Source organism: Thalassolituus sp., from assembly GCF_984348125.1.
The window spans coordinates 1-57,616 of sequence record NZ_CFHJLR010000019.1; the positions used below are offsets into that span (position 1 = coordinate 1).

The 57,616-nt window shown below is 51.8% G+C and carries 46 protein-coding genes, 1 tRNA gene and 2 other RNA genes; 21 read left to right on the plus strand and 28 right to left on the minus strand.

The genetic code is table 11. The annotated features are described in order from the left end of the window. Positions 1-112 precede the first annotated feature (112 nt). Positions 113-228: non-coding RNA, RtT sRNA (locus AC5E51_RS12925), on the plus strand. Positions 229-289: 61 nt separating this feature from the next. Next, positions 290-405, plus strand: a non-coding RNA gene (locus tag AC5E51_RS12930) — RtT sRNA. A gap of 53 nt (positions 406-458) precedes the next feature. Here AC5E51_RS12930 and AC5E51_RS12935 read toward each other — a convergent pair. Both AC5E51_RS12935 and AC5E51_RS12940 read right to left on the minus strand, forming a co-directional pair. After that, positions 459-956, minus strand: a complete 498-nt coding sequence (locus AC5E51_RS12935) for a 2-thiouracil desulfurase family protein (protein ID WP_488073436.1) — start codon at positions 954-956, stop codon at positions 459-461. Then, positions 953-1,735 carry a methyltransferase domain-containing protein gene (locus AC5E51_RS12940; protein ID WP_491223081.1) on the minus strand — a complete coding sequence of 261 codons (783 nt, stop codon included), beginning with the start codon at positions 1,733-1,735 and terminating at the stop codon, positions 953-955. The genes AC5E51_RS12935 and AC5E51_RS12940 overlap by 4 nt, the downstream gene beginning before the upstream one ends. A gap of 117 nt (positions 1,736-1,852) precedes the next feature. Between AC5E51_RS12940 and AC5E51_RS12945 the strand changes: the two genes are divergently transcribed. Then, entirely contained in the window at positions 1,853-2,509 is a 657-nt protein-coding gene (locus AC5E51_RS12945; RefSeq protein ID WP_245820081.1) for a GGDEF domain-containing protein, read from the plus strand. A gap of 7 nt (positions 2,510-2,516) precedes the next feature. Here AC5E51_RS12945 and AC5E51_RS12950 read toward each other — a convergent pair whose 3' ends face one another. Next, positions 2,517-3,533: an AraC family transcriptional regulator gene (locus AC5E51_RS12950; RefSeq protein WP_488073441.1), complete on the minus strand. Its 1,017-nt coding sequence runs from the start codon at positions 3,531-3,533 to the stop codon at positions 2,517-2,519. A 101-nt stretch (positions 3,534-3,634) separates the two neighbouring features. Here AC5E51_RS12950 and AC5E51_RS12955 point away from each other — a divergent pair, with 101 nt between their 5' ends. Further along, positions 3,635-5,182: a flavin-containing monooxygenase gene (locus tag AC5E51_RS12955; RefSeq protein ID WP_491778671.1), complete on the plus strand. Its 1,548-nt coding sequence runs from the start codon at positions 3,635-3,637 to the stop codon at positions 5,180-5,182. A gap of 67 nt (positions 5,183-5,249) precedes the next feature. Here the strand turns inward: AC5E51_RS12955 and AC5E51_RS12960 are convergent, their stop codons facing one another. Both AC5E51_RS12960 and AC5E51_RS12965 read right to left on the minus strand, forming a co-directional pair. Continuing rightward, entirely contained in the window at positions 5,250-6,257 is a 1,008-nt protein-coding gene (locus tag AC5E51_RS12960) for a 2-dehydropantoate 2-reductase (protein WP_491778672.1), read from the minus strand. Then, the gene (locus AC5E51_RS12965) at positions 6,254-6,715 is read right to left on the minus strand and encodes a YaiI/YqxD family protein (protein WP_076515550.1); all 462 of its coding nucleotides are present in this window, start codon (positions 6,713-6,715) and stop codon (positions 6,254-6,256) included. Before AC5E51_RS12965 ends, AC5E51_RS12960 begins: the two co-directional genes overlap by 4 nt. 163 nt (positions 6,716-6,878) lie before the next feature. On the opposite strand from AC5E51_RS12965, the gene AC5E51_RS12970 reads away from it, so the two are divergent. Beyond that, a complete protein-coding gene (locus AC5E51_RS12970) occupies positions 6,879-7,748 on the plus strand; it encodes a metal-dependent hydrolase (RefSeq protein ID WP_301378239.1) in 870 nt (289 codons plus the stop codon). Positions 7,749-7,911: 163 nt separating this feature from the next. Continuing rightward, a complete protein-coding gene (locus AC5E51_RS12975) occupies positions 7,912-9,540 on the plus strand; it encodes a long-chain-fatty-acid--CoA ligase (protein ID WP_301378240.1) in 1,629 nt (542 codons plus the stop codon). Between the two features lie 84 nt (positions 9,541-9,624). Here the strand turns inward: AC5E51_RS12975 and AC5E51_RS12980 are convergent, their stop codons facing one another. From AC5E51_RS12980 to AC5E51_RS12995, 4 genes are all read right to left on the minus strand, one after another. Then, a complete protein-coding gene (locus AC5E51_RS12980) occupies positions 9,625-10,191 on the minus strand; it encodes a nucleotidyltransferase family protein (protein WP_301378241.1) in 567 nt (188 codons plus the stop codon). A 116-nt stretch (positions 10,192-10,307) separates the two neighbouring features. Beyond that, on the minus strand, positions 10,308-11,207 hold the full coding sequence (locus tag AC5E51_RS12985) for a crotonase/enoyl-CoA hydratase family protein (RefSeq protein ID WP_076515542.1): 900 nt from the start codon (positions 11,205-11,207) through the stop codon (positions 10,308-10,310). Next, entirely contained in the window at positions 11,207-12,187 is a 981-nt protein-coding gene (locus AC5E51_RS12990; RefSeq protein WP_491778673.1) for an NAD(P)H-dependent flavin oxidoreductase, read from the minus strand. The genes AC5E51_RS12985 and AC5E51_RS12990 overlap by 1 nt, the downstream gene beginning before the upstream one ends. A gap of 79 nt (positions 12,188-12,266) precedes the next feature. Continuing rightward, positions 12,267-16,349 (minus strand): hypothetical protein, encoded by a 4,083-nt coding sequence (locus tag AC5E51_RS12995; protein ID WP_491778674.1) that lies wholly within the window; start codon positions 16,347-16,349, stop codon positions 12,267-12,269. Between the two features lie 474 nt (positions 16,350-16,823). Here AC5E51_RS12995 and AC5E51_RS13000 point away from each other — a divergent pair, with 474 nt between their 5' ends. The 6 genes from AC5E51_RS13000 to AC5E51_RS13025 all read left to right on the plus strand — a co-directional run bounded on the left by AC5E51_RS13000 (position 16,824) and on the right by AC5E51_RS13025 (position 25,094). Further along, a complete protein-coding gene (locus AC5E51_RS13000; protein WP_491778675.1) occupies positions 16,824-16,973 on the plus strand; it encodes a hypothetical protein in 150 nt (49 codons plus the stop codon). A 95-nt stretch (positions 16,974-17,068) separates the two neighbouring features. Next, entirely contained in the window at positions 17,069-17,506 is a 438-nt protein-coding gene (locus AC5E51_RS13005) for a hypothetical protein (protein ID WP_491778676.1), read from the plus strand. Between the two features lie 12 nt (positions 17,507-17,518). After that, positions 17,519-18,403, plus strand: coding sequence for a TolC family protein (locus tag AC5E51_RS13010; RefSeq protein WP_491778677.1), 885 nt, complete (start codon positions 17,519-17,521; stop codon positions 18,401-18,403). Then, entirely contained in the window at positions 18,393-19,958 is a 1,566-nt protein-coding gene (locus AC5E51_RS13015) for an efflux RND transporter periplasmic adaptor subunit (RefSeq protein ID WP_491778678.1), read from the plus strand. Before AC5E51_RS13010 ends, AC5E51_RS13015 begins: the two co-directional genes overlap by 11 nt. Then, positions 19,951-23,070 (plus strand): efflux RND transporter permease subunit, encoded by a 3,120-nt coding sequence (locus AC5E51_RS13020; protein WP_491778679.1) that lies wholly within the window; start codon positions 19,951-19,953, stop codon positions 23,068-23,070. Before AC5E51_RS13015 ends, AC5E51_RS13020 begins: the two co-directional genes overlap by 8 nt. A 248-nt stretch (positions 23,071-23,318) precedes the next feature. Then, on the plus strand, positions 23,319-25,094 hold the full coding sequence (locus tag AC5E51_RS13025; RefSeq protein WP_301388680.1) for a sensor domain-containing diguanylate cyclase: 1,776 nt from the start codon (positions 23,319-23,321) through the stop codon (positions 25,092-25,094). Positions 25,095-25,121: 27 nt separating this feature from the next. Here the strand turns inward: AC5E51_RS13025 and AC5E51_RS13030 are convergent, their stop codons facing one another. After that, positions 25,122-26,546: a DUF1254 domain-containing protein gene (locus AC5E51_RS13030; RefSeq protein ID WP_301378710.1), complete on the minus strand. Its 1,425-nt coding sequence runs from the start codon at positions 26,544-26,546 to the stop codon at positions 25,122-25,124. 207 nt (positions 26,547-26,753) lie between these two features. Here AC5E51_RS13030 and AC5E51_RS13035 point away from each other — a divergent pair, with 207 nt between their 5' ends. The 3 genes from AC5E51_RS13035 to AC5E51_RS13045 all read left to right on the plus strand — a co-directional run bounded on the left by AC5E51_RS13035 (position 26,754) and on the right by AC5E51_RS13045 (position 30,179). Continuing rightward, on the plus strand, positions 26,754-27,860 hold the full coding sequence (locus AC5E51_RS13035) for an AraC family transcriptional regulator (protein WP_068434788.1): 1,107 nt from the start codon (positions 26,754-26,756) through the stop codon (positions 27,858-27,860). Positions 27,861-28,239: 379 nt separating this feature from the next. Then, on the plus strand, positions 28,240-29,505 hold the full coding sequence (zigA, locus tag AC5E51_RS13040; protein ID WP_301378707.1) for a zinc metallochaperone GTPase ZigA: 1,266 nt from the start codon (positions 28,240-28,242) through the stop codon (positions 29,503-29,505). Then, a complete protein-coding gene (locus AC5E51_RS13045; RefSeq protein ID WP_301378706.1) occupies positions 29,502-30,179 on the plus strand; it encodes a ZrgA family zinc uptake protein in 678 nt (225 codons plus the stop codon). Before zigA ends, AC5E51_RS13045 begins: the two co-directional genes overlap by 4 nt. 14 nt (positions 30,180-30,193) lie before the next feature. Here the strand turns inward: AC5E51_RS13045 and AC5E51_RS13050 are convergent, their stop codons facing one another. Further along, positions 30,194-30,898, minus strand: coding sequence for a DUF3299 domain-containing protein (locus tag AC5E51_RS13050; RefSeq protein WP_301378704.1), 705 nt, complete (start codon positions 30,896-30,898; stop codon positions 30,194-30,196). A 134-nt stretch (positions 30,899-31,032) separates the two neighbouring features. Here AC5E51_RS13050 and AC5E51_RS13055 point away from each other — a divergent pair, with 134 nt between their 5' ends. Beyond that, positions 31,033-31,710: an ABC transporter ATP-binding protein gene (locus AC5E51_RS13055; protein WP_301378703.1), complete on the plus strand. Its 678-nt coding sequence runs from the start codon at positions 31,033-31,035 to the stop codon at positions 31,708-31,710. Further along, on the plus strand, positions 31,701-32,888 hold the full coding sequence (locus AC5E51_RS13060) for an ABC transporter permease (protein WP_301378700.1): 1,188 nt from the start codon (positions 31,701-31,703) through the stop codon (positions 32,886-32,888). The genes AC5E51_RS13055 and AC5E51_RS13060 overlap by 10 nt, the downstream gene beginning before the upstream one ends. A gap of 22 nt (positions 32,889-32,910) precedes the next feature. Here the strand turns inward: AC5E51_RS13060 and AC5E51_RS13065 are convergent, their stop codons facing one another. The 10 genes from AC5E51_RS13065 to AC5E51_RS13110 all read right to left on the minus strand — a co-directional run bounded on the left by AC5E51_RS13065 (position 32,911) and on the right by AC5E51_RS13110 (position 45,247). Continuing rightward, positions 32,911-35,022 carry a TonB-dependent receptor gene (locus AC5E51_RS13065; protein ID WP_301378697.1) on the minus strand — a complete coding sequence of 704 codons (2,112 nt, stop codon included), beginning with the start codon at positions 35,020-35,022 and terminating at the stop codon, positions 32,911-32,913. A gap of 99 nt (positions 35,023-35,121) precedes the next feature. Next, positions 35,122-36,462: a hypothetical protein gene (locus tag AC5E51_RS13070; RefSeq protein ID WP_297531048.1), complete on the minus strand. Its 1,341-nt coding sequence runs from the start codon at positions 36,460-36,462 to the stop codon at positions 35,122-35,124. A 200-nt stretch (positions 36,463-36,662) separates the two neighbouring features. Then, positions 36,663-36,998: a DUF6488 family protein gene (locus tag AC5E51_RS13075; protein WP_297531050.1), complete on the minus strand. Its 336-nt coding sequence runs from the start codon at positions 36,996-36,998 to the stop codon at positions 36,663-36,665. Positions 36,999-37,020: 22 nt separating this feature from the next. Then, positions 37,021-37,560, minus strand: coding sequence for a hypothetical protein (locus tag AC5E51_RS13080; protein ID WP_068436985.1), 540 nt, complete (start codon positions 37,558-37,560; stop codon positions 37,021-37,023). 12 nt (positions 37,561-37,572) lie between these two features. Further along, entirely contained in the window at positions 37,573-38,259 is a 687-nt protein-coding gene (locus AC5E51_RS13085; RefSeq protein ID WP_297531053.1) for a HupE/UreJ family protein, read from the minus strand. After that, on the minus strand, positions 38,256-41,363 hold the full coding sequence (locus tag AC5E51_RS13090) for an efflux RND transporter permease subunit (RefSeq protein ID WP_491778680.1): 3,108 nt from the start codon (positions 41,361-41,363) through the stop codon (positions 38,256-38,258). Before AC5E51_RS13090 ends, AC5E51_RS13085 begins: the two co-directional genes overlap by 4 nt. Positions 41,364-41,377: 14 nt before the next feature. Next, entirely contained in the window at positions 41,378-42,616 is a 1,239-nt protein-coding gene (locus tag AC5E51_RS13095) for an efflux RND transporter periplasmic adaptor subunit (RefSeq protein ID WP_301378692.1), read from the minus strand. Positions 42,617-42,625: 9 nt separating this feature from the next. Then, positions 42,626-43,900, minus strand: coding sequence for a TolC family protein (locus AC5E51_RS13100; protein WP_068436977.1), 1,275 nt, complete (start codon positions 43,898-43,900; stop codon positions 42,626-42,628). 10 nt (positions 43,901-43,910) lie between these two features. Further along, positions 43,911-44,867 (minus strand): M56 family metallopeptidase, encoded by a 957-nt coding sequence (locus tag AC5E51_RS13105; protein ID WP_301378689.1) that lies wholly within the window; start codon positions 44,865-44,867, stop codon positions 43,911-43,913. Beyond that, positions 44,864-45,247, minus strand: a complete 384-nt coding sequence (locus AC5E51_RS13110; RefSeq protein ID WP_286716653.1) for a BlaI/MecI/CopY family transcriptional regulator — start codon at positions 45,245-45,247, stop codon at positions 44,864-44,866. Before AC5E51_RS13110 ends, AC5E51_RS13105 begins: the two co-directional genes overlap by 4 nt. Before the next feature lie 95 nt (positions 45,248-45,342). Here AC5E51_RS13110 and AC5E51_RS13115 point away from each other — a divergent pair, with 95 nt between their 5' ends. Next, complete coding sequence (locus tag AC5E51_RS13115) at positions 45,343-46,650, plus strand: MFS transporter (RefSeq protein ID WP_301378687.1); 1,308 nt, start codon at positions 45,343-45,345, stop codon at positions 46,648-46,650. 437 nt (positions 46,651-47,087) lie between these two features. On the opposite strand, the gene AC5E51_RS13120 is transcribed toward AC5E51_RS13115, so the two are convergent. The 5 genes from AC5E51_RS13120 to rpsU all read right to left on the minus strand — a co-directional run bounded on the left by AC5E51_RS13120 (position 47,088) and on the right by rpsU (position 52,224). Beyond that, positions 47,088-47,164 (minus strand) — tRNA-Ile (locus AC5E51_RS13120). 427 nt (positions 47,165-47,591) lie between these two features. Beyond that, a complete protein-coding gene (gene rpoD, locus AC5E51_RS13125; protein WP_297531114.1) occupies positions 47,592-49,406 on the minus strand; it encodes an RNA polymerase sigma factor RpoD in 1,815 nt (604 codons plus the stop codon). A 188-nt stretch (positions 49,407-49,594) separates the two neighbouring features. Next, the gene (dnaG, locus tag AC5E51_RS13130) at positions 49,595-51,430 is read right to left on the minus strand and encodes a DNA primase (RefSeq protein WP_301387191.1); all 1,836 of its coding nucleotides are present in this window, start codon (positions 51,428-51,430) and stop codon (positions 49,595-49,597) included. A 108-nt stretch (positions 51,431-51,538) separates the two neighbouring features. Next, positions 51,539-51,979, minus strand: a complete 441-nt coding sequence (locus tag AC5E51_RS13135) for a GatB/YqeY domain-containing protein (protein ID WP_068441602.1) — start codon at positions 51,977-51,979, stop codon at positions 51,539-51,541. Between the two features lie 29 nt (positions 51,980-52,008). Beyond that, on the minus strand, positions 52,009-52,224 hold the full coding sequence (gene rpsU / locus AC5E51_RS13140; RefSeq protein ID WP_068441605.1) for a 30S ribosomal protein S21: 216 nt from the start codon (positions 52,222-52,224) through the stop codon (positions 52,009-52,011). 242 nt (positions 52,225-52,466) lie between these two features. On the opposite strand from rpsU, the gene tsaD reads away from it, so the two are divergent. From tsaD to folK, 3 genes are read left to right on the plus strand one after another with little or no spacing between them, the layout of a single operon-like run. Next, positions 52,467-53,504 (plus strand): tRNA (adenosine(37)-N6)-threonylcarbamoyltransferase complex transferase subunit TsaD, encoded by a 1,038-nt coding sequence (tsaD, locus tag AC5E51_RS13145; RefSeq protein ID WP_297531118.1) that lies wholly within the window; start codon positions 52,467-52,469, stop codon positions 53,502-53,504. 10 nt (positions 53,505-53,514) lie between these two features. Next, on the plus strand, positions 53,515-53,868 hold the full coding sequence (gene folB / locus AC5E51_RS13150) for a dihydroneopterin aldolase (protein ID WP_068437521.1): 354 nt from the start codon (positions 53,515-53,517) through the stop codon (positions 53,866-53,868). Beyond that, positions 53,868-54,395 carry a 2-amino-4-hydroxy-6-hydroxymethyldihydropteridine diphosphokinase gene (folK, locus tag AC5E51_RS13155; protein ID WP_068441611.1) on the plus strand — a complete coding sequence of 176 codons (528 nt, stop codon included), beginning with the start codon at positions 53,868-53,870 and terminating at the stop codon, positions 54,393-54,395. The genes folB and folK overlap by 1 nt, the downstream gene beginning before the upstream one ends. Here folK and AC5E51_RS13160 read toward each other — a convergent pair. Both AC5E51_RS13160 and traF read right to left on the minus strand, forming a co-directional pair. Further along, positions 54,364-55,593 (minus strand): multifunctional CCA addition/repair protein, encoded by a 1,230-nt coding sequence (locus AC5E51_RS13160; protein WP_068441614.1) that lies wholly within the window; start codon positions 55,591-55,593, stop codon positions 54,364-54,366. The genes folK and AC5E51_RS13160 overlap by 32 nt on opposite strands. A 69-nt stretch (positions 55,594-55,662) precedes the next feature. Further along, the gene (gene traF, locus AC5E51_RS13165; protein ID WP_068441617.1) at positions 55,663-57,276 is read right to left on the minus strand and encodes a conjugal transfer protein TraF; all 1,614 of its coding nucleotides are present in this window, start codon (positions 57,274-57,276) and stop codon (positions 55,663-55,665) included. Positions 57,277-57,616: the final 340 nt, after the last annotated feature.

Consider the following 57,616-nt stretch of genomic DNA (forward strand, 5'->3'; position numbering starts at 1 on the left):
GTACCTGGCTACGAACCAGGCGGTCGGAGGTTCGAATCCTCCCGAGCGCGCCATTTCAGAAACCTTCCCCGAAGCAAGATATTTTCCCCCACCCATCTCGTTTATTAACAAATTTGTTAGCGCGACGGAGATGATGAGAACCTCCTCAGGTTCGAGTAGAGCGAAGCGAAACAACGTCGGAGCCTGCGACGACGGCCCGAAGGGTGTAAATAATCCTCCCGAGCGCGCCATTTCAGAAACCTTCCCCGAAGCAAGATATTTTCCCCCACCCATCTCGTTTATTAACAAATTTGTTAGCGCGACGGAGATGATGAGAACCTCCTCAGGTTCGAGTAGAGCGAAGCGAAACAACGTCGGAGCCTGCGACGACGGCCCGAAGGGTGTAAATAATCCTCCCGAGCGCGCCATTTCAGAAACCTTCCCCAAAATACCTATTTCACTTTGAACAACAGATTTCTTTAATCGTTATTCATCCATTGAATCAGTTCAGCCGCCATATCCGGCGTAAAGCAGACAATATTATGCTGTTTCAATAACGCAGTGGTTACGCCGTCGCCGGCGATCAGGGTTCTGGTATGGCTGCCGTCATAGATTTCGCTGACACCGCATGAAGGTGATCTGGCTGCTAGCAGGGCTCCCTGGCATTGATAGCGTTGTGCCGTAGCGAGCGCTTCCTCTGCACCATGGATAAAGGCCTGTGTGACGTCGTCACCTTCATAGGTATGCACTTTCGCTGTGCCAGCGAGCACGGCGCTTCCTCCGCCTTGTTCTGCTTCAGCAGGCGGTCGTGGAGTGGGCAGGCCCCCCAGTGTCTCAGGGCACACAGGAACAAGACGTCCTTCTGCCATCCATTGGTCGAGCAGAGTTTTCAGGTGCGAGACTTTGCCAGCGTTGTCATCACCGTCATAACGTAGTGGCTCGCCGAGCAGGCAGGCACTGACCAGTAGCTTCTTCATTGAGCTTTCCGAAGTAAGAAGTGCACGTAGCGCCCGAGCCGCCGGTGAGGCTCTTTGAGCCCGGTTTCGAGGTCTGAGCGGTTGACGGCATCCTGACCAATACGCTCGCGGATTTTCTGATGCATATGATCATGCACACAGCGGATACCGCGCCAACGAAGCAGTTCGAATCCAAGATCAGTCATCGCTGCTTCAATGTCATCCGGGTTCAGTGGGTGCTGAGGGGCATTTCCTTCTTTCCGCAGCCTGGGGTTGGCGGATTCAGGCGCGTGAGTCCGGCCGTTCATAATCTGGCGCCACTGGTGGCCATGCAGGTTGTAAAACATCAGCGACAGCCAGCCTCCAGGTTTTACTTTGCTGGCAAGCACTGGCAGGGCCTCAAAAGGGTGCTCCAGCCACTCCAGAACCGCATGATTGAGAACAATGTCGAATTGCCCGGGAAAGAGCGATTCAACGTCCTGAAGGCGCCCTGGGCGAGTGGTTAGCTGTTGTTTCTCTGCTGCGAAGAGGTCATTAGCCAGACGCAGCATTTCTTCAGAGATATCGCAGAGGCTGATATCCGCACCCTGTTTAGCAAGCGAAAGACTGAACTGCCCCTGGCCCCCGCCAATATCAAGAACCCGCTTGCCTGCGATATCGACCTCGCAGTCGCTGAAGTCCTGTTCCAGAGCCATCAGGCGAAGCTGACCCCGCGGAGTAGCATAAATGGTTCGGCTGAAACGTTCGGCGAGATCGTCAAAGTTCCGATCTTTCTGGGTGTCTGAATTCTGTTCTTTCATAGGTATCGTCCGGAGTGTCAGCAGATAATACCAGTAGCAGAGCAGATTTCTGTAGCTGGGCTATACTTCAGACGTATACCGCCTTTTTGATCAGCCGCAGGGAAGTGTTGTACCCGTATGTCTCCAGAGGATATGTTCGTTGAGAAACTCCACTGCCCGGTCGGTGAATCGCATTGCATTCTGTTCGATGAAGTAACAACGCTGCGCAAGCAGGTCGTTACTGATCCGCTTACCGGATTGTTCAACGTCCGCCATTTCCGAAAAAGTCTTGAACACGAGCTGGAACGAACCCGCCGAACGGGTATGACGACGGCCCTGATCATGGTCGATCTCGATCACTTCAAGAATATCAATGACACCTGGGGGCACGAGAGTGGCAATCAGGTGCTCCAGACGGTTGCTCAGCTGCTACAGGATCAGACTCGTAAACTCGACATCTGTTGCCGCTATGGTGGCGAGGAATTCGCAGTGATTCTGCCCTCCACCGAACTCATGTTGGCGCGGCAGGTAGCTGAGCGTTGCCTTAACGCTTTGCGGGAAACCGTTATACCTCTTGATGAAACCGACCTTCAGGTCACTGCCAGTATTGGTGTTGCTGTTGCGGATAACAGCGCACAGACAGCAGAGAGCCTGATCGAGAATGCCGATGAATGTATGTATGAGGCAAAAAGAGGCGGGCGCAATCAGGTGGTGAGCAAACGTCCTCAACCTTCTGAAAGCGCCGTCAGTGCTGATGAGCGGGATGCTCTGCGCGGTCTCTTCGGAGACGATTGAGGTCTACTCAGGACTCTCGTTTTCGGTATTGGGCAGGCGTCATGCTGTGCCACTTTTTAAATGCCCGGATAAAGGCCGCCGCCTCGGTGTAGCCTAACTTTCCTGCGATCACTTCGATGCTGTCTTCGGTGGTATCCAGTAAACGGCACGCTTTCTCTGAACGTACAGATTCGAGCAACTGCTGGAACGTCGTTCCCTCTTCTTTGAGCTGCCGCCTGAAACTGCGCTCACTGGTGCTGAAGGTATCGGCGCATTCATTGATAGAAGGATAGCCCTCCCGGAACATTCCCAGATACTTTTTAACGCGGTCGCTGAGGTTGTTCGTTTCTGGCTGGCGGCGCTGTTTCAGCAGTTCGTCGCATTGCTGCTGGTAAAGGCTGAGGGCCGTTGGGTTAGCATTGGGCAGTGGCTGATCCAGAAGTGCCGCGTCAAAGACGAAACGTGCGACATCGGTCCCGAATTCGACCGGGCAGGCGAACGTATCCCGATAGAAGTCAGCTTCAAATGGCTCTGGATAAGGCACAGAGATCAGTTTCTGCATTTTCTGCTGGCCGAGCATGGTCTGCATCATGCTGAGAAACTGAAAGGTGCCAGCGACATCACGATCGATAATAAAGCGGTGCAGTTCTTCGGGAACATGATAGGGATGCAGTACCAGTGCAGCCTGATCGCCGCTGACTTCAAAGTCGAGTCGGCTGAACAGATAGCTCAATTCCTGATACTTGATACCCAGCTCAATGCCTTCTTTTACTGTGCTGCAGCTCATCAGCATCATTGCAAAAGCACCGTAGGCGGCAATGCCAAACGTGCTCGAAAGCTTCATTGCTGCCAGCGGATCATGACGTAGATCAACATAAAGGTCAGAAAGCACAGCCAGTTCATCCGCCTGCGAAATCACCGCCGAGGCATCAATCTGATCCGGGTTAATACCGTTACGAGCCAGAGCTGGCGCGGGGTCTATGCCGTATTTCTTATGTATCTGCTCGGCGGTAAAGCTGAGCGCAAGTATCGATCTTAGGGTCATGGTGGCCGAAATTGTTAATTAGCAGGAAATTCCTGACATGGTTGAGCGCTGACTGCCCCGGCTAAAGTACACAACATAATAACGCGACGGAGCAGAAAACAATGAAAGAAATGAACAACACTCTGCCGAAGTATACAGATACAGTCATCATCGGCGCAGGTCTTGGCGGCCTGGCGATGGGCATTGGTATGCAGAAAAAAGGCCTTAACGATTACATCATTATCGAGAAGTCCACCGAAGTGGGTGGTACATGGCGCGATAATTCGTATCCGGGCTGCGCCTGTGATGTTCAGTCGCACCTGTATTCATACTCTTTCACTAATAAGTCTGACTGGACTAAGCGCTACGCGCCTTGGAACGAGATTCAGCAATATATTCTCGATACTGTAGCAGAATATAACGTGCGTCCGAATATCCGTTTCGGGCTGGAAGTGAACAGTGCTGAATTTGACGAAAAGTCAGCGATCTGGACGGTAGGCACCGCAGATGGTCAGACGGTTCAGTGTCGCTACTTTGTGCTGGCAACAGGCCCTTTGCATGTTCCTCAGATTCCCAATATCCCAGGGCTGGATAAGTTTAAGGGCAAGGTCATGCATTCGGCTCAGTGGGACCATGACTATGACCTGAAAGGTAAAAAGGTCGCGTCGATCGGTACCGGTGGTAGTGCCATTCAATATGTTCCAGAGATCGCTCCCGACGTAGAACAGATTGACGTCTATCAGCGCACAGCAGCCTGGGTTATTCCTCGTGATGAGCGCCCATATAGTAAGGCCAGTAAATGGGTATTTAATAAGTTCCCATCGCTGCGTCGCTTGTATCGTTCACGTCTGTACTTTACGAATGAAATGCGTGTCTGGCCGATTTTTAACCCAGCCATTGCAAAAGCCGTGGAGTTCTTTGCGAAGCGCTTTATTAACCTTCAGGTTAAAGACCCGGAAGTACGTGCGAAACTCACGCCGGATTACACCATTGGTTGTAAGCGTATCCTGATTTCGAACAAGTGGTATAAAACTTTTAACCGTAAAAATGTTGGCCTGGTTACCGATGGCATCAGCGAAATTCGAGAGAACTCTATCGTTGATAAAAATGGCGTAGAACGTGAGTGCGATACCATTATTCTGGGCACTGGGTTTATCGTAGATCCTCGCGGATATATGGATAAATTCAATCTGAAAGGTCTGCCGGGCCACGACATTCTGGAAGACTGGAAAGACGGCGCTGAAGCGTACCTGGGGAATACGGTCACAGGGTATCCGAACATGTTTGAACTGGTCGGACCAAACTCTGGTCTGGGTCACAACTCCATCATTTTCATGATCGAAGCGCAGGTTCACTACATTCTTGAATGTATGAAAGAAGCGAAGAATCGTGGTGTTGATTACCTGAACGTGAAGAAAACCGCACAGGATCAGTTCAACGAAGAGATTCAGGAGCGCATTAAAGGATCTGTATGGACTTCTGGCTGTTCCAGCTGGTACCAGCAGTCCGATGGTAAGAACTTTGTTCTCTGGCCTTACTCTACGCTGGAGTTCTGGAAGCGTAACAAGAGTGTCGTCACCGCTCACTATGATTGGGTAAAAGTGGATGCGGCAACGAAAGGCAATAAGGTGACTGCAGAGAAAGTGAAAAAAGCAGAAGCGGTTGCCTGATGAAAAGTTAGTCATACGGTAGGCGGGTCTTACAGACCGATCGAAGCCTGCTCTTTGCGGCGCTGATTCAGCGCCGCTTTTTTATTTCTTCGAGAATGTCATCACTCGGAATTCCAGGCGCTCGCCGACCTTCTTCGATATCTTTAATTAACTCAATAAGCGTCAAATTGGCAGGTGCTTGCAGACCCAGCGCGTGAGCGGCTCTGACAACTGCGCCATTAATGTAGTCAATTTCGGTTGCTCGTTGGTTGTTAAGATCTTCCCACATTGACGATCTCGCCTGAGGATCAATCGCGAGCATTGAAGAGGCGAGTTTCTTAAACCATGAATCAGGAGCCTTCAGGAGGATAGGAATCCATCGTGCAGGCAGTTTGGTTAATTTCGGCAGCTTCAGCTGTTCTTGTTTGGTGACTTCTATTAACTCGCTCATCGCCAGGCTGAGAATGGTCCGGTAGCCTCGGGTTTCAAGCTCCTGCTTCAGTGGCAGGTTACTCACTGCGTTAATCGCATTATTGAGGTTCAGCTGTAATTTTGCCCACTGTAATGCCTCGAAGCCTGAGGTCGTGTGTAGCCGGAACCCCATGTCATGAAAGGCGCTATCGAGTTCATTAGCGATAGTGCTATCAATCAGCTCTTCGCAGTAAACATCGCCTTCGGTTCCACGATGAAACCGACAGTTGTCCATGGGGGCGACATTGAAGCCGACGATGCCGCGGATGACCGGGTTCCTCAGCTGCCGCAGCATGTCGTCGCTGCCGATGCCGTTCTGCAGGCTGATGACGGGCGTTGTCTTCGCTGCAAATGCCTGAAGTTGCTGGGCAGCTTCGTGGACGGCCAGACATTTTACTGTGAGCAGAATGAGGTCCGCAGAGGTCAGAGCATCTGTCGAATCCGTGACGGTCAGATTTGAGTATTGGCAGTCCCTTTCCTGATAATCGCTCAGCGCCATGTGTCCGACATGGTTGAATGCGTTGATCAGTCGCTCACGCCCAATCAGGGTAACGTCATGGTGTTTGCTCAATACGGCACCGAGATAGCAACCGATTGCTCCCGCGCCCAGAACGGCTATTTTCATGTGGATGCCCGTTTTGCGCGCGCCAGCCAGCGGTCAAGAGAGTTGGCAAAGGTTTGCTTATCTTTGTCTGAAAACGCCGCAGGCCCGCCACTCTGAACGCCTGAAGAGCGCAGGGTTTCCATAAAGTCGCGCATCTGCAGCTTTTGCCGGATTGTCTGCGGGTTATAGGTCTCGCCCCTGTTGTTGATGACGTCGACTTTGTTTTCCATAACCTCGGCAGCGAGAGGAATATCCTGGGTAATCAGCAGGTCGCCAGCGACTGCTTCCTGCGCGATGTAGTTATCTGCGACATCGAAGCCCGGCTCCACCTGATGTGAAGTAATGCACGGGTGCGGCGTCACCGGAACCCTGTGGTTGGCGACAAAACGTGTGGTCATTTCGGTGCGTATAGCCGCCTTACAGATGATCTCTCGAACGGCTTTTGGCGTGGCGTCGGCATCGACCCAGATCGTTGGCATAGTTGATCAGCCTGTCAGTTATTTGCCACACATTATGACCTAAAGCGGTATTTTTTTTCACCGGAGATTGTTTGCTTTCAACCTGTTGCCGGTATGCGTCTCGGGTGACTATAAATAAAACACAACAACAGATGACTTAAACCTGTTCTGACAGGAGGACACTATGACAGCAACTGCAGATCATCCGGCCATTAAGCCACGGCACATGTCGATGCCGTTCGAGCAACTGGATACGCCTTATTTCTTCGACAATAACGCATTACTTTCTGCATTTTTTGCCGCATTGTCGTCCACCTTTCCTGCGGGTGAGGGCGAGTTTATCGCTTCTGTCCGTCAGTATCGCGACAAGATCAAAAGCCCAAAGCTGAAGGAAGAAATCCGCGGTTTTATTGGTCAGGAAGGACATCATAGCCGTCAGCATGAGCGCGTGAATGAAGCCCTGCGCGAGCTTGGCTTCGACGCGGTTGCGCTCGACAAAGACCTGGGCAACTACATCCAGAAGCACGTAGTTAATCGCTCTGATAAGTTCCGCCTGGCGATGACTGTCTGCATGGAGCACCTGACTGCGATTCTTGCTGAGCATCTGCTGACTTACCCAGAGACCTTAGAGAATCTGGCTCCGTCAGTGCAGGACCTGCTCTACTGGCACGCAGTTGAAGAGATCGAACATAAGTCCGTTGCCTTTGACACCTTTATGAGCACCGAAGGTGACCAGAAATATCTGCGCTGGTGTCAGGTGTATGCCACCTTGTTCTTCTTTCACCGTATTGGCTGGTACACCATTAAGCTGTTGTGGTGGCAGCGTAAAATGCCCTCATGGAAAGAATTCAAAGGCTTCTGGCGTTTCATGACCGGTAAGAAAGGTATGTTTACTGGTGTGACCAAAAACTACCTGGACTGGTTCAAGAAAGGTTTCCACCCATGGGACCACGACAATATGGATCTGATCGAGCGTTGGAAAACCGAGTTCTACCGTGAAGAGCAGGACATGAAACTGCAGAAAGAAAAAGACAAGCTGAAAGCGGCCAGTTAATTGACCAAACTTGAAGCTTAGTCACATAAAGGCCGCCGACGAGCGGCCTTTTTTATGGTCAGCTACACCCTGACCTCTATATTTGGACACAAACCACCTTGTCATTCGTAAATGACCTACCTATCGTAACAGGCACAAGAATAAACACCTCTGGAGAACCCCTATGCAAGGTCTGATGATGGATCGCCCACTGCTGGTATCAACACTGTTGCAGCATGCGGAAGCGACCTACCCGAATACTGAAATTGTAAGCCGTCGCTGTGAAGGTGATATTCACCGTTACACCATGAAGGACGCTGCCAGCCGTGCCCGTAAAGTGGCCAATCTGCTGACTCGCCTTGATATCCAGGACAGCGACCGTGTAGCGACACTGGCGTGGAACAACTATCGCCACTTTGAACTGTATTACGGTATTTCTGGTTTTGGTGCGGTACTGCACACCATTAACCCGCGCTTGTTCGCTGAGCAGCTGGTGTACATCATCAATCATGCCGAAGACCGCTACATTTTTGTTGACCTGACCTTCGTGCCATTGCTTGAGGCGATCCTTCCACATATCGGTAACGTCGAAGGCTTCATCATTCTGTGTGATGAAGACAAAATGCCAGAGACCAAGCTACCTAATGCGCTTTGTTATGAAACGCTGCTGGCGGCAGAATCCGACGAATTTGAATGGCCTGAGTTTCCTGAAACCAAAGGCGCCAGCATGTGCTACACCTCTGGCACCACGGGTAACCCGAAAGGCGTTCTCTATTCACACCGTTCAACCTGCCTGCATGCGTTTGCTTCTGTCGGTGAAGAGGTGATGGGCCTGTCATCCAGCTCATGCTTCCTGCCGGTTGTTCCTATGTTCCATGTGAACGCCTGGGGCACGCCTTACTCTGCATGTATTACTGGAGCCAAGCAGGTATTCCCGGGGCCAGGTATGGATGGCGCTTCTCTGTGGGAACTGATCGAAGCGGAAGAGCCGGATCTGCTGTTAGGTGTTCCGACGGTATGGCTGATGCTGCTGAATCATATGGACAGCATTGGTAAGAAACTGGAATCAGTGAAGAACGTGATTGTTGGTGGTGCTGCAGCGCCTCTGCAGATGATTAAAGACTTTGATCAGAAGCACGATGCCTTCCTGATTCATGCCTGGGGTATGACCGAAACCAGCCCGATCGGGACGATCAATGCGATGAACCCGATCATGGCGAAGCTGCCTAAAGAAGAGCAGTACCAGCTTCAGCGTAAGCAGGGTCGCCCGATCTTTGGTATCGAAATCAAGATTATTGATGACGAAGGCAATCGCCTGCCGCATGACGGTGAGACTTACGGTCGCCTGATGATTCGTGGGCCATGGGTGGTGAACGGCTATTACAACAATGACGATACCTCCAGCTTTGAAGACGGCTGGTTTGATACCGGCGATGTGGCAACGATCGACCCTGACAGCTATATGAACATCGTTGACCGCTCTAAGGACGTTATTAAATCTGGTGGTGAGTGGATCAGCTCGATTGACCTTGAAAATACAGCGGTAGGCCACCCGGATTTGGCAGAGTGCTGTGTGATCGGTGCTCGTCATCCTAAGTGGGATGAGCGTCCGATTCTGCTGGCGATCAAAAATGAAGGTGCCGACGTAGATGAGGCCAGTGTGCTTGAATATCTCGAAGGTAAAATCGCTAAATGGTGGATGCCCGATGCCGTTATTTTCGTAGAGTCGCTGCCTCATACCGCGACCGGTAAGTTGCTGAAAATTGACCTGCGTAAAGACTATGAGAACTACCTGATCGAAAACGCCAACTGAGCATAAGTCAGGCGCTTCTTATTAGAGCGGTTTAACGAAAGCCCGGTTTGCATAAGCAATCCGGGCTTTCTTGTATTTGAGGGATCAGGCCGGGTAAGGAAGATCTTCCGGGCGATTAACGTCAGAGTGAATCATAGAATCACCGATCATGACATTAACGTAGGGGGCATCTGGTATCAGGCGTGCTTCTGTCCTGTGACCGTGCAACTGCATCAGTTCGAAGGCGTGTTCTTTTCTGAAGCCGGTTGGATATCCGGGCTGACCATATTCATCAATAGGGCGGGCGCAATCGTGGTCTTCGAGGTGCGACGCGAGCACCCGGTAGGTTTCGGCTGTGATCCACGGCATATCGGCTCGGGCAATGATCCAGCCATCCCAGTCCTGATTCGCGTGCACGCCAAAAGCAATGCTGTCACCGATACCGCGGGCGGCATCCGGGCATACGCCGGCTTCAGCGCCATCGTCGATACAGTGGTCAAGTATGGATTGATCGCCTTCATGCAGTACGACATAGCATGGCAGACCAGACTGAAGGGCGTTTTCAATACTGGCCTTCAGCATACATGTCTGACCCGGCCAGGGGGCGCATCGTTTGTCACTGCCAAAACGGGAACTACGACCCGCGGCGAGAAGGATAATGCCTGTTTTCATCGTTAGTCCTCCCTGTCAGAGGTGTTCGATACTTATCCGACGCTATCACAGGCTATTGACCGACAGCGCAGTAAAAATGTTACTGCCTGTCGGTTACACAAGGCGGCCTTGTGAGGTCAGTCTGATGATTCGACGTCATCCCACCAGGGATAGACATCTGGCATATCAGTGCTGACACGGCCCTGAAAGTCGGACGGGCGTTTTTCTAAGAAGCTCGCCACACCTTCTTTGCCGTCTTTCAGGCTGGTGTAGAACATTCCGAGCGACTCAATCTTATGTGCTTCTGCCGGATGAGTCATCGCACTGTTGCGGTACATCATCTGGCGAATCATGGCTACAGACACAGCAGAGCGCTGAGCTATGCTGGCTGCGAGGCGCCGGGCTTCCTGCAACAGTTCGTCGGCGGGAACGACTTTGCTGACAAAGCCTGCGTCTTTGGCCTCATCGGCCTTAAAAATATCGGCCGTCATCGTCCATTCGAGTGCTTTCGAAATGCCGACAATCCGCGGTAAGAACCAACTGGAACAGGCCTCTGGCACGATACCGACCTTACTGAACACGAAGCCGATACGAGTATGCTCACAGGCGAGACGAATATCCATGGCACAGGTCATGGTTGCGCCAATTCCTACTGCGGCACCGTTGATCGCCGCAATGACAGGTTTCGTGCAGCGGAAAATGGCCAGCGCAACGCGGCCGCCGGTATCGCGTACACCCTCGACGATGTCTTTATCACTGAAGCGCTTGTTCAGGTCACTGAGTGTTGGTTGCTGGGATTCATCCAGTCCGAAGACGTTCCCTTCTTTTGACAGATCCATACCCGCGCAAAAAGCCTTACCTGCACCGGTGACAATGATGGCACGGACATCATCGTCCGCACTGGCGCGATCAAATGCATGAATCAGCTCGTTGCACATTTCAACCGTGAAGGCGTTCATCTGCTCAGGGCGATTAAGAGTCAGTGTCAGAACGTGATCGCTGACGCTCCAGTCGAGGGTAGAGTAGGAATGGCTCATCAGAAGTCTCCAGTGAAAGAAGAAACGGCGTTCTCGTATTCGGCTTTCAGGCGCTTAACCAGTTCGGCAGTTGTCGGTACGTCAGCGATGCTGCCAACCCCATGACCCGCTGACCATAGGTCTTTCCATGGCTTAGCGCTGGTGGCTTGAGCCATTTTTTCTGTATCCAGTTCTGCACCAAAATCGACATGATCGGGTTTCTGGTGCGTGGCGAGGTCAATATCGTGGGCATCCAGTGATGGCTTCAGGAAAGAAGCATTCACGCCCGAAATCTTCGGGGTATAAACAATGTCGCCAGCACTACTGGTGGTCAGCATTTCTTTGTATTCAGGCTGCACCTGGCATTCCTGAGTGCCTATAAAACGGGTACCCATGTAGGCCATATCAGCGCCCATCATCCTGGCTGTGGCGACGTCACGCCCGGTACTCAGGCTACCCGCCAGTAGTATAGTTTTATCAAAGAACTGCTTCAGCTCATTAATCAGCGCAAACGGATTCCAGTCACCGGCATGGCCTCCGGCGCCACCACAGACAGCAATTAAACCGTCCACGCCAACGGAGGCAGCTTTGCGCGCGAATCGGGTATTCACGACATCATGGAACACTACGCCACCGTAACTGTGTACGGCATCGACAACATCCTGAACAGCTCCGAGGGAGGTGATTACCAGGGGCACCTTGTGCTTAACAATGATTTCCAGATCCTGCTGCAGGCGGGCGTTGCTTTTGTGTACGACCAGATTAACCCCAAACGCTGCGGCAGGTTCACCGGTTTGCTCTGCGTGAGCATCGAGGTCCGCGCGGATTTCAGTTAGCCACTGATCCAGGCCTTCGCTTGAGCGCTGGTTTAACGCCGGAAACGTACCAATCACACCGGCTTTGCAGCACTCAGTGACCAGCGCAGGGCCAGAGGCCAGAAACATAGGGGCAACCACCACGGGTAATTTGAGGCCGGGTCGCAGAGAATCGGGCAATGACATGAACAGTCTCCGGAAAATAAAAAACGGGGAATGATATTCTCATTCCCCGTGATTGGATTAAACAGTCGATTGTGCCAAATCAGGCCCTGACGCGCCCCATCAGCAGAGGTGCAGATAGCAGGGCCAACAACCAAATCATGGCACCGCCGCCAGAACCACCTCCACCAGAAGAGGCTGCGGGCGCAGGGTCCACGTCTGAAATCACCCGGATGGTCATCTCTGCTGTGTCGCTGAGTTGCGGAATGCCACTGTCAGTCACAGTTGCTGAAATTGTGTAATCTCCCGCAACCAAACCATCAGAGCTGAAGGTAATACTGCTCCCGAACTCATAGGAGTCAGCCAGGTTAATATCGTCGGACGACCACTCGACATAATGACGATCTGAGGTGTCTTCATCGGAGATAATAACCTCAATAGTAACATCGCCCATACCCTCAAGGATGGCCGCTTCCTCTCTACCTGCCTGAGTTAGAATTAAAGCTACGCTAGGAGCATTAAGATTCACATCCAGTGTGCCGTCGCCATTACTGTCGCGATAAACAACACCGTTCATGATGAGCCCCGGAAGTTGTCGGTCTGAACCGAAATCCCACACCTCACTATCCCAGTTTTCGTAGAGTGTACCTTTGTCGGTGCAGGTGAAATTGTTGGGAGAGGTTGGACATTGAAGCTCGCTAAGCAAGGCACCGAAGTATTCACTTCTGCTGCCTGCACTATTTGATCGGGTGCTGGCGTCTGTTGCCCAATATAAGAACGCGTTATTATTGTTGGAACCAACACTATAGCCCAGCAGACCGCCACCGCTATCGCTTTCAACGTACCCTGCCGAAAGGCCTTCAGAGAGGTTGCTGTCGCTAAGTCGGCCAATCAGGCCCCCTACATCGTATTTGCTTTCTGCTAGAATGGCAGCGCTGGAGAATACATTATTGACGGTACTATCATATACCGCACCTGCGATGCCGCCAGCGTGCTTGGAGGTTCTAACACTGCCTAAGACGAATATGTTGTTAAGCTTGGCATAGCCTACATTGGCTGCGAGTACGCCTGCTTGATTGCTGCCGGTTACCGATGTCATGAAGCCAGTCATAGCTATACGACTGATTTCGGCAGGCAGGGCTTTAGTACCTTCGACATGACCAAATAGTCCTGCATCACCGGTTCTGTCCACGTAAAGGTTGCGTATTTGGTGGCCATTACCGTCAAACTTGGCACGAAATTCACCAAAGTCGGAAGAGCCAATCGGCTCCCAGCCCTCACCATCATTCCAGTAGGCATCCAGCTCATTAATCTGACCATCGCTATTGGTATCAAAATCCAGATCAGAGGTCAGTTCATATCCGGCGCAACGCTGCTCCATCGAACCCTCCCGGATGAGACCTGGACATCCCGTGCTGTCTATACCTTGGTATTCATCAAATCGTTGACCTATTCCATCAAGAGAAAATCGTATGGCGTTTAACTCTTCTAATGAAGCGACGTCTATCAGGCCATCAGAGTCAGCATCGGCGTCAATGATGCCGTCGTTATTATCGTCGGTGTCGACCGCATCGGTGATGCCGTCGTTATCACGATCATTTGGATAATCATCATAGGATAAACCGCTGTTGGTCTGGCAGATTGTGTCACAGCCGTCGGCCCATTTATCGACCAGACCATCATTATCGGCATCTTGCGATGCAGCAGCTGAAGCTGGGAAGGCGTCGTAAGTTAATCCTGACTGCTCTCTGCATACTGCGTCGCAACCAGTTGTCCACCGGTCTGCTGCTCCATCACTATCTAGGTCCATGGAAGCGGAAAAGTTATATGGAAAGGCATCACTCTCGTCCCGAGAGCCATCGCCGTCGCTGTCACGGTAAACATGATCCCCCATGATCAGTCCGGGTAGCTGCAGGCCCGTTCCAAAATCCCATACATCACTGCTCCAGCTTGCGTATAATGTGCCGTTATTAGTGCAGGTGCTATTGTTGGGAGAAGTCGGGCACTGAAGCTCACTCAGGAGTGCACCAAAGTATGAGGCATTAGAACCTGGACTCGTTTCCTGGCGACTAGTGTCGGTCGCCCAGAAAAGGGATTCGTAGTTGTTCTGAGTGTCGATGCCCAGCAGGCCATACCCGTTTTCAACATACCCCGTCGTCAGGCTATTTGAAAGGTTGCTACTGTAACTCTCTCCGATTAGTCCACCTCCCAAATTCGGGCGGTATACATTGTCGTTGATGGCGACGCTTGAGAATACATTGCTGATCCGAGTTTCTGTAATATTGGCTGCAAGTCCGCCACTATAACGAAAGGACTTATTTACTTCGATACTCCCGGTTAGGAACACTCGGTCAATTTCAGCCTTATTTATTCCAGCAGCCAATAATCCACCTACCCCATACGTAACTTGGACTCTCCCGTTTATGGCGATTTTAGTAATTCGAGGGGGAAAATGGTCATTGCCTGCTATCTCTCTAAACAATCCGGCGTTTCCCGGCTGGTTAATATACAAATTATCTATCAGATGACCATTACCGTTGAAGTGGCCAGAGAACCCGCGACCGCCGCTAATCGGTATCCACCCTTTACCATCGTTCCAGTAGGTATCCAGCTCATTCATCTTGCCATCGCCATTGGTATCAAAATCCAGATCAGCAACCAATTCGTATCCGTGGCAGCGCTGCTGCGCAATACCTTCCCAAAGTATGATCGGGCAACCTGAGTTATCCCAGAGTCCTTCGTCGACCATTACTTGCCCTGAGCCATCGAGCCCGAATCGGACTGCATTAAGTTCTTCTAGCGAAGCAATATCGATCAGGCCGTCAGAGTCGGCATCGGCATTAGTGACGCCGTCATTATTATCATCGGTATCGATAGCGTCGCTGACGCCGTCGTTATCACGATCACTTGGAAAATCATCGAAGGTTAAGCTGCTGCTAATCTGGCAGGCTGTGTCACAGCCGTCGGCCCACTCATCGACCAGACCATCCAGGTCGGCATCCAGATATGCCGCGTCGGAGGATGGGAACGCGTCGAAAATCATGCCACTATTAATACGGCAGTTGATATCGCAGCCAAGAGTAAAGCGATCAGGGGAGCCATCGCTATCGGTATCCATTGACGCCGCAAACGTGTCTGAGTAAGCATCGTCTTCGTCCAGGGCGCCATCTCCGTCGCTGTCACGGTAAACACGATCACCCATTATCAGTCCGGGTAGTTGCTGACTAGTTCCAAAGTTCCATACCTCACTGTTCCAACTTTCGAATAAGGTGCCGGTAACGGCACAGGTGTCGTTGTCTGAGGATGTTGGACATTGAAGTTCACTCAATCGTGCACCAAAGTAGGAGGCGTTAGAGCCTCGGCTTGTTTCCTGGCCACTAGTGTCGGTTGCCCAGTATAAGGACTCGCTGTTATTCGGATAGTTGTAGCCCAATAGACCGTAACCGTTTTCAACATATCCTGTCGCAATGCTATTGGAGAGCTCGCTGTCATCGAGGTAACCGATCAGGCCACCTTGATAATTGCCTCGTAGGAGAGCAGCACTGGAGAATACATTACTCACAGTGCTGTCGGAGATTGTGCCCGCGAGGCCGCCAGTATACGCTTGGGATCTGATACGACCGGTGATAAAAACGCGATCAATCTCAGCATAATTAACGCGGGCAGCGAGTGCGCCGGCATGATAGCGACCGGTAATGGATGTCATTAGACCGGTAATGGCTAATTTGGTTATTGTGGAGGGACGGGTGGACGTGCCTTCGATGTAACCAAATAGCCCAGCAGTACTACTGGTTCTATTGATGTAGAGGTTGCGTATCTGATGGCCGTTACCATGAAAGTCGCCTGTGAAGGCGTTTGAAGAAGACGAGCCTATCGGCCCCCAGCCCTGACCATCATTCCAGTAAGTGTCCTGTTCATTCATCTGGCCATCGCCGTTGGTATCGAAGTCCAGATCCGTCGTTAGCTCAAAGCCATTACAACCCTCTTCCGGGCAGCCTGTGCTGTCACCATACAGGGCTGCGCCATCAAGGTGATTACGGATTTCGTTCAGGTCGGCAAGGTCGTTAATTTCGATCAGGCCGTCGTCGTCGAGGTCATAGTCGGCGCGATCGCCAGCAGCTATGGCGTTAAAGGACAGGATGGTACTGCAGAGTAGGGCGGCTCTGCTGATGGCGCGGATGTACATTATTGGTGGTTCTCCCATGTCAGGGAGGCACGTCAGAGGTCTTACAGCGTGAGTCCGCTGTATTCTTCGAGTGCATACATCCCTGTATGAATTCAATGTGGCAGGAGGTTACCATACTGGCCTCTTCATCTGAATCAGATTCCGTGGAATTTGCGTGGGGTTGCGTGGGGTAACGTGGGGAAAATTGACGCCGCGCGCCTGGAGATTTAACCTATGAGTGTCTTATATGGTTTCTTCAGAGTGCTGATGTCGCGACGTTTCCGTTTTTCCGGTGTATTGCTTATGCTGCTGGCCATTCTGGCTCAGCCGGTGTTGGCTGCCTGATCGTTGTGCAGCCTGGGTCATGGTGATTCATCTGACACGGTTACTTCAGTAATGGCACACGATCATTCGATGCATCAGCATCATGGGAATGACATAAGTAAAGCTTCTGAACCGAGCAGCCATAACTGCTGTGATGGCGGCACGTGTGACATGCCTGAGTGTTCTGTGCATATCATGGGGCTGACAGGCTTCAATGTGTCTGTCCCGGTCATCAGTGCCGGAAACTCAATTTCTTCGATGATCGCTCAAGATCATCCTTCTCTTGCGGACTCGCTCTACCGCCCACCCATTCTGGCCTGACCCAGGATAAGTGCGCCCGGAAAACGGGTTCGCGCGCCTCGTTTTTAATTAATTTTTAAGTTTTTCTCTTTAAAGGCGAAAGCCAGAGACTCTTTATGATGTCGTTGAAATTATCCAGTGCGCGGTGGGTAGGTCTTGCCGTGCTGACTCTGTCAGGTCATGTATTTTCGTCAGAGCTGACTCTGAATCAGGCTGTAGAGCGGGCGCTTGAACGGGACCTGTGGCACAACAGCAGTGCTCAGCGCGAGCAGGCTCTGATCGACCGGGCTGAATCAAGTGGCTCATTGCCAGATCCGTCAGTCACACTGACTGCGGGAAACTTCCCGGTGGATACCTTTGATATCCAACAGGAGCCGATGACGCAGTTAAGTGTCGCGGTGACGCAGATGTTTCCCCGCGGGGACAGCCGTGCTCTGAGTGCGCAGAAGAACCGTGAGCTATCTTCGCAGCAGCCCTTATTACGACAGGATCGTTCCCTCAAAGTCGAGCAGGCAGTCACTCGTCTTTGGTTGCAAGGTTATGAGGCTCAGTAAAGCATCAAGCTGATGGAGCAGGAGCGTGATCTGCTTCGTCAGTTGGTCGATGCCGCCCGGGCAGCTTATGCATCGGGACTAAATAACACCCGCCAGCAGGATGTGGTTGAGGCTAACGTCGAGCTGATTCGCCTTGAAGATCGTCTTGCCGAACTCAGGCAAGCATTAGCGGTTACCCGTCAGCAGCTGGGCGAGTGGCTAAGCAGTGAGTCCGGGGAGGTTTTTGAGTCAGGGCAATTTGTCGGGTTACCCAAGGGGCCGACACCTGATCAACTCCCGTCCGCAGACACCGTTATCCAGCATCCGCAGGTACTGGCGTTTGAGCGCCGTATCCAGTCCAGTGAAACCGGAGAGGCTCTGGCGCGTCAGTCTTATCGCCCAGCCTGGGGGCTGACAGCAAAATACGGGTACCGCGATGATGACCTGATGGGTAATAACCGTGCGGATCTGATGTCGGTCGGAGTGACATTTGATCTGCCGTTGTTTACCGGTAACCGCCAGGACCGGGAAGTAAGTGCTGCCGTAGCCGACACAGAAGCTTTGCGCACGGAGAAGACCTTAATGTTACGTCGGATGCGAAGTGCACTGTCGGCGGCGAACACTGAATATGCTTACCTGTATGAACGCAAAACCTTCTATCAGCAGCAGTTATTGCCTCAGGTGCAGGAGCAGGCATCCGCTGCGTTGTCTGCGTATCACTCTGATCGTGGTGATTTTCCCTCTGTGGTGAAAGCCCGTACGTCTGTACTGAATACACGCCTTGCGCGACTAAAAATAGAAACCAGCCTGCATCGCACACTGGCGGATATTCGCTATTTATCTGCGACGGCTTTGTCATCAACCGAATCGCCAACGTCAGGCTCTTCATCTTCAAGGGAATTAAAAAATGAAAAATAATTCAGTGATATTTGCTGCAGGGGTTGCCGTCGGTCTTTTCGTTTTCTGGAGTGCTGGTCAGTTTTCTGATGGCAGTTCTGAAAACAGTGGTAATGCTCAAAAAAATAACGAGCCGCTCTACTGGGTTGCTCCGATGGATCCGGATTACCGCCGCGATAGCCCGGGCAAGTCGCCCATGGGAATGGATCTGGTACCTGTCTATGAGGAGGATTCTCAGGAAGACGCTGTCGGCACCGTTCGTGTTGCCCCTGCACTCGAGCATAGTTTTGGGGTGCGCACCGCCGAAGTCAGGCGCGGGATTCTCAATCCTGTCGTTCGTTCGGCGGGCTATGTTGAATATAACGATGATTATGTCGTGCATATTCATCCTCGCACCGAAGGCTGGATTGAGAAACTGCATGTCCGCTCAGAAGGTGATCCGGTCGAAAAAGGCGCGCCCCTTTACGACATTTATTCGCCCACGCTGGTTAATGCACAGGAAGAATATCTGCTTGCCCTGCGTCGCGGAAATCAACAACTCGCATCGGCATCTCGCTTACGACTGCAGGCGTTGCAGGTGCCTGATGACATTATCCGGCAGATCGAAAATACCCGTCGCGTCAGTCAGAAATTAACTATGCGGGCGCCGCAATCAGGCGTTGTAGATCAGTTAAATGTCCGTCAGGGTATGTACGTCGTGCCGGGGGCAGAAATCATGACATTGGCGCAGGCATCGCAGGTCTGGATAACCACCGATGTCTTCAGTGACGATCTGAGCTTTATCGGAGGTGGCGAATCCGTTGAGGTAACCAGCCAGGCGTCTCCGGGGAATGTATGGACTGGCGTTGTCGATTACATCTATCCCGCTCTGGATACAGCGACCCGCACAGCTCAGGTTCGTATTCGCCTGACCAGCCCTACAGATATGCTGAGGCCGGGAATGTACGCCAGCGTGGTGATAAAACCTTCGGCAAGCGAAACCTTGCTCATCCCGCGTGATGCCGTTATCCGCGTCGCTGAGGGCACTCGTGTGGTGTTAAAAACAGGAGCCGGAAAATACCGCTCAGTCCCGGTAGAAACCGGTCGTTCAGATGCTGACTCTGTTGAAATACATCGGGGTCTGGAAGCGGGTGATGAGGTTGTTATTTCCGCACAATTTATGATTGATTCTGAGTCTGCGAAAAAAGCCGATTTAAGCCGTTTTGAACACGACATGAATATGGCAGAGCGGGATTCTGAAGCACCCAAGGCAATGGCAGATGGTGTGGTTAACCGTCTAGATAAAACAGCCAGGGTTGCCAATATCAGTCGTGGGCCGATTGAGAAGTGGAACCGTCCGGCCGCCACTATGGATTTCCGTTTATCTGACGAGCTTGATTTGTCCGACCTGAATGAAGGTGACCGTATTCACTTTGTATTTAAAGTCGATCAGGGTGAATTCACTGTGATAAGCGTCCATCCACCGATGACTGGTGATATGGGCAATGCGACGGGCACGAATGAGTCGGCGGGTATGGATATGTCGGCGGATATGGATATGTCAGCGGATATGAGTGAGGGTCACGATCATGATTGAAGCGATCATTCGTTGGTCTGTCCATAATCGCCTGATGGTGCTGTTGGTGACTGTGATGCTGGCCGGAGCCGGGTTGTGGTCGGTAAAAAATACGCCCGTTGATGCGATTCCTGATTTATCCGATGTTCAGGTCATTATTAAAACCAGTTATCCCGGCCAGTCACCTGAGGTTGTTGAAAATCAGGTCACCTACCCATTGAGTACCGCCATGATGTCGGTGCCGGGCGCAACGACTGTCCGCGGCTTTTCCTTCTTTGGTGACTCTTACGTCTACGTTATTTTTGATGATGATACCGATATGTACTGGGCGCGTTCCCGCGTGTTGGAATACCTGTCGCAAATAGCGCCCGAACTGCCTGAGCAGGCAAAGCCACAGCTTGGCCCGGACGCCACCGGTGTCGGTTGGGTCTATATCTATGCTCTGACAGACCCGACAGGCAATCTCGACCTCAGCGAGTTGCGCACGCTTCAGGACTGGTTTCTGAAATATGAGTTGCAGTCGGTTGAAGGCGTGTCAGAAGTGGCCAGTCTGGGCGGTATGGTGCGCCAGTATCAGATCGTTGTTGATCCAGAAGCCTTGCGTGCGTTTGATCTTCCTCTCGCGCATGTCCGCAATGCGGTAAAACGCGCAAACCAGGAAAGCGGCGCCTCGGTGATCGAAATGGCCGAGGCCGAATACATGATCCGTGCAACCGGTTATCTTGAGAGTCGCGAAGACATTGAACAGATCCCGCTGGGTTTATCTGAGTCCGGTACACCGCTGCTTCTTAAAGACATTGCTCGTGTTGAACTGGGCCCGCAGATGCGTCGTGGTATTGCTGAGCTGAATGGCGAGGGTGAGGTAGTCGGCGGCATCGTGGTCATGCGCTATGGTGAAAACGCTGCAGATACCATTAATGCCGTGAAGGCACGGCTTAATGAAGTAGTGCCGGGATTACCTGAAGGCGTTGAGATTATTCCTGTGTATGACCGCTCTGAATTAATTAATCGCGCGGTGGATAATCTCTGGGAAAAACTCGCTGAAGAATTCATCGTGGTGATTCTCGTCTGCCTGCTATTCCTTTTTCATATCCGCTCAGGGTTTGTCGCTTTAATCAGTTTGCCGGTAGGTATTCTGGCTGCATTTCTGGTGATGAAATTACAGGGATTGAATGCGAACATTATGTCGCTCGGCGGTATCGCGATTGCCATTGGCGCCATGATTGATGGTGCTATCGTCATGATTGAAAATATGCATAAGCATATGGAACGCACGAAAGTCACTGCGGCTAACCGTTGGGAGATTGTTATCCGCTCGGCGTCTGAAGTCGGCCCGGCATTATTTTTCAGCCTGTTAATTATTACAGTCAGCTTTATTCCCGTATTTACCCTGGAAGCCCAGGAAGGTCGGATGTTCTCGCCACTGGCATTCACTAAAACCTACGCCATGGCTGCCAGTGCCGCGCTTGCGATTACGCTGGTCCCGGTGCTGATGGGGTACTTCGTGCGCGGAAAAATCCGCAGTGAATCGAGCAATCCGGTGAACCGTTTTCTCGTGGGGATGTACCAACCCTTACTGAAAGGTGTGCTGCGTTATCCGCTAGCTGTCATTGTGTCGGCATTCATCATCGTACTGGCGACACTCTGGCCGGCGCATAAACTGGGCAGCGAGTTTATGCCGGAGCTGGATGAAGGCGATCTGATGTATATGCCGACGACCTATGCAGGAATCTCAGTGGGTAAAGCCCGGGAGCTGTTACAGCAAACGGACAAACTGATCGCTACCCTACCTGAGGTGAAAAGCGTATTCGGAAAAATCGGTCGCGCAGAGACGGCAACAGATCCGGCCCCGTTAACCATGATTGAAACCTTTATCCAGCTTCATCCCAAAAGTGAGTGGCGCGACGGCATGACTACCGACAAGCTCAAAGCGGAACTGGATGCGCTGGTGAAATTTCCCGGCCTGACCAATGCCTGGGTGATGCCCATTAAAACCCGGATCGATATGTTATCCACGGGGATTAAAACGCCTTTAGGCATTAAAGTATCTGGCCCGGATCTCAATCAGATTGAGTCGATCGGTAGGGCGCTTGAGGAAATACTGGGCGAGCTTGAAGGTACCCGCTCGGTGTACTCAGAGCGCGTGTCCGCCGGTCGGTATATTACGATTGAGCCGGATCGTTGGGCTGCAGCCCGTTACGGTCTGAATATGGCAGATGTGCATGACATTATTGCGTCGTCTGTGGGCGGCCAGACGCTGACGACGACCGTAGAAGGGCTGGAGCGTTATCCAGTGAATGTGCGTTATCCGCAATCCTACCGGGATTCACCCGAAGCATTGCAGAAGCTGCTGGTTGTGACCGAATCAGGTGCTCATATCCAGCTAGGGGATATTGCCGATATACGTGTGGAGAGCGGCCCTCCTGTCATCAAAAGCGAAAATGGTCGCCCCAGTGGCTGGACATACATTGACGTCGGCGACGTTGATTTTGCCACTTACATCGAACGAGCCAGAAACCGACTGAATTCAGAGCTTGATATGCCACCCGGGTATTCCCTGACGTGGGCCGGGCAATACGAATATATGCAGCGGGCGAAAGAAAAGCTGACTTATATTGTCCCTTTGACTCTGGCAATGATCGTTCTGTTACTGGCCATGAACTTCCGTCGTTTTTCAGACGTCGCGATTATTATTGCCAGCCTTCCATTAGCATTAGTCGGTTCCGTCTGGCTTATGTACTTGCTTGGATATCACATGTCGGTTGCTGCTGGTGTTGGGTTTATCGCACTGGCGGGTGTCGCGACAGAATTATCCGTGATCATGCTGGTATTTCTGAATCAGTGCTTAGAGCAACGTAGGGCGCTGGCAGATAAGGCAGGCAGAGAGCTGTCAGTTGAGGATCTTCGTCAGGCTGTTATGGAAGGGGGAGCCCTGCGGGTGCGGCCCAAAGCCATGACGGCCGCCGCTATCATCGTTGGTCTACTGCCTGTGTTGGTGGGAACTGGCACCGGCTCAGAGATTATGAGCCGTATCGCTGCACCTATGGTTGGCGGCATGGTCAGTGCCCTGGTGCTCACTTTGTTGGTCGTTCCTGCGGTGTACTATCTGGTTCATAAACGAAGCCTGCACTAAATAGCGTAGACGTGCGGATCACAACTGACGGCGTGCGTACAAATGTGGTCAGTTATGGATCTGTGCTGTTGCTCACATAACGACTAAAAGCACACACTTTTATATGCAATATCACCGGAAGTTAACAGAACTTCACAGGATGCTCAGGAAATTTTACATACACTGAGAGCTGTAAAATTGAGGAGCGGCCAATGCGGGGACTCATTGCGCTTTTGTTATCTAGTGTTTCATTTCAGGGTGCTGCTTTTATGTCGGCAGTGCTTCTGAGCGTCTCGGCGCTGGGCACAGAAGCAGGGCTGCACGAGCACAGGCTATCACCAGGTTTTGGCCGCATAGTACCTGAGGTCTCTTACTTTCTCGATGAACAGGGTAACTACGGTCTCGAGGATGTAGTGACTCAGTCGTTCGAGAAAGTGCGGGAGTACCCACCTCAGTTTGGCTATACCGATGCGGCCGTCTGGCTAACCTTTCGCTACAGCAACCCGGGCGATGCCGTCTGGTTGAGTGTTAATTATCCCATGCTCGACGATGTGCAGGTTTTTATTCTTGATGAACATCAGAACCTGCTCTCTGCTTATCCTTTGGGGGATCGACTCAGCTTTGTTGAGCGTGTTTTGTTGAGGCCGGAGTTTACCGTACCTCTGCCTTCATCAGTTTTATCTGGATCTGTGTATCTGAGAGTTCAGTCAGGATCATCTCTTGAAGTCCCGATGACCATTTCTGAAGACGCTGTACTCAGGCAAACAATGGAAAACAGTGCCTGGATTCAAGGGTTGTTTTTCGGTGCTGTGGTTATGCTAGGGCTTTATCACGCACTGATTTTTCTATCATCCGGGGATCGTAGTTATCTCTATTTCAGTGGCCTGTCATTGGCTATGGCGCTTATCCAGGCCACACTGTGGGGGCGAAGTTACCAGTTTCTGTGGCCTGAGTCGCCGGCCTGGAACAACATTGCGGTCAGCACTCTGATTAATACTTCGAACGTATTTGGTGCACTCTATATTTCTAAAGTTGTGAAGATCTGCGAGAGCCACCGCTGGATATACCTGGCGGCGACGGCTTTGGCGGCGACGTCGACGGTAATGGTTGTTCTGAGTCTCAACATGCCATATGCCGAGGTGATATACCCGACACTGCTCCTCTCCATGATGACGTTTCTTGTTTGCGCGACCATGGTCGTTGTGAGGATGCGTCGTGGATACCCGCCGGCGTTTGCAGTCTTCGTTGCCGGACTCATGTACACGCTGGGGAGTGCATCGTACATTCTCGGCAAGCTTGGGGTCTTTAATAATAGTCTGCTACTGGATAATGCTCTGGCCCTGGGACAGCTGTTGCAGGTATTGCTCTTCGCGTTTGCTCTATCCGTGCGAATGGCTATGGAGAAGGAGCTTCGAGAACGGGCACAGCGGGATACTGCTCATGCTCAGGCCTTGTTACTCGAAACTGAACGAGAACAGAATATGCGCCTGGACCAGGAGGTTAAAGCACGGACACAAGAGTTAAGGGAGGCAAATGCTCGCCTGGAGAAAATCAGTACAACCGACTCTCTGACGGGGTTGTACAACAGGCGTCACTTTGATGAAGTTCTGGAGCGAGAATATGATCGCGGCGCGAGAGAGGGTAAGTCCCTCTCCTTGATTATGCTGGACCTCGACTACTTTAAAAATCTTAATGACTCTCAGGGACACGCGTTCGGCGATGAGGCACTGCGTCAGACAGCGTTACGGATACAGGATGTGCTGAACCGTCCGGCGGATATGGCATTCCGGTATGGTGGCGAGGAGTTTGTTATTTTGCTGCCAGATACAGAAGCCTCAGCGGCTCATATACTGTCGCGTCAGATATGGACTGCCATGCGTTCAGAGCCTATTGTGATGAAAGACCAAACAGTGAGACTGACGATAAGCATCGGCATTGCCGTTACCATGCCGGATAAAGATAATTCGTATTACACACTACTGAAACGTGCTGACGAAAAACTGTATCAAGCCAAAAATGAGGGCCGTGACCGCATCTGTATCTGATACGGTACAGCCCAGCTGAAAGGTACGTTATTGTTTTTCTACCGCAGGCGCTTGCCATTCCGCATTCAGTATCTGCTCTCCCGGATCATAGAAACGTAGCGTTAACTGAAAATAATCAGTAGGCACCGGAAGCCAGTTACTCAATGGAACGCCTTGTGGTGGCTGAGATGAAATATAAAGAGTGGTATCACCATTTTCATCCAGCTCTAAAGGCGTATTACTACTCAGTGCATAACGCTCGATTCCTAGAGAAGATGCGTGCGTGTTGTCTTTCAGGAATCCATCATCACCGTACGCGGTAATCGACCAGAAGGCCCCGACATCTGGCATATCATCCGCCTTCAGGGTAAAGGTGTAATCATTATTGCCGTGCATTTTCTGCAACTGGCTATCTCTTTCAGCATTCTGGTAGACAGCGTATTTATTCTGATTGGCCCCAAACCCGACCTGGGCAACCACTGCTCTTATAAAATATCGCTTACCGTAATCTCCTAGCGGAATCAGTTTTGGGTTCGGCCCCCATCCACCAATACCGAGAAGCTTTTTCGCACCGTCGATGCTGCCTTGCCCAAGGCGGATACCTTCATCAAGCGCGCGTTTTTTATGTTGTGGTAAATCTTCGACGTCACCTTTTGCATAGCGCCCTGTGTTTATCTGCCCTAGTAACCATTCCATGCCTTTCTGGTCGGCGGGAGGTGGGTTTTCCAGCATCAGACTGGATAGCCGCGTGAAGAACTCTTCACCATTCATTTTGAGAACGACATCGATGGGGGGCTCTTTCTCGTCGTCTTTCAGGCAATCTACAGTCTGGTTGTGATCGCTGCCACGTCGGCTGCGGTAAGTCTTCAAACGATACTGTCGCTGAATTCGGTTGACCGCCTCGATATCGTTGTCTGCCAGTAGCTCGGTCCGGCCAATGATCCATACAAGATCGGTAGGTGCTGATATATGAGTCATATTATGCGGAATCTGGCCGCGCCACTGAGGGCCGGTAATCACGTACTGGCCAGCGAGTGTGTTATCGCCAGTTGTATCTATTCCGGCAAAGTTATTCGACCATGCATCCAGAAGGGCCATCAGTACGTATCTGTCTGTAACCTCTGGAAGAGTCAGAATAACCGGACTTTCTGAGAGGTCCAGCATGGCAGAAGAATAAAGAGTATCGACGTTGGGTCGGACGACGGCTTTGAAGTCGGGATCGGGCAGCTCGAAGACGTGCTTGAAGGTATTAATGTCTGCGCCGAAGGTGCAGGAACGCTCAGGACCTGTCATTCCTTTGCGGGTTTCGTCCATCAAAACGATAGGGAAACCGTATATATAGCCTTCCATTGCGATGGCAGTGGTCGTCGTTGCCTTTGCGTACTGGCTAGTAGCAATTAATACAAACAACAGAGCGGATTTAAGTGCGTTGGTCAGCTTAACGCGCCGTTTGTCGGAATATGATGTGTTCATCGGACACCTGTGATTATTGTTAGTTGGTGAATGAGTGGTGCTGTTCAGCCTAGCGCTCAAACACGGGCGATCCGTATAACGAATTGAGACAAACTGAATTCAGGTGCGGGATAGTCAGGCTAGTTTTGTAACGCTTTGTAGAGAACGTAGCGGATAAAGCCATCACAGCAGACGGTGGCTTTTTAAGAGACATAAGAGGATTTCAACATGGAAACAGAAGCGAGCTATCAATCAGTGCAGGACATGCCAATGGCCGCCCTCCGACCTGAAAAACCTGTCTTTGCTGTCGAACCGACCGTTGCTGCAGATACCGTTGTTTCCCATTTGCAAGCGCTTGAGGATTTTCTCGAGAGTGTAAACAGAGAGAGCGAGTATCTTGCCGTAAAACGTATGGTAGAAGGATTAATGGATTCCTTTGCCGGGCAGTGCAGAGTCTCGGCGGAGTCTGTCGGACGTAACCTGGATCTTATTTCGGACTGGTTAGGTGAGGATGCTCTTGGATTACGTCTTGGGCCATTCTCAAGCCGTAAACACCCTCGCCTGGAATTCTTTTTCAAACAGAATCATCTGACTCTGTTTGATTATTGCTGCATGTTAAAGCGCTACCTGACCATTACAACAGATGTTTTTAGCGTGGGGGTTGAGCGCGGCGCCGATGAGATAACACTTACTTTTCATCCTCACCCTGATATTTATGTCAGCCGTCATCAGATAGAAGGCGTTGTCTCATCCGCATGCGATGCCATCCTAGACTGCTATGGACTGACACCTTCAGCGGTACGTTTTACAAACTCAAATGCACTACCTGCTGAAGAGTATCAACGCATGCTTGGTTGTTGCCCAGAATTTGGAGAGCCGTTCACCCAGGTGACCTTTACCAGCACGAACGAAATTCGTGATTTTGATGCATCGCCATCGTTAAGTGAGCAGGCCTTTCGTGATATTCAGGCACTTGAAGTAATTCATCGTCAGCAGGTGAGCGAAGAGAGCTGGAGTCAGCGTTGCCGGTTATTACTTGAGCTTCTTCTGAGCTATGGCGAGCCAACAAAAATACTGTTAGCTGAGATTCTTGCAGTAACGCCCAGAACGCTGCAGCGTCGTCTGGCAGATGAAGGCACGAGCTGCCGGGAGTTGCTGGCCGATGTGAGATTAACCAAAGCAAAAGAATATCTACTGGCCGATGAGTTAACCCTCGACGATATTGCTTTTTTACTAGGATTTAAGGATACCGCCGTTTTCTATCGTGCCTTTAAACAGTGGACGCGTATGACACCGGGCGAATTCAGAGCCATGCGCTCAGAGCATTATCGCTGAGAGTATAAAAGGAGTGGATGAAATTCTTCAGCCACTCCTTTTCTATTACCTATTTATTCAGGCTTTATCGAGTGCCTGAAAGACGTCGGAAATAATGTCGTCGACGTGTTCTATACCCGCCGAAATGCGAGTAGGGTCATCACTCTCCCCCGTCAGTGGGAGTTATTCCTCATTTAACTGACGATGTGCCTTCGAAGCTCGCAGGTGCTGACAATACTGTCACCTGACTCGAATATAGACTGCAGGGCGGTACTTGCCTCAATTGAAGCCCCTGTAGTGGATCTCTTGATTAGTCTCATTGTTATGTTATAAGGTAACATTAGCTATCAAGACATATACTGGACGTCGTCCCTGACGTGACCGAGAGATGAGGCCTCCTATGCAAGTTTCCCCCGCAGAAAAACTTCCCGTCACCGTGCTTTCAGGTTTTCTGGGAGCAGGCAAAACAACGATTCTCAGTCATATCCTGAATAATCGTGAAGGGCGACGTGTTGCGGTTATCGTCAATGACATGAGTGAAATCAATATCGATTCCAACATCGTCCGTAACGAGGTGACGTTGAATCGCAGCGAAGAAAAGCTCGTGGAAATGAGCAATGGCTGTATCTGCTGTACATTACGTGAAGACCTGCTGGTCGAAGTTGGAAAGCTGGCTAAAGAAGGTCGGTTCGATTACCTGGTGATTGAATCCACTGGTATATCAGAGCCTTTGCCTGTCGCCGAAACCTTTACTTTCGCTGATGAAGACGGCACATCACTTTCTGATGTTGCGACTCTGGATACTATGGTGACTGTTGTGGATGCGGTTAACTTTATACGCGACTACGACGAGGCCAAAGCCCTGGCCGAAACGGGCGAGTCGCTGGGCGAAGAGGACGAACGTAGCGTCAGTGATTTGCTGGTCGATCAGGTGGAGTTTGCTGACGTTATCCTGATCAGTAAAACCGACCTTGCGCCTGCGGAAGACGTTGAGCGTTTGAAGGCGATCATCAGAACGCTTAACACAAGTGCGCGCATCGTACCCATCCAGCATGGCGATATTAATGTGGGGGAAGTACTCGGCACCGGTAGTTTTGACTTTGACCGGGCACAGCAGGCGCCGGGCTGGTTAAAGGAAATGCGCGGTGAGCACATCCCAGAAACGGAAGAGTATGGGATCTCAAGTTTTACTTATACTGCCCGACGCCCGTTTCACCCTGAGAAGTTTCACCATTTCCTGCACAACACCAAAGAGTACGGAAAACTGATCCGCTCGAAAGGGTATTTCTGGCTGGCGACGCGACCGGAGTTTGCAGGGCAATGGAGTCAGGCGGGGGGTATTGCCCGGTACGGCTTCGCCGGAATGTTCTGGAAAGCGGTACCTGAAGAGTACTGGCCAACCGACCCGGAATACCTTGAGTCGATTAAGGCGCAGTGGGTTGAGCCGTTTGGCGATATGCGTCAGGAACTGGTGTTTATTGGTCAGAATCTGGATCAGGAAAGCGTTACAGAGGCACTTGATCGCTGCCTGCTGACCGATGACGAGCTACTGGAAGGTAAGAGCTACTGGCAAACCTTACCTGATCCATTTCCATCGTGGGACCGAAGCGGTGATAATGAGCAGAACGCTGAGGCATCGCCGGAACCCGAAACGGAGAATGTATGACATTGAAACGACCTGTTAAACACGCGATTCATAATTATGCACTGTTTCCTGCGGTGCGTGTTTCTTCCTCCGTAGCATTGATGGTTGCATCAATGCTGACGGTCATGAGTGCAGGCGTCGCAGCCGCCGAATCGCATGATCACCATGAAGAGCATGAGCATCATGAAAGCCATGACCATGATGAACACCCTGACCATCAGGAGAGCGATCATCAGGGGCATGATCACCACGGTGGAGAGCACCATGGTGCCCATATTCATGGTGTAGGCCACCTGAATGTTGCCGTAGAAGGCAGTATGGTGACGGTTTATCTACAGACGCCAGCGGCGGATATTATTGGTTTTGAGCATGTCGCTGAAAACAAAGAAGAGCGTACTAAGGTTGCCGCAGCGCACAAGAAGTTGAATGATGCCAGTTCGCTGTTCCAGTTTACTGGTGCCGACTGTACGGTCGTTGCGGGCTCAGGAGTTGAAGTTCCGCAGTCTGATAGCGAAGCATCGGATGTTATTGCAGAGTATACCTTCGAGTGCGAAGACGGGCAGTTGCCTGAATCTATGGCAGTTGAACTATCGACCGAGTTTCCTGACCTGAAGGTCCTGAAAGCGGTCTGGTTGACCGAGGACAGCACCGGCACGAAAGAACTGACAGCAAAAGATCATACTATCCATTTCTGATTGTGCTCTGAGCCTTACTCGTAGTAAGGCTCTATATGATGGAGTCGCATACGATAGGCCGACTTCGCTGTCGTGTTTTCAATAATGCCGGTATCCAGAGTGCCGTAAAGCCAGAATGGATCGTATAACGCATCGACCTGAATACCATCAGGGTGTGAGATATAGATGATCTGATTAGGTGGCGGGGGCGGCAAATGGAGACAGGCGCCAAAGTAAGGAACCAGAAAAAATTCGGTGATGGTCTGATCATCATCGAAATCCAGAGGCACGATAAAGCCGGGCAGCTTGATGTGCTTTCCCTGCATCTCACTTACTGTATTTGTTGAAACGAGTGCACGTTGAAATGCAGAGTCCGCGAGGTCCTCATTATCTCCATACACGCCGCTGCCTTCATTATTATTAAGCTTTCCGCCGATGACATCTTCTTCCGATCCATCTTCGATATTCATCAAGGCTTCAGGTGGATTTTTTAATGCCATCAGATCCATTTCAGGGATAAGGTCCGTCCAGTCAACCGATGTAAAAGACTCTTTGGGGAGCACGGGCAGAGGTTCTGGGGCCCTGATGGGTTGTTCCTGTTCGACACCGGCTACTTCTGTCTTCTGTTGACTGACATCGGCAGTACTGTCATTGGTACCGGCTGGATCGGCGTTCTCTGTACAGGCGCTGAAAATGAGGCCGAAGGCGGTTAGCCCTAGCAGTCTGAATAATGGATTCATCGTAAAAACCTGAATTGAATTAGCTGATGCTGTACAGCATCACAACTGACATTGAGATTAAATATACTTGTGTTATGTTATAGCAACGTTGCACCTGGCATCCACCTCTTGGTTGCTTTCTACAGGATCGTCCCATGTCTGTTGTTCTGCAAGACCTCATATTTTCTTATCATGATCACGATATTTTGCTGAACATCCCCCGGTGGGAAGTGGCTGCAGGCGAGAAGGTATTTTTACAGGGGGAGTCAGGTTCAGGAAAATCGACCTTGTTAAATCTGATTGCTGGAATTCTCCCGGCGACCTCGGGCCAGATTACACTTCTGGACGAGCGGGTTGATCAGTTAAACCAGCGTCAGCGTGATCGTTTCCGTGCCGGGAATATTGGTTATATTTTTCAGCAGTTCAATCTGATTCCTTATCTTAATGCGGTTGATAACATCCTGTTGGCAAACGAATTCAGTAAAAAGGTTAAGCGCAATGGGATCGGCCGTGCTCAGGAGCTGTTAGAGCAGCTGCAGCTCCCGGATTCTGTCTGGCGGTTACCGGGACAGAGCCTGAGTATTGGTCAGCAGCAGCGGGTCGCTATTGCGCGGGCATTATTTAACTCTCCACGCCTTATTATCGCGGATGAGCCAACGTCTGCTCTGGATCAGAAGAACCGTACAGCCTTTATGGCAACGCTTATGGACCTTTGCGATGCCTACCAAAGTACGCTTATTTTTGTCAGCCATGACCCGACACTCGCCTGCGATTTTGACCGCACCGATGTGTTAGCCGATATTAACCGGGCAGGAGCGAAGTCATGTTTCTGAAAATTGCCTACAAGAGTCTGATCGATAGAAAAACGTCCGTTGTTATGACGTTGCTGGCTCTGATTGTCAGCATCAGCGTGTTGATCAGCGTTGAACATATCCGTGTGCAGACCAAAGAGAGTTTTGCCAGCACAGTCTCCGGAGCCGATCTGATTATTGGTGCTCGCACCGGCAGCCTGAATCTTTTGTTGTATTCGGTATTTCGTGTGGGGGCGCCGACCAATAATATTTCGTGGTCCACTTATGAAGATATTTCTGCGTCTGACGAAATAAAATGGTCGATTCCACTTTCGCTAGGGGATTCTCACAAAGGCTATCGGGTACTCGGAACTAATCAGGATTATTTTCGCTACTTCAGCTACGGTGCTAAGCATCCACTGATTTTTGCCGATGGTCGGGAATTTTCTGACGCATTTGAAGTGGTTCTCGGGTCTGCCGTCGCTCGCGAGCTTGGCTATTCACCCGGATCGGAAATACTACTGTCGCATGGAATTTCATCGGCTGATTTTAATTTACATAAAGGCTCACCTTTTACGGTAACCGGCGTTTTAGAGCCCACCGGCACGCCAGTAGATCAGACTGTGCATGTTAGCCTGCAAGGCCTGAAGGCGATTCATAACAGTGCTCAGTACACGGGTGACCCCGAGAGCATTACCGCCTTTATGGTTGCGCTGAAGTCCCGTATCGGCGTTTTTTCACTGCAGCGGACAGTCAATAATTATAAGGCCGAACCTGTAATGGCAATTCTGCCAGGCGTCGCATTGAGCGAATTATGGCAGATGATGGGCATTTTGGAGCAGACACTGCGTTTTATTGGTGTGCTGGTTCTCTTATCCGCCTTGTTGGGGCTCAGTGCTATGCTCCTCAGTTCGGTGCGCGAACGTCGCCACGAAATTCAGTTATTAAGGATGGCGGGGGCGTCTCCTTTTTATCTGTTTTTACTGAGTGAGCTGGAGGTACTGCTGATAACCTTAGCCGGTCTTTGTGCGTCTTTGCTATTTGTCTGGCTGGCGTTTGCGTTAGGGCAGGGCTATCTGGCGGGTGCTTTCGGAATTAATATCAGCGCTGATATCTTCACACTGAATACGCTGGTACTGTCTTTGATCGTCGTAGGCAGTGCTCTGTTGACCGGAGCACTCCCGGCGTTGGCGATGTACATCAGGGCACGGCGTCCGTGACCTGATGTCAGAATCGAATGTATCAGAATGCCCAGCGGACGCCGAAGCGGATGTCACGCCCGGGTAGTGGTGCTGCGCGCTTGAGATACGATACATGATTAACCGCATACTGGTCGGTCAGGTTGCGTCCATCGAGTCTCAGCGTCAGCTCAGAGTTATTGAGCAGAAACTGATAACCCACAGACGCATTAAGCATCAGATATCCGTCAGACGTGGTTTCATTGTCAGCGGTGTTTGATTGCTCAGCAACGGCGCGTAATTCAGTGCGTGCTTCCCAACTCTGATTTCCCCACTCAAGACCGGCCAGAAAACTCGCTGGTGGTGTACGTGGAAGGTGCCGGCCATCGTCAAGTTTTGCGTTAACGACATCAGCACTTAAATCAAACGACCAGTTCATGGTTACTATATGTGACCAGCTGGCTTCTGCGCCTGTGAAGCTGGCGTCCTCCTGTTCATGGCGGTACACATCATTACCGTGAAAAGGATCAGTCTCTGATTTCAGATCGTTATAGATGTAGTCATCGAACTGATAGTAATAAGTGGCCAGGCGGATTTCATTGTTATCCGACTTCCAGATCCAGTTCAGGTCGATGGTATGCGCGGTTTCAATGTCGAGGTCAGGGTTGTCGAGCTGGAAAGCAAAGGTGGCGTGGTGATCACCGTTCCAGAATAATTCCGGCGCTTCCGGTGCTCGTTGCGCGCGTGCGAGGCTCAAACCGATACGCTGATAATCATCCAGTAACCAGGTGCTGGCCGCAGACAAAGTGACTGGCGTAAAGGTGTAGTCATCGTAATAACTGTCAGCCTGACGCCATACAGGATCAATCGAAGAAGGATCGGAAGAGATCGTAACCTGATCTATCCGTGCCCCTAACTCCAGTGAGCCAAATCCAGTATCACGGTGCTCAACGAGGAAGATACCTACCTGCTCTGTGCGGGTGATTGGCATTGGTGTGTCGTGGCCGTAGAGGTCTCCACCACGCTCGCTATTCGCCAGGTTAAACCCGATTGCATCGTCACCTGATTCGTCAAATGAAGGGATACCTTCGCAGCCGCCGTGATCATGACAAAGTTCCAGATCCTGCTGGTTGTATTGAATTCCAGCATGACCATGCCAGCCGGCAATTTCCGAATGCTTGATGCGGGTAACAAACTCCCAGGTTTCTTTATCAAATAAACCGATATCTACAAAGGGTGCACTAGTATCGTCATTACGATGACCAGTTTCGGCATGCTCGTAGTCATTAAAGGTAATTTCGGTGCGCCACTCTTCGATGATGCCTGTCATGGGTGTCCAGGCACCTTTAAGGTCATAGCGGATCTGTTCTGGTGTGACCCGGAAGCTCTCTTCATCCAGGTTTGGCACTGCGTAGTCGTATTCGAGAGTACTGACAGACCCGCCTATAAAACCATATTGGCTATCGACCCAGCTCAAACCAATGGCACCACCACTGCCTGAGGTGTCGCTGTTTTCAATCTCGCCTGAATTATTGCCGGTGGGAATATCGCCTTGCTCGCCGCTGGAGTAGTCAGAAGCATCCCGACTAAAACCATCGAGATGCAGATTCCAGTTACCTTTGCCGAGGTCGAGCATACCTTCGAGATGCTGGCCCTCATCGACAGAAGAGTATTTCGCTGAAACCTGACCGCGAATGCCCGGAACAATAATTTCGTGGATGCGACCATCGATCACGTTAACCACGCCACCAATCGCACCGCCACCGTATAGCAGCGTCGATGGCCCATATACAATTTCAATTTGTTCACCTGCGCTCGGCTCAGCCATGGGGCTGTGGTCTGAACTCATGGCCGATAAATCCGAAGTGTCGGTGCCGTTCTGCAGGATTTTTACGCGACTGCCGCTCATGCCGCGGATCACCGGACGTCCGACTCCAGCGCCAAAAGAGGCGTTGGCAACGCCCGGCAGAGACTCCAGCAGGGTGCCTAAATTGTCACCAGCATTTTTATGAATATCGTCGGTATCTAACACAGAAACAGGCTGTGCCGTATCATATACGGAGCGGTCACCACCGCCCGTAACCACGATCGTATCCAGCGTTTTTTCATTGGCAGGGGCTGCATAGGAGGTGGCTGCAAGCAGACTCAGAGTCACAACAGAAAGACGAAAATTCATACCGGAACCTATAAAAATCAGACGCGCATAATATCAGAAAACAAAGAAAGCCCGGGCACCTGAGGGCCGGGCTTCCATGCGAGGGAGTGGGCTCAGTGATCAGTGGTCGTGGTCTGATTCACCGTCTTCCTCATCATGGTCGTGCTCATCGTCATGGTCTTCATCATGATCGTGATCGTCCTGCGCATGAGCGAGCACCGCACTTGCAAGTGCACTCAGGTCAGAGCTGCCCTCCGCGCTGGAGTGGAGGTGGTAGCTTTCTCCGTCATGGCCATCAATGAAGAACAATGTGTTGCCAGCAAGATTCACTGCGATAAAGGCCTCGGAATCAGCGAGTAAAAGATCCGATGCGGACCAGCTGATTGACGTGTCGAGATCGAATTTACTGCTGCCTTCAATCGTCAGCTCTTCGCCTTCGGCGTGATAGAAAAGAGCAAGAAAGCGACCGCTGGTACCGAGCACGCCAAGTGCTTCTGATTCGTCACTGCTTGGTGCTGCAACGGTAATAATGCCATCCGCCACTAATTCTGAAGAGATATCTGCGGTATCGACATGGTCACTGTGTGCTTTGGATAGCACCAGCTTATTGGCCTCAGTGCTCCAGCCAGCAATAACGTCGTAGGTCGAGAAGGTCGCCGTTAAGTTGGTCAGGTCAGCGACGGTTGTGCTGGTATCTGTTGTGATCGTGAAGCTGGTATCGGTCTCGCCTTCGGCAGCGATAACTGAAAGCAACGAATCATTACTGCATAAAATCTGAGTCAGATGCTCTGTCTGAGCGGTTGCTGTGATATCACCATTACAGGTAGCGCTGACAGGGGCGGTCAGGGATTCACCATCAGCCTCCTTAACTTCGATGGTTATACTGCCGTCGATATCGGTGAACGTAAGATAGTGGCCACCGGCCAGTGCCAGTGTTGGGTAATCAACAGACGTCCAGGTGGTTACGACAGCCCCATCTTCTGCATTCAGGACAGTGCTTGTGCTGCCGTCATAGGCAGAGAAGTATTCGTGAGTCGTGATGACTGTAGTGATTCCCGACGTCAGAGTGGTTGCGGCCGATGAAACGTCGTGTGTATGACCGTCCTCATCCACCAGGTGTTCGAGACCTGAATCGACAATAGAAACAGCACCACCGTCTAACAGAGCAGCAGTCAGACCGCTCTTAGCCAGCACCAGAGTGGAGCCGGATGTAGAAGTTGCAATTACGTCGGTCGAATACGCATCATCAGACTCTACGGTCTGGTCGTACATATTCAGGCCAGAATCGTCAGAAACTGAGTAAATCAGGCGACCTCCTGCATGCTCTTCTTCTGAGTGGTCATCGTCGTCGTGGTCACTATCTGAGCTACTGCCTGAGCCACCACCACAAGCCGCCAGGGTGCCTGCCATTGCCAGCACTAATAGTGATTTGCTCAGCTCACTTTCATAAAACGAAGCCATGGTCATAAATCCTTCATCCGTAAGTGTCATGGTCACAGACGTATACTGCACCACCAGTAAATTATGTGGTTACAATATAACATATCAACAAGTGAGTGTGGCAAGTTAAATGTTGAGATACTGTTGGTATTGAGGAGGGCGAGGTTCGGTCATTGAGCCCCTTCCTGTTACAGAAGAGGCTGGTGGTGTCTGAGTAAGCGCTATTGTTGTGGGTAAGTAGTACTTACATTGCTCACATCACCGTTTCTGAGTACCTTTACATAGACCTTGTCTTCGCTTTCAGCTTTGGTCACTTCAATGATATAAAAGCCTTCGCCAGTCTCTCTAACGGCAACCTGAGACTCGCTGATATTGCGCCATTCCGGTGCCAGCTGACCCGCCTTAAATCCGAAGTCACGTACCGTCATTTTCTGAACCATACGAGCTGCAGCCATTTTTGCGCCATCAGCATCCACGACGCCATGAGAGCCATGTGACAGAGCCTGACCTGAGTACACGGCCAGCGACATTGCGGCGGTAATAAGTAACGATTTCATATCCATATCTCCTGTATTGGGTTTACATCATTTTTGGATTTTTATATTGGCCTTCATAAAACAGCTGCACTGTGACTTCAGCGTTACTGTCATTACGGAAGTACCAACCATGTGTGCCTTCAAAAGCGGCGGTGAAGCTGCCTTTCATTTCATTGGTGGTGGTCACAGCATAGCTTTTAAAATAGCCGGTAGGATCATCAAATGGTTCGCCGTGCATATCCACATATACGACATCTCCGTCGGTGATCCATTCAAAATCGACCTGTTCACCGGCGGTCATTTCCAGTTTAAATTCTTTACCGCTCGCAGGCGGTAGAACTACCGTCGCCATACCATCCATTGCTTTAGCGGAAGCCTTAGCTGCTTCTGTCTCCGCTTCGGCAAGTTTTTCAGGCGACAGCGCGGTCAGGCCCAATGCGGACCCGACACCCGTAGGGTCAATGTTGTATTCCGCAGGCATAATCACCAGCACCAGTGTAACAAGACCAATCACAAACGCCGCAGCGGTCGCCAGCCAAAGTTGTTTGGCCGAGGTCTGAAGTTGTGTGCTTTGCGTTGTCATAGAAAACCGTCCTCAGGAAGAAAAATAGCCAGTGAGCTGATAACCCGTCAGCATCACTCCGCAGGCCATTAAAAGCGTGTTGGTCAGCACAGCGAAACGCCCGAACGTCGCTGAGTGACGCCACGCGGATATCAGAATCAGAATCAGCCCCAGTGCCGCAAACTGCCCGAGTTCGACGCCAATATTGAAAGCGATCAGATTGGTCAGCAGGCCGTCTTCCGGGATATGAAACTCCTGCAGTTTCGTCGCCAGACCAAAGCCATGAAATAACCCGAAGATCAGCACTGCCAGACGGGTGTCCGGCTGAAAGCCCAGTAACTGTTTGAAGCCACCCAGGTTATCAAAGCCCTTATACAGCACTGACAAACCGATAATGGCGTCGATCAGGTAAGCATTCACCTGAATATTGGCCAGCACCCCGGACATCAGCGTAATGCTGTGCCCAAGGGTAAACAGGCTGACATACAGCAGTACTTCGCGGCTGCGATAAAGAAAGAAAATCACCCCGACCAGAAACAACAGATGATCGTAACCCGTGATCATGTGCTTGGCCCCAATGTACAGGAACGGCACAAACTGAACGCCGGTGTTCTGCTGTAAGAAGATGCGGGTGTTGTCGTCAACGCCATGGGCCACAGCGAAGGACGCTGTGGTTAACATGGCGAGTAAAAGTACAAGACGTGTTATAGACAATTTCATGCATTCCCTCGTTTTTCACTACGATGCACCAGACGGTATAGTGCCGGAATCACAAACAAGGTCAGAATCGTAGAAGAAATAACACCACCAATCACGACGGTTGCCAGTGGTCGTTGTACTTCTGAACCGATACCTGTGTTCAGTGCCATCGGGACAAAACCCAGTGACGCTACCAGTGCAGTGGTAATCACCGGACGCAGACGCGTCAGTGCACCTTCAACGATAGCCTGCTCAAGACTTTGCCCAGAGCGCTGTAATTCCCGGATAAACGACACCATCACTAATGCGTTCAGAATGGCGATACCCGACAGGGCAATAAATCCTACGGCCGCAGAAATCGAAAAGGGAATATCACGCACGGTCAGCGCCAGTACGCCGCCGGTTAAGGCCAGTGGAACACCGGTAAAAATGACCAGTGCGTCGCGCACAGAATTCAGTGCCAGTACCAGCAAACCAACGATCATCAGCAAAGTTACTGGCACAACAATCATCAGTCTTTGTGACGCGGACTGCAGCTTCTGATAGGTACCGCCATATTCCACCCAGTAGCCTGCGGGAATATCCAGTTCATCACCAACAGCATTGCGCACGGCTTCCACAAAACTGCCAAGATCGCGACCGCGAACGTTGGCGGTGACCACCAGACGGCGTTTACCATTTTCGCGGTTTACCTGATTAACACCGATGTTTTCACTGAGTGTGATCAGCTCCTGCAGTGGAACAACCTGCCCGTGTGCAACGGTCACCGGTAAATAGTTCAGGCCGTCGATATCAGCGCGTACGGTTTCAGGCAGGCGTACGGTTATATCTGCCCGGCGATCTCCTTCAAACAGGGTACCTGCGACTTCTCCGCCCAGAGCGGTGGCCAGCTGATCCTGCAGCTGTTGGCGGCTGATACCGTGACGGCGTAATGCGTCAGCATCCGGAATAAATTCCAGCAGTGGCAAGCCGGTCACCTGCTCAGTCTGAATGTCCACCGCTCCATCGACACCAGCAACAATTTTCTCAAGCGACGCGCCAAGGCCAGTTAACACATCCAGATCGTCACCGAAAATCTTGATAGCAACTTCGGCGCGTACACCAGCGAGTAATTCGTTAAAGCGCATCTGAATGGGCTGTAAAAACTCATAACGATTACCAGGGATTTCACTGACTAGGGCTTCCAGTTCGGCGATCACCTGCTGCTTGGGCTTATTCGGATCTGGCCACTGGTCACGTGGTTTCAGAATAATAAAGTTATCGGCCACACTCGGCGGCACAGCATCGGTGGCGACGTCAGCGGTACCGATTTTGGCAAATACCCGCTCAACTTCCGGCAGGGCTTTGATGCGTTCTTCCAGTGTTTCCTGCAGGGCAATGGCCTGACTGAGAGACGTACCTGGGATGCGCAGTGCATGCATGGCAATATCACCTTCATCCAGATTCGGGGCAAACTCGCTGCCTAACCTGGTGGCTTGCCAGATGCTCAGTAAAACCAGCACTGCCGCCAGCCCAATGATGGGCGCTCTAGCTTGCAGGGCCAGCGCCAATAATGGCTGATACATGCGCATGAGTGCCGACACCAGAGGGTTGCGCTTTTCCGTAACCGGACCTTTGAACAGCAAGGCCACTGCAGCTGGAACAAAGGTGACTGACAGCAGAATCGCACTCAGCAGAGCAATCACAACGGTGATGGCCATCGGGTGGAACATTTTGCCTTCGACCCCTTCGAGGGCGAAAATCGGTGCGTACACGGCGGTGATAATAAATACACCAAATAATGCCGGGCGGATGACTTCCCGAGTGGCTTCAAACACCAGTTGCAGACGTTCTTTTAATGCAAGCGGACCTGTCTGCTGGCTCAGACGACGCAGGCAGTTTTCGACAATGATGATGGCACCATCGACCAGCAGACCAAAATCAAGCGCGCCCAGACTCATCAGGTTGGCGCTGACGCGAGTCTGTACCATACCGGTAAAGGTCATCAGCATTGCCAGAGGAATAACCAGCGCGGTAAGGATGGCCGCGCGGATATTGCCCAGCATCAGGAACAAAATAACAATCACCAGCAAAGCACCTTCCACCAGATTGGTGGTGACGGTACTCAGGGTTTTCTCTACCAGTCCGGTGCGGTCGTAGGCAGCCGTTGCCACAATGCCTTCAGGCAGAGACGCATTAATCTCGGCCAGTTTTTTACCGACATTACTTGCCACTGTGCGGCTGTTTTCACCAACCAGCATAAACACCGTACTCATCACCACTTCCCGGCCATTCTGGGTCGCGGCGCCGGTGCGCAGGCCGTGGCCAATGCTCACCTCGGCCACGTCGCTGATATGCACCGTTTTTCCATTGTCAGAGGTAATGGTAATTGCCGCTATATCGTCGGCCTGCATTGCCTGCCCCGGAATCCGCATCAGCCATTGCGCACCATTTCGCTCAACAAATCCGGCGCCACGGTTTTCATTGTTGGCGCGGATAGCGGCCACAATATCGGCACTGCTGATACCAGCAGCCAGCATGCGTTGCGGTTGCATCTGCACCACGACTTCCCGCTCGTAGCCACCGATGGGGTTTACTTCCACCACGCCCGGCACCTGCATCAGCTGCGGGCGGATAATCCAGTCGTGCACACTGCGCAGATCCATGGGTGTGACGGCAGACCCATCGGCATTTACCGCGCCAGGCTCGGCATCCACGGTGAACATAAAGATTTCACCCAGACCAGTAGCGATAGGGCCCATTTCTGGCTGTAAGCCACCAGGCAGACGACTACTGGCAGATGCCATGCGTTCGCCGACCAATTGGCGGGCGAAATAAATATCGGTGTCATCGCTGAAAATAGTGATCACCTGCGACAGGCCGTAGCGCGATACCGAACGGGTGTATTCCAGCCCAGGTAATCCGGCCAGTGCGGTTTCCAGCGGATAAGTAATACGCTGCTCTACTTCCAGTGGAGTAAAGCCGGGCGCTTCGGTATTGATCATCACCTGCACATTAGTGATGTCGGGCACGGCATCAATCGGCAGCCGGTTAAAGTTCCATAGACCCAGAAGGGCAACGATGGCGACAACGACCATCACCAGATTCCGCCGGGCAATGGCCAGTTTTATCAGTAAATCCAACATGGCGATTTCCCGTATCAGTGGTCGTGTGACGCGCCGGACTTCTCGATGTCGGCTTTGATGATGTAACTGTTTTCGCTGACGTATTCTGTGCCGGGTTCAAGACCACCGAGCACTTCAACCCACTCACCGGCGGCCTGGCCAAGCTCCAGCATGCGCACTTCGTATTCGTCGCCGACTTTGGCGTAGACCACTGTAAAGTCGCGAAACGCCTGTAAGCCAGAGCGTTTGACGGCCAGAGCTACGTCACGGGTTTCGGTTTCAATGCGGGCATTGATTTTCATTCCGGCCGCCAACAAACCTTCGGCGTTATCAAGGGTGGCCAGCCATAGACGTGACTGATCGGACTGAACAGAGGGGTACGCATGTTTAAGCACAGTCTGAGCCTGCAATTCTGTGCCGGGTACCTTGATGGTGACGGGGGCTCCGGCGTTTACACGACTCCAGTCTTTCGGGTACACGGCAAGTTCAGCCTGCAATGTACGGTTGTCTTGCAGTGTCAGCAGAGTACGTCCTGCACTTTGTTCTCCGGCAGCGGCATAAATCCGGCTGACAATGCCAGAGGCTGGTGCGCGTACGCTGTAGCTTTTCAGGCTCTCGTTGCTGTCGATGGTGAGCAATTCGCTGCCGGCCTCAACCATCTGTCCCTCGCGCACATGTACGGTGCGGATTTCGCCATCAAAACGCGCGCTGATATTGCGTTCACTACCCGGCACTGACGTCAGATTTCCCCAGACGGGGGTCTGAATATGCAGAGTGGCAGGCCCCGCGACTTCGGTGGTAATTCCCATGGCATCGGCAATCGGCGCGGCAATATTCGTACGTCCCTCAAAGTTGTCGTAACGCCACTGGTATTGCTGGCCAGCATGCTGAACCTGAATATCGACAATAAAAGAATGAGGCTCGTAAATTTCCATGTCGCCACGCAGGTAATCGCCTTCAGCGCGGAAACCGATATTATCGACAACGTCGCCAAGACGAATAAGACGTACGCTCAGCTGCACATCCTGTGGTGCAATTGGCTGGCCGGATAATGTGGTCCAGACCCGGAACTCCGGCGGTACACCGGTTTCGAAAATAGCCAGCTCCAGAGCAAAATCACCATCGCGCAGCATGCGTCCGCGGTGAGGTCCTTTCTCCGGTTCCGCTTCGGCTGTTTCCGCCGACTGGGCATAAACCATTTGTGTTGGCAGAGCGCTGCCTGCGAATAACGGCAAAGCCAGTAACAGGTGCGAAAATATTTTACGGGGTGTCATAACTTAGCCTCAGAAATAAATGGTCTGGCCGGTCAGGCGCTGTAATTCAATCCACTGCTGATGCAGTGCTTCCGCTTCGTCTAGTAAACGCTTGCGGGCATTCAGCCATTGCTGGCGGGTGTTATCCCACTGCACATAATCCAGCTGCCCGTTTTCATAGGCTTTAAGCGCCTGCTGACGACCGTTATTGAGAGTCGGCAGAATGGTTTCTGTCAGGGTATTGATAACGTGCTGGCTGTGTTCCAGTTCCATCAGCAGTGTGCGGGTTTGGATGGTCAGTTGTTGCAAATGCGCCTGTGCTGAAAGTGTCTTCTGTTCTTCACGGACATTGACCGAGCGCTGAAGAGCGGCGTAGCGCTGATTCGCGCCCAGTGGAATGCTGAACTGGGCGACCAGGGCATAGTCATCTGTATTTTCGAAACGGCGCAGGCCTGCGCCAGCCGACCACGGGGTTGCCGCTTCTTCACTCGCGAGTTTTCCTTCCGCACTGAACAGTTCTGCTTCCGCTTTTATCTGGTTCAGTGACGGGGTTTCCTGCAATTTGTTCATGGCAGCTTCGGCTTTTGCCAACGGCAGAAATAGCAGCAGGTTTCCCGCGGCATAAAGCTGGGTTTCTGCCGCTCCCCACTGCGCAGACAATCGCAGTGACGCCGACTGCAGCCGGTGCCCGAATTCTTCCACTGCCAACTCCTGCTCTGTCAAACGGGTACGTGCCAGTATCAGGTCGGTATTTTGGGCGCGACCGGCATTCACACGGCGCTGAATGATCGCCAGAATTTCTTTTTCATCGGCTAACGCTTCCTGTGCCAGTTGCAGCCGCTCCTGATCGGCGAGTAACGAAATAAAGAGTGTTGAAGTATGTGCGGTTATATCGGCTAGCTGCACTCGCTGTTTCGTTGTCAGCAAGCGCTGCTGAGCGGCTGCGTGTTCTGTTCTGGCGCTGATCTGATCACCTTCTAACAGCCAGCGGGCACTCAAGGTCGTCTGCATGGCATCGGTACCTTCATACTGGTCAGTACCGAATGCATCTTCGACGCTCAGTTCCAGCTGAGCAGGTTGCCGGCTTCCAGCCGCTTCTATTTCAGCCTGTATGCCCTGCTGCCGATAAGACCAGATGGCAATCTGTGGATGCCCCTTTAACGCCCGCTCGACGACTTCAGACAGCCTCACTGTATTTTCGGCGTAAGCGCTTTCGTAGAAGGGTATGAACAGGGTCAAGCATATTAAAAACCGATTGATAATCGGTTTTTTGGATGCAGAAATAACGTGGTTAACAAGCTTCATTTCAGCTCCGTTAATGGACGAGGAAAATATCAAAAAAGTGGTGTAAAGCATCGGTGGCAGAAAGCACCGCTGTGGCTGTAAGCATAATAGCCAGTGGTAACAGGCTGAGTTTCAGAGCGGACGGACGAGATGGGGTAAGCAGCTCGCAGACCCGTTCGCGCAGCTGCTCTACAGCGACAAACGCTGCCTGATCTGGCTTGTTGAGGTGGTGGCGTAAGCGCGCGATTTTCACCAGCGTTTCTGCGATGTCGGCGGCTTCGGCGTTGCGGGTAACCCGGCGATCGGCGAGCTGCTCGGTCACTAATGTGAAGCAGTTCAGAATGGGGGTGCGAACAAAGCCTGGCAGTGGGCAAATAAACAGCATCAATAACCAGCGACTCAGGTTATCGAACTGGCGGATATGCGCCTGCTCATGAGCAATGATGATTGCCTGCTGGTCTGGCGTTGTTTGATTGAGCAAACCTTGCGACAGGTAAATATCAGCGCGGAAATATCCGGCTGCCATGGCGACAACGTCGCGGGTCGGCAAAATGCGGATCGTGGAGCCGGAAGTCGCCACTGCCTGCTCACGCAGAAGTTTCAGTTGCTGCTTTACACGCCATTGCTGATACGCAAATTGCCCCATACGCAACGTCAGCCATAAACCGACCGCACTCAGAAACCAGCTGTGCCAGGCGCTGATCACAAACTCATCGGCATGGTGCCAGTGAATAAGTCCCAGAGCGCCATGCACTGTGTTGTGGTCGTCTGGTAAGGCGATTCCGCCCTCAACAAACAGCAACAGAGTCATTGTCCAGGGTAAAACGGCCCAGCTTAAAATGAGCCATTTTTGCTCCAACGGGTCAACACGGTTTTTTGCCCGGATAATCAGAGGAGCCGTTAATAACTGAAAGACAGCTGAGGCCAGTCCGAGCAATGCAGCCATACTCAGCAGGTTCAGAATAAACCCCCAGCTTCCGCTGATCATGGCTGCAGTTTGCTCTTGCGACGGTGATTCTGAATCATAGCCTCCAGGCGATCGAGCTCGTCGGCGCCCAGATCGGCAGACAAGGAAACAAATGCCGCCATCAGCGACTGGCTGTCATGGCTGACAAGGTCGCTGGTGATATTACGGATCAGCTGAGCGATCAGGTCTTCCCGATCAACCCGGGTGCGGTAGACAAAGGCATGTCCTTGTTTACTTCGGCTGAGCAGCTGCTTTTTGTATAAACGATCCAGTGTGCTCTGAATGGTGTTCAGGGAACTGCTGCGCCCGGCACTGAAGGCGGCATGGATCTGTTTGGCATCAGCTTCACCCGCTGACCAAAGATGGTTCAGAACCTGCTTTTCTAACTCACCGAGAATCATAGTCTTTCCAACGTTCAGGATGAGGCATACACTGCCACAGTAAAAACCGACCGGCAATCGGTTTTTGTCAGTCAACGTCAACCGCAGAGGTTTCCATGCTGAGCATTCTCCGTCACCGCGTGTACCGCCATTTGTTTGCGGCGCAGGTTATTTCGTTGCTGGGCACAGGCATGGCGACGGTTGCCCTGAGTCTGATGGCGTTTGAGCTGGCGGGAGGCAATGCAGGCACTGTGCTGGCAACGGCACTGACCATCAAAATGCTGGCCTATGTGTTTGTGTCACCGCTACTGGCGGCGTTGTTTCAGGGGCGCCCACGCAAGCCTGTGTTGGTGCTGCTGGATATTATCCGTGCGCTGACGGCGCTTTCGCTGCCGTTCCTCACCGAGGTCTGGCACATATATGTCGTTATTTTTGTTCTGCAAAGCAGTTCCTCCGGATTTACGCCGTTATTTCAGGCAACGATTCCTGATGTGCTGCCGGATGAGCGTGAATACACCAAGGCCTTGTCTTTATCCCGGCTGGCTTATGACATGGAAAGCCTGATCAGTCCCATGCTGGCGGCGGCATTGCTACTGATTACCTCCTGGCATGGATTATTTTTCGGCACCATGCTGGGATTCGTGGCATCTGCACTGCTGGTGCTTTCCGTTATCCTCCCGAAAGCCCAGGCTTCTGCGGCGAATACCTGGACAGATAGACTTACTAAAGGTGGTCGTATTTACCTGCTGACCCCGCGGTTGAGAGGGCTGTTGTTACTGAGCTTTACCACCGCCCTTGGGGGCGCCATGGTGTTCGTTAACACCGTGGTTCTGGTGCAGGGGAATTTTGCTCTGAGTGGCCAGCAAACCGCATTTGCCCTGGCCGCTTTCGGCTTTGGCTCCATGCTCACGGCACTGAAATTACCGACACTTTTGGAGAAAGTCACCGAGCGCAGAGTAATGCTTACAGGTCTTGGGTTGATGATTGTTGCACAATTATTCGGCACACTGATCACAGGTTATGTCACCTTACTGATAATCTGGTTCGTGCTGGGAGCGGGTTGCTCTCTGGTGCAGACCCCAACCAGCAAGGTGCTGGTTCGTTCAGCCAGTATCGCGGACCGGCCAGCGCTGTTCGCAGCACATTTTTCACTCTCCCACGCAGGCTGGATGATGGCCTATCCGTTCGCTGGCTGGCTATTAACCGTGCTGGATGTGAATTCGGCGTTTTTATTATTGGCCGGGCTTTCCGTTATCGGCTTGGCATTGGCGTCTAAACTTTGGCCGGTAAATGAAAATAGTGCGATATCGCACAGGCACGATGATCTTGAAGCTGGTCATGAGCATCTGGAGGCATTTGGCTATGGAGAGGAGCACGGCCACCTGTATGTTATAGATTCACTGCATTCGAAGTGGCCGAGGTAATTATCATAAATATTGTAAAGTTCAGGATCATACAATTTTTCAGGATCTCAGATTTATACCTGATGATGAAACCCTCCCAAAAAACTGGGCCTTCCCCGACCTTAACCGGCAGGCGTTCCTGCAGCAGGCGTTCCTGTGGGGACTAACGATGATGAGTAGAGGCACTTAGGAAGTAAAATGGTGTGCCTTCCCAGACTTGCGGCAGGGGCCTGTGGAGCTAAAGAGTTGAGTCGGATGCTAGCATCCTTAAGGGAGTCGAAGTAAAAATGGTGGGCCTTCCCAGACTTGAACTGGGGACCTGTGGAGCTAAAGAGTGGAGTCGGATGCTCGCATCCTCGGAGGTGTCGAAGTAAAAATGGTGGGCCTTCCCAGAGTTAACCGGCAGGCGCCCCTGTGGGGACTAACGATGATGAGCAGAGGGTATAAAGAAGTAAAAATGGTGGGCCTTCCCAGACTTGAACTGGGGACCTGCCGATTATGAGTCGGATGCTCTAACCAACTGAGCTAAAGGCCCATTTACTTCGCCTGCATCGCTTTGACTGCGTTGTTCCTCGATTATCTCAGTCATGTAGGCTCGCTACACTCCTTCGATAATCTGCGGTACGCCTTGTCAGCACTCGCAGGGCTCGTAAATACTTCGTCTGCATCGCTTTGACTGCGTTGTTCCGGCCCAAACCGGTACGTCTTGTCAGCACTTGCAGAGCGTGTCGGGGATAAGATCCCCTCCTACAAAGACAGCGGTATGTTAACCGCTTGGGGGTGTGATCCCCCACCTACATTGAGCTCGGTGCGGTGCTCATGTAGATCAGTCATCTGATATGACTAGCGCAGCATTATAAGCACCATTACTGATGAGTGCCAGTGCTTTGATTTTTCTGGAAATTTGAGCAAAAAATAACCCGGCATTGGCCGGGTTATTCTGATCGCAGAGTAGGTTTACCTTACTCGTCGATAAAGCTACGCAGGTGCTCTGAGCGAGTCGGGTGACGAAGCTTACGCAGTGCTTTAGCTTCGATCTGACGGATACGCTCACGGGTAACGTCGAACTGCTTACCCACTTCCTCAAGGGTGTGGTCAGTGTTCATGTCGATACCAAAGCGCATACGCAGTACTTTTGACTCACGAGCGGTCAGGCCAGACAGCACTGAACGGGTGGCTTCTGTGAGGCCGTCGTTGGTGGCTGTATCCAGTGGCGATGAAGACTGGGTGTCTTCAATGAAGTCACCGAGGTGTGAATCTTCATCGTCACCGATTGGCGTTTCCATGGAGATCGGCTCTTTAGCGATCTTCAGGACTTTACGGATTTTGTCTTCTGGCATTTCCATACGTTCTGCCAGTTCTTCAGGCGTCGGCTCACGGCCCATTTCCTGAAGCATCTGACGGGAAATACGGTTCAGTTTGTTGATGGTTTCAATCATGTGAACCGGAATACGTATGGTGCGTGCCTGGTCTGCAATCGAACGCGTAATCGCCTGACGAATCCACCAGGTGGCGTAGGTCGAGAACTTATAACCACGGCGGTATTCGAACTTATCTACGGCTTTCATCAGACCGATGTTGCCTTCCTGAATCAGATCAAGGAACTGCAGGCCACGGTTGGTGTACTTTTTAGCGATCGAGATAACCAGACGCAGGTTAGCTTCTACCATTTCTTTCTTAGCGCGGCGGGCACGTGCTTCACCGATAGAAACGCGACGGTTAACTTCTTTAATTTCCGGAATGCTCAGGCCGACGCTATCGGCGACAGCTTTGATCTTCTTCTGACAACGGAAGATTTCGAGCTTGTAGGTGTCGAGTTTGTCTGAATAAGGTTTGCCGGCTGCAATCAGCTCTTCAACCCATTCGTTGTTGACTTCGTTACCTGGGAATCCACCGATGAATTCTTTGCGGTTCATGCCGCTTTTGCGGGTCATAAGAACCATGATCTGACGTTCCTGAGCACGGATGGCATCCAGTGCTGCACGCGCATCGCTGACGAGTACGTCGAAGTGTTTAGGCGTCAGCTTGATCGGTGCGAACAGTTCAGCCAGAGCAGCAATCGCTTTTTCTGCTTGCTTGCTGGCACGGCCATGCTTCTCGATGGCTTTGTTTACAGCGATATTAGCGTCGTTGATTTCGGTGAAGCGGCGTACCACTTCAGCCATGTCGATGCCGCTGTCTTCTTCAGAATCATCGTCATCATCGCTGTCTTCTTTAGCTTCTTCTTTCTGAGCTGCAGATGGGCCAGGAGGGGTGATCTCACCGTCTGGTGTCGGGTCGATGAAACCACTGAAAATATCTCCAACGCGGTTCGGGTCTTCTTCGGCTTCTTGGAAGGCCGTCATGATGCGCTGTACCGCACCTGGGAAATACGCCAGTGCAGACATCACTTCGCGGATGCCTTCTTCGATGCGTTTGGCGATAACGATTTCGCCTTCACGGGTCAGAAGTTCAACGGTACCCATTTCACGCATGTACATGCGCACTGGGTCAGTTGTGCGGCCCACATCGGATTCAACAGATGCCAGAGCAGCGGCAGCTTCTTCGGCAGCAGCGTCGTCGGCTGTCTCAGACATGAACAGGGACTCGCCATCCGGGGCAACTTCTGACACAGGAATACCGATGTCATTAATCATACGGATGATATCTTCAACCTGATCCGGGTTTGCAATATCGTCTGGCAGGTGGTCATTCACCTGTGCATAGGTGAGGTAACCCTGCTCTTTACCTTTGGCGATAAGTTCTTTGAGACGGGATTGTTGCGTACTGGTCGACATAGAAGCCCTGTGTTCCGAATTTTAAGGCGGAAGAAAACCGCGAATTATACCGCTTAACCTCTGCTTAAGCCAGTGATTAGACGACTGTTTAGGCCAGACTTGGCAGAGATTGTTCCCCCGTGGCTGGCGGACCGGAGCGGGGTGACTGCGTAGTTGGTAAGTTTGGGTTGAAGCGGGTAATTTTCAAGTCAGTGACGATGATATATACCCGTGCGTTTGTGGTTTCTTTGTTTCCGCTGTTTCTTGAGTTCGTGCAGTTGAGATCGTTCTTCCGGGGTCAGCTTTTCGCCACGGTGAAATTTAGCCTCAAGTTCTTCAAGGGCGCGGTCGTCTTTGCGGGCCGTCATCCGTTCAAGCACCACTCTTACGTCGGCAGCAACCGGGCGTATCTGGTCGCTTTCCGGGTGATCTGCGAGCGCTTTCAGTTCAGGTTCGTAGGGGCTGCCTATCCATTGAATCAACAGACCAATGCTTTCCTGCTGTGGAGACTGGTGTAACCGCTTGAGGATTTCAAACAACAACCGCTCGTATTCAGTTTCGGCTTCGGTCTCGGGAATGCTCAGCTCCTGTGCCAGCCCTGGAAATCGCACCAGACTGGAAATCGCTCTGTGCACCATAGGCGCGAGAGGGTCTTCGGTATCTGGTGCATGACTTGGCGGAACCGGCTCAGTAATGATGTCTGGCATGGAGACGCCGTCGTCAATCTCGGGTTCTGGCTCCGGGGCGGTTTCATTCACCGCGGCCATCGCAGCGCTGCGTGTCCCTATCATGTCTTCAAGACGTTTTTCCATCAGGCTTCTCAGTGTGCCTTTTGGAAGTTTGCCGATCAGTGGCGCCGCCATTTTGTCGAGGCGGGCCTTGCCATCTAAAGTATCAAAATCGACTTGTTGCTTGAGCTGCTCGAACAGAAACTCAGGGAGGTGCAGAGACTCATTGAGACGTTTCTCAAAGCCATCCCGCCCTTCCTGCCTGACCAGGGTATCCGGGTCTTCACCATCGGGAAGGAACAGGAACCTTGCCTGGACGCCGTCGCTGAGAACGGGCAGGGCTGTTTCCATGGCACGCGCTGCAGCGGTGCGCCCCGCGTCGTCGCCGTCAAAACAGAAGATAACTTCAGGGACGATCTTAAACAGCCGGCGCAGGTGATGCTCGCTGGTAGCCGTGCCCAGTGTCGCGACGGCGTAGTGAATGCCGAACTCGGCCAATGCAACGACGTCCATATAGCCTTCAACGATCACGAAACGAGTCAGTTTCTGACGTATTTTTCGCGCTTCGTAGAGACCATAAAGTTCGCGGTTTTTCTGGAAGATCGGCGTTTCTGGAGAGTTCAGGTATTTCGGTTTTTCGTCACCTAATACGCGTCCACCAAAGGCAATGTAGCGTCCGCGGGCATCCCGGATCGGGAACATAATACGATCACGGAAGCGGTCGTACGTGCGACCGTCGTCTTTTTCAATCAGCATACCGCTGGTGACTAATTCACGTACCGCAGTTTTGTCTGTGCCCAGGGCTTCCTGCAGATTATCCCAGCCGGGTGGGGCATAGCCGATACCAAAAAACTTAGCAGCCTTACCTGAAAGACCACGGCCTTTCAGGTATTGAATGGCTCGGTCGCGCTTATCATGTTCGCGCAGCTGTCGCTCAAAAAACTGGCTGGCAGCTTCCATCCGCTTAAACAGTGACTGGTGTTCTTGCTCCTGCTGGACTTCCCGCTGGCTGGCAGCTTCACGGGGCACGGCCATGTTCATCTGGTCGGCGAGTTTTTCAACAGCATCTGGAAAACTCAGGCCATCGAATTCCATAACGAAACGCAAAGCTGTCCCGGAAGCACCACAGCCGAAGCAATAATAAAACTGCTTGTCTGGGCTGACCGTGAACGAGGGTGTGTTTTCGTTGTGGAAAGGGCAGCAGGCGGAGTAGTTCTTGCCGGTCTTTTTCAGCTTCACACGACTGTCGACCACGTCGATAACATCGACGCGGGCGAGAAGTTCATCAATAAAGCTCTGGGGTATCCGGCCGGCCATTCGGGTGTGTATCCGCAATCAGTCTCAAAGTTATTATCTTCAGAAACGCGAAAAGCGCCAGTAGCATGGGCTATTGGCGCTTTGCTGTATCAACGCGTGTGCGATGAATCAGAACTGGGACTTCACCATCTGGCTGACCTTGCCCATGTCGGCACGGCCCTGCACTTTGGGTTTGAGGATGCCCATCACTTTACCCATGTCCTGCATGCCTGCAGCACCGGACTGTGCAATTGCATCTGAGACCATCTGGGACAGCTCTTCATCACTGATCGCTTCTGGCAGAAATTCGCTGATAACATCGATTTCTGCCTGTTCAACAGCGGCCAGCTCGTCACGACCAGCATCCTGATACTGCTTGATGCTGTCGCGGCGTTGCTTACACATTTTGTCGAGAATCTGTAAAGCTCGTGCGTCATCAACTTCGATGCGCTCGTCGACTTCAACCTTTTTAAATTCTGCGGTGATCAGACGAAGTGCGCTGAGGCGCTCTTTTTCTTTCGCACGCATTGCTGCTTTCACAGCATCTTTAACGGTTGCGGTCAGGCTCATGTGTCAGTCCTCAACAGATGTCGCGTGTATCAGTACAGGCGAGTCATCTTGCGCTGTTCGCGCTGAACCTTCTTCAGGTGGCGCTTAACAGCAGCAGCGGCTTTACGCTTACGAACCCAGGTTGGCTTCTCGTAGTGCTCACGACGACGTACTTCAGACAGTACGCCTGCTTTTTCACATGAACGCTTGAAGCGACGCAGTGCAACGTCAAACGGCTCGTTTTCTTTAACTTTTACAGCTGGCATCCAATCACCTACATGTTTGTCAATTCGGTATAGTGGGGACACAGTAGTCCCAGTCAGAGGGCGGGCATTCTATAGACTTTGCCTGAGGAATGCAAAGGGGTTTTTACTGTCGATTCTGAGAGCGTCATGATGAGTGAGTGGCGCGCGAGTGGCGTGTGTTGTTAGGTAGCAGTATCATGCGCGGTTTAGGGTCGGAACAGGCAGTCTGCCTGAGCCTTCAGAGAGCGGAACAGAGGTTAGTTATGCTGGTATTGGGGTTAGAAACCTCCTGTGATGAGACCGGAGTCGCGTTGTATGACACCGAACGCGGGCTGTTGGCGCACAGAGTGTATTCACAGATCGCTGTCCATGCTGAGTACGGTGGTGTTGTTCCTGAACTCGCTTCCCGTGACCACGTAAGAAAAGGTCTGCCATTGATTCGTGAGGTCATGGAAGAGGCCGGGCATACCCTGCAGGATCTGGAAGGCATAGCGTACACCAGTGGACCGGGTCTGGTAGGTGCGCTGCTTGTCGGTGCCTGTCTGGGGCGTTCTCTGGCCTGGTCTCTGGGTATTCCAGCCGTAGGTGTTCATCATATGGAAGGTCACCTGCTCGCGCCCATGTTAGAAGACGACGTCCCCGAGTTTCCTTTTATTGCTCTGCTGGTTTCCGGTGGCCACACTCAGCTCGTTAAAGTAGAAGGGATTGGTGAGTACGAGTTGTTGGGTGAATCGCTCGATGACGCGGCCGGTGAAGCCTTTGATAAAGCCGCTAAGATGATGGGGCTGCCGTATCCGGGTGGACCGGCCCTGAGTAAGCTGGCCGATGAGGGTGATGCAGGCCGTTTCAGTTTTCCGCGCCCAATGACAGACCGCCCGGGTCTGGATTTCAGTTTCAGTGGCCTGAAAACCTTTACCCGTACGACCATCCTTAACTGCGCAGTTGATGGTGTTCTTGCTGAGCAGGATAAAAAAGACATCGCCGCGGGCTTTCAGGCCGCAGTGGTCGACACTCTGGCTATTAAGTGTAAGCGCGCAATGAAGCAGACCGGTGTGAATCGCCTGATTATCGCTGGCGGTGTTGGTGCAAACCGCATGTTGCGTGAACAGTTAAAGGTGACTGCTGAGCAGCTGAAAGGGCGCGTGTACTATCCACGGCCTGCACTCTGTACAGACAACGGCGCCATGATTGCGTACGCCGGTGCTCAGCGTCTGAATGCGGGGGAAGTATCGGATATCGCTGTGTCGTGTGTCCCGCGTTGGCCAATGACAGAACTTAAACCTCTGGCGTCAGGTAATTAAGGAGCTGGTTATGGATAAAGTCTTTATCAGCGAATTAAAGGTCGACGCTGTGATTGGTGTGTACGACTGGGAAAAACAGGTACGTCAGCCATTGGTATTTGATCTTGAGATGGCCTGGGATATTCGGGTGGCTGCTCAGACCGATGATTTAATGCACGCGCTGGACTACCAGGCGGTGACAGAATATATCGAACGCTTTGTACGAGAGCAGCACTTTCAGTTATTGGAATCCTTGCTTGAACGTCTGGCCGATGGTTTGCTGCAGGAATTTGGCATGCCGTGGTTAAGTATTCGTGTAGAGAAGCCTGCGGTGGTGCCACAGGCACGTGCTGTGGGGCTGGTTATCGAGCGTGGTATCAGCTGATGGCGCATGTGTTTTTAGGGGTTGGAGCTAACCTGTCGCCCGAGCAGAATATTCCCCTGGGCCTGAAGCGTCTGGCCGATGACGTTAATATCGTTGCTGTCTCTCCCTGCTATCGTTCTGAGGCTGTCGGCTTCAGTGGCCCGGCTTTTATTAATCTGGTGGTAGAAGCGCATACCGATTGTACGGTGGCGGAATTAAATACCCGATTAAAAGCCATTGAAACAGAATTCGGACGACAGCCCGACGCCAAGAAATATTCAGACCGTGCATTGGATATCGATATTTTGGTGGTAGACGAGCTGAGTGGCGATATCGATGGTATATCGCTTCCGCGCATTGATGTCTGGCGTTACGCGTTTGTACTGCGCCCATTATTGGATTTATGGCCAACCGGACTCTGCCCGAAAAATAAGACACCACTAAAAGATTACTGGTCACACGTGAGTGATCAGCCACTCGAAAAAGTGGTTGTTGAGGGAGCGACGCTGGCTGACGTTAAATCGACAGAGTCGACTTCCAGCCTTTAAGGTGGTCTGCACGAGCTTTGGCCAGAGCCGGACGAATTTCCGCCCCTTGTATGCCCGTCGCAATAATATCCTGCGCCGTTATTGTCAGGGCTTCTTTGAGAGCATTACGGCAATATTCTGCTTGCGGGTAATCGCACTCTTCCAGCCCGGTTCTGCCGCGCGCGTCAGCAATACAGACCAATAAAAAATCCTCAAATCGTTCGGGCCGACGCCAGGCATCGACCTGATCGAATAATTTCAGCAGAGTGTCTGGTCGCAACTCGAAGGCGCGGTGAACATGCGTATGAAACTCGCTGCTTAGCAGTGCCAATGTTTTAGCGTCGTTCGGAGCTTTCAGGCGATTGCAGAGTTGCTTGACGGGCGACAGTCCTTTTTTCTCATGTCCAAAATGGCGCGGCCATTCGCTTTCTGGTGTGCGGCCTTTACCCAGGTCATGAATCAGCGCAGCCCAGCGCACAGCCGTCGAGTCGCTGAGTTTCTGTGCGGCTTGTAAGCAGAGTAGCGCATGCTCACCGGTATCAATTTCCGGATGATGCTTCTCAGGTTGGGGAACCCCAAAAAGAGCATCGAGCTCTTCAAACCATACCTTCAGTGCACCGCATTCGCGCAGTACACGGAAATATGTATCAGGGCTGTTTTCGCCCAGTGATCGCTGAGTTTCAGTCCAGACCCGTTCAGCCACCAGATGATCAAGTTCGTTGCCAACGACCATTTGCTTCATCAGGTCCATGGTTTCGTCGGCAATACGAAAGCCCAGACCAGCGAAGCGAGCCGCAAAGCGTGCGACACGTAGTACGCGTAGAGGGTCTTCCTGAAAGGCAGGAGAAACATGACGCAGTATCCGGTTCTGCAGGTCTGTCTGGCCGTTATAAGGGTCGATGATTTTGCCGTCGCTGTCCTGGGCCATGGCATTGATGGTCAGGTCGCGGCGCAGTAAGTCTTCTTCGAGTGTCACCGCGGATGAAAAGTCACAGACAAAACCCTGATAACCTTTTCCGCTTTTCCGTTCAGTGCGTGCGAGTGCGTATTCTTCTTTCGTATCAGGATGCAGAAATACCGGAAAATCGGCGCCAACCTGTTCGTAACCCTTGCTGATCATTTCTTCGGGTGTTGCACCAACCACCACCCAGTCGTTGTCTTTTACCGGGCGATTGAGAAGATGATCGCGGACTGCGCCGCCAACAAGATAGGTCTGCATAAGGTACTCAGAAAATAAAAAAGGCCATCGGATAGGATGGCCTTTGAGTGTACCGGGATGTCGCTGGCGTTAGAAGTAGAAACCAGTTTCCAGAGCCAGGCCCAGTTCTTTTTCTGGATCAGAAATATCCATCATTGCTGCCAGGTCAAAGTGAACACCGAAAGGTGATACACCCGCGCCCAGTGAAACAACATTGCTTTCACCGGCGAGGTTAGTTCGTAAACCGGCACGCAGTTGAGCCCAGCCCGCCAGATCGACTTCGCCACCGACTGACAGGTACTGTGTTGGATCTTCAAATGCCAGAGCTTCGTTCTCAGTCAGGTCGAGGTCTGCGGCAAGGTTGTACCAGTCACGGGTATAGGCAACACCGGCGCGCAGTTTCGGTTTCAGGCTTACTTTACCACCGGCGGCGACTTCGCCGTCCGCATCGCCATCTACAGCAACTTCAGCGTATTCGAAATCTTTGCTGATCAGATCCTGAATAACGATGCCGACACGCAGGCGTTCCTGTGGATCAACGTAGAAGGAGGTACCGATATCCAGGTTGATGTGGTTAGAAGTGCGCTCAGAATCTTCGAGTTCAACGTCAGGTGCGTTGTCTTCTTCGTCCACCTGACCAACGTAGTGGTAAGTTGCTACCTGTTGCAGCTTAGGTGTAATACCAATGGCCACAGGCTTGTCGGCGATCACAAACTCACGAGACAGGCTAAGGCCCACTTCGGCAATGCCGATGGCAACGATCTGATACTGTGAATCAAATGATGGGTCGGATGCCGCATTCGAGATTTCACCGTTTTCAAAAATACTGATATTGCCGCCAGCAGTCTGAACTGGGTCGGAGGTATAGGTGTTTACCTCATCAACTGCACTCTTTGTGTTATTCAGATCTGCAGTAGTTGCGGTGCCGCCTTCAACCTGGTCGGCCAGGGTGTCAACACTGTCAGTAATGCCGTTGGAAGCATCGAGATAACCGGATGCAGCAGGCACATAGGCACCCAGCAGGTTGGCGTCATTGCCACTGAACAGAATGCGAGCTGAGGCGTTAACGTCGGCCTTAAAGCTGACAGCCGCTGCCAGTTTTTTACCCGGAATCGCGACCGCGCCACCAATACCCAGGCGCCCGCGTAGAGGGTCACCGGAGATAGTACGTAAGCTGTCGATCATGTCATCAGTGGCAGACTCAACTTCCTGAAGCTCGGTGTTCGTTGCCGAAATACTGTCACCAAACGCCTGATTGTCAGTGCGCAAGTCAGCGGCTTTTTGTGCATTGGTACGACCATCAACATCGTCCATCGAATCAATCTGAAGACCCAGCTGTTCTGCAGCAGCGGTCATATTTTCAACGGCTTTGTTAAAGTTCACCGGATCGCCGGCGCCGCGTTCTTCGAAGGCGGCGTCAATGCGTGGAATGATGTCATCATCGAGTCGGGTTGCTTCATCCTTGAGGCCTGCCTCGTCTGCCAGGTTGACCCCGATCTGCGGAAAAATCAGAGCAAAGTCATCGCTGCTTTCAGCCTGCGATAGCAGCGATGGGTTGTAGGCGGGAGCGTGCGCTAATTTAGCACTGGCAACACCGGTATTACCCATGGCCAGACCACGAGCATCCATCGGCATAAAAGGGGTGGCTGTGGCGTAGCTGCTGGCGAGCAGCACAGCACTGCCTAGAAGAGAGCGTTTTAACATGTGAGCATCCTCAGGAATACGTGAGTACGGATGCAATTAATACTAGATGCAATTTCAGAAATCGGTTGCGAATCGTAAAAGTCGTGCGTAATCTTTCGTAACAGCAATTTAATTTTTCGGAATCACTCTGTGTTTTCACAACTGACACATTTCTCAGCGAAGATGTTCGCGGCGCCAGCAGCGCTGCGAATGGTCGTGCGCGTGTGTCGTATTGCCCGTTGTGACAATAGTGGGGCCGGAGAATGATTGACTGTTAATGGATTATTCTCAAAGGGCCGCACTTGATGCCACTGCTGTCCCACAGTTTTGGGACAGCAAATGAAAAAGCCTGACTCCGAGT

Bases quoted from the DNA above. Each gene is read 5' to 3' on its own strand.
- AC5E51_RS13050 (WP_301378704.1), bottom strand. From the start codon at position 30,898: ATGAATCCATTATTCAGACTGCTAGGGCTAACCGCCTTCGGCCTCATT.
- AC5E51_RS12970 (WP_301378239.1), top strand. From the start codon at position 6,879: ATGACAGCAACTGCAGATCATCCGGCCATTAAGCCACGGCACATGTCG.
- AC5E51_RS13000 (WP_491778675.1), top strand. From the start codon at position 16,824: ATGCCTGAGTGTTCTGTGCATATCATGGGGCTGACAGGCTTCAATGTG.
- AC5E51_RS12960 (WP_491778672.1), bottom strand. From the start codon at position 6,257: ATGAAAATAGCCGTTCTGGGCGCGGGAGCAATCGGTTGCTATCTCGGT.
- rpsU (WP_068441605.1), bottom strand. From the start codon at position 52,224: ATGCCAGCTGTAAAAGTTAAAGAAAACGAGCCGTTTGACGTTGCACTG.
- AC5E51_RS13055 (WP_301378703.1), top strand. From the start codon at position 31,033: ATGTCTGTTGTTCTGCAAGACCTCATATTTTCTTATCATGATCACGAT.
- traF (WP_068441617.1), bottom strand. From the start codon at position 57,276: ATGTTAAAACGCTCTCTTCTAGGCAGTGCTGTGCTGCTCGCCAGCAGC.
- AC5E51_RS13045 (WP_301378706.1), top strand. From the start codon at position 29,502: ATGACATTGAAACGACCTGTTAAACACGCGATTCATAATTATGCACTG.
- AC5E51_RS13005 (WP_491778676.1), top strand. From the start codon at position 17,069: ATGATGTCGTTGAAATTATCCAGTGCGCGGTGGGTAGGTCTTGCCGTG.
- AC5E51_RS12980 (WP_301378241.1), bottom strand. From the start codon at position 10,191: ATGAAAACAGGCATTATCCTTCTCGCCGCGGGTCGTAGTTCCCGTTTT.
- AC5E51_RS12945 (WP_245820081.1), top strand. From the start codon at position 1,853: ATGTCTCCAGAGGATATGTTCGTTGAGAAACTCCACTGCCCGGTCGGT.
- AC5E51_RS13110 (WP_286716653.1), bottom strand. From the start codon at position 45,247: ATGATTCTCGGTGAGTTAGAAAAGCAGGTTCTGAACCATCTTTGGTCA.
- zigA (WP_301378707.1), top strand. From the start codon at position 28,240: ATGCAAGTTTCCCCCGCAGAAAAACTTCCCGTCACCGTGCTTTCAGGT.
- AC5E51_RS13075 (WP_297531050.1), bottom strand. From the start codon at position 36,998: ATGAAATCGTTACTTATTACCGCCGCAATGTCGCTGGCCGTGTACTCA.
- dnaG (WP_301387191.1), bottom strand. From the start codon at position 51,430: ATGGCCGGCCGGATACCCCAGAGCTTTATTGATGAACTTCTCGCCCGC.
- AC5E51_RS12950 (WP_488073441.1), bottom strand. From the start codon at position 3,533: ATGACCCTAAGATCGATACTTGCGCTCAGCTTTACCGCCGAGCAGATA.
- AC5E51_RS13060 (WP_301378700.1), top strand. From the start codon at position 31,701: ATGTTTCTGAAAATTGCCTACAAGAGTCTGATCGATAGAAAAACGTCC.
- AC5E51_RS12935 (WP_488073436.1), bottom strand. From the start codon at position 956: ATGAAGAAGCTACTGGTCAGTGCCTGCCTGCTCGGCGAGCCACTACGT.
- rpoD (WP_297531114.1), bottom strand. From the start codon at position 49,406: ATGTCGACCAGTACGCAACAATCCCGTCTCAAAGAACTTATCGCCAAA.
- tsaD (WP_297531118.1), top strand. From the start codon at position 52,467: ATGCTGGTATTGGGGTTAGAAACCTCCTGTGATGAGACCGGAGTCGCG.
- AC5E51_RS13115 (WP_301378687.1), top strand. From the start codon at position 45,343: ATGCTGAGCATTCTCCGTCACCGCGTGTACCGCCATTTGTTTGCGGCG.
- AC5E51_RS13100 (WP_068436977.1), bottom strand. From the start codon at position 43,900: ATGAAGCTTGTTAACCACGTTATTTCTGCATCCAAAAAACCGATTATC.
- AC5E51_RS13080 (WP_068436985.1), bottom strand. From the start codon at position 37,560: ATGACAACGCAAAGCACACAACTTCAGACCTCGGCCAAACAACTTTGG.
- AC5E51_RS13010 (WP_491778677.1), top strand. From the start codon at position 17,519: ATGGAGCAGGAGCGTGATCTGCTTCGTCAGTTGGTCGATGCCGCCCGG.
- AC5E51_RS12940 (WP_491223081.1), bottom strand. From the start codon at position 1,735: ATGAAAGAACAGAATTCAGACACCCAGAAAGATCGGAACTTTGACGAT.
- folB (WP_068437521.1), top strand. From the start codon at position 53,515: ATGGATAAAGTCTTTATCAGCGAATTAAAGGTCGACGCTGTGATTGGT.
- AC5E51_RS13095 (WP_301378692.1), bottom strand. From the start codon at position 42,616: ATGACACCCCGTAAAATATTTTCGCACCTGTTACTGGCTTTGCCGTTA.
- AC5E51_RS13020 (WP_491778679.1), top strand. From the start codon at position 19,951: ATGATTGAAGCGATCATTCGTTGGTCTGTCCATAATCGCCTGATGGTG.
- AC5E51_RS12990 (WP_491778673.1), bottom strand. From the start codon at position 12,187: ATGTCATTGCCCGATTCTCTGCGACCCGGCCTCAAATTACCCGTGGTG.
- AC5E51_RS13015 (WP_491778678.1), top strand. From the start codon at position 18,393: ATGAAAAATAATTCAGTGATATTTGCTGCAGGGGTTGCCGTCGGTCTT.
- AC5E51_RS12985 (WP_076515542.1), bottom strand. From the start codon at position 11,207: ATGAGCCATTCCTACTCTACCCTCGACTGGAGCGTCAGCGATCACGTT.
- AC5E51_RS13090 (WP_491778680.1), bottom strand. From the start codon at position 41,363: ATGTTGGATTTACTGATAAAACTGGCCATTGCCCGGCGGAATCTGGTG.
- AC5E51_RS13105 (WP_301378689.1), bottom strand. From the start codon at position 44,867: ATGATCAGCGGAAGCTGGGGGTTTATTCTGAACCTGCTGAGTATGGCT.
- folK (WP_068441611.1), top strand. From the start codon at position 53,868: ATGGCGCATGTGTTTTTAGGGGTTGGAGCTAACCTGTCGCCCGAGCAG.
- AC5E51_RS13135 (WP_068441602.1), bottom strand. From the start codon at position 51,979: ATGAGCCTGACCGCAACCGTTAAAGATGCTGTGAAAGCAGCAATGCGT.
- AC5E51_RS12965 (WP_076515550.1), bottom strand. From the start codon at position 6,715: ATGCCAACGATCTGGGTCGATGCCGACGCCACGCCAAAAGCCGTTCGA.
- AC5E51_RS13035 (WP_068434788.1), top strand. From the start codon at position 26,754: ATGGAAACAGAAGCGAGCTATCAATCAGTGCAGGACATGCCAATGGCC.
- AC5E51_RS13065 (WP_301378697.1), bottom strand. From the start codon at position 35,022: ATGAATTTTCGTCTTTCTGTTGTGACTCTGAGTCTGCTTGCAGCCACC.
- AC5E51_RS13085 (WP_297531053.1), bottom strand. From the start codon at position 38,259: ATGAAATTGTCTATAACACGTCTTGTACTTTTACTCGCCATGTTAACC.
- AC5E51_RS12975 (WP_301378240.1), top strand. From the start codon at position 7,912: ATGCAAGGTCTGATGATGGATCGCCCACTGCTGGTATCAACACTGTTG.
- AC5E51_RS13030 (WP_301378710.1), bottom strand. From the start codon at position 26,546: ATGAACACATCATATTCCGACAAACGGCGCGTTAAGCTGACCAACGCA.
- AC5E51_RS13160 (WP_068441614.1), bottom strand. From the start codon at position 55,593: ATGCAGACCTATCTTGTTGGCGGCGCAGTCCGCGATCATCTTCTCAAT.
- AC5E51_RS12995 (WP_491778674.1), bottom strand. From the start codon at position 16,349: ATGTACATCCGCGCCATCAGCAGAGCCGCCCTACTCTGCAGTACCATC.
- AC5E51_RS12955 (WP_491778671.1), top strand. From the start codon at position 3,635: ATGAAAGAAATGAACAACACTCTGCCGAAGTATACAGATACAGTCATC.
- AC5E51_RS13025 (WP_301388680.1), top strand. From the start codon at position 23,319: ATGTCGGCAGTGCTTCTGAGCGTCTCGGCGCTGGGCACAGAAGCAGGG.
- AC5E51_RS13070 (WP_297531048.1), bottom strand. From the start codon at position 36,462: ATGGCTTCGTTTTATGAAAGTGAGCTGAGCAAATCACTATTAGTGCTG.